General features: G+C 71.3%; 55 protein-coding genes (1 of these 55 only partly in view). 33 read left to right on the top strand and 22 right to left on the bottom strand.

Annotated features, from left to right (window positions below; genetic code table 11):
* Window positions 1-97 carry the start of an FAD-dependent oxidoreductase gene (locus tag ACWEVN_RS07635; RefSeq protein WP_452050645.1) on the bottom strand. The gene continues 995 nt to the left of window position 1, outside the view, so the window shows 97 of its 1,092 coding nt (coding positions 1-97); its start codon is at window positions 95-97; its stop codon lies off the left edge, out of view.
* A gap of 70 nt (window positions 98-167) precedes the next feature.
* On the opposite strand from ACWEVN_RS07635, the gene ACWEVN_RS07630 reads away from it, so the two are divergent.
* The 3 genes from ACWEVN_RS07630 (at window position 168) to ACWEVN_RS07620 (ending at window position 3,191) form a co-directional block, all read left to right on the top strand.
* Window positions 168-728 carry a TetR/AcrR family transcriptional regulator gene (locus ACWEVN_RS07630; RefSeq protein WP_449684297.1) on the top strand — a complete coding sequence of 187 codons (561 nt, stop codon included), beginning with the start codon at window positions 168-170 and terminating at the stop codon, window positions 726-728.
* Window positions 729-843: 115 nt separating this feature from the next.
* Window positions 844-1,110 carry a hypothetical protein gene (locus ACWEVN_RS07625; RefSeq protein ID WP_452050644.1) on the top strand — a complete coding sequence of 89 codons (267 nt, stop codon included), beginning with the start codon at window positions 844-846 and terminating at the stop codon, window positions 1,108-1,110.
* Between the two features lie 116 nt (window positions 1,111-1,226).
* Complete coding sequence (locus ACWEVN_RS07620; protein WP_452050643.1) at window positions 1,227-3,191, top strand: tetratricopeptide repeat protein; 1,965 nt, start codon at window positions 1,227-1,229, stop codon at window positions 3,189-3,191.
* A gap of 40 nt (window positions 3,192-3,231) precedes the next feature.
* Here the strand turns inward: ACWEVN_RS07620 and pgl are convergent, their stop codons facing one another.
* Genes pgl through tkt form a run of 6 tightly spaced genes read right to left on the bottom strand, consistent with a single transcriptional unit; the run spans window position 3,232 to window position 11,392 of the window.
* Window positions 3,232-4,011, bottom strand: coding sequence for a 6-phosphogluconolactonase (pgl, locus tag ACWEVN_RS07615; RefSeq protein WP_452050642.1), 780 nt, complete (start codon window positions 4,009-4,011; stop codon window positions 3,232-3,234).
* Window positions 4,008-5,015, bottom strand: coding sequence for a glucose-6-phosphate dehydrogenase assembly protein OpcA (opcA, locus tag ACWEVN_RS07610; protein ID WP_449684300.1), 1,008 nt, complete (start codon window positions 5,013-5,015; stop codon window positions 4,008-4,010). Before opcA ends, pgl begins: the two co-directional genes overlap by 4 nt.
* Window positions 5,012-6,535 carry a glucose-6-phosphate dehydrogenase gene (zwf, locus tag ACWEVN_RS07605; protein ID WP_449684301.1) on the bottom strand — a complete coding sequence of 508 codons (1,524 nt, stop codon included), beginning with the start codon at window positions 6,533-6,535 and terminating at the stop codon, window positions 5,012-5,014. The genes opcA and zwf overlap by 4 nt, the downstream gene beginning before the upstream one ends.
* Complete coding sequence (locus tag ACWEVN_RS07600; protein WP_452050641.1) at window positions 6,532-8,154, bottom strand: glucose-6-phosphate isomerase; 1,623 nt, start codon at window positions 8,152-8,154, stop codon at window positions 6,532-6,534. The genes zwf and ACWEVN_RS07600 overlap by 4 nt, the downstream gene beginning before the upstream one ends.
* Window positions 8,155-8,162: 8 nt before the next feature.
* Window positions 8,163-9,275: a transaldolase gene (gene tal, locus ACWEVN_RS07595; RefSeq protein ID WP_449684303.1), complete on the bottom strand. Its 1,113-nt coding sequence runs from the start codon at window positions 9,273-9,275 to the stop codon at window positions 8,163-8,165.
* A gap of 14 nt (window positions 9,276-9,289) precedes the next feature.
* Window positions 9,290-11,392 (bottom strand): transketolase, encoded by a 2,103-nt coding sequence (gene tkt, locus ACWEVN_RS07590; RefSeq protein ID WP_449684304.1) that lies wholly within the window; start codon window positions 11,390-11,392, stop codon window positions 9,290-9,292.
* A gap of 280 nt (window positions 11,393-11,672) precedes the next feature.
* On the opposite strand from tkt, the gene ACWEVN_RS07585 reads away from it, so the two are divergent.
* The 5 genes from ACWEVN_RS07585 to ACWEVN_RS07565 all read left to right on the top strand — a co-directional run bounded on the left by ACWEVN_RS07585 (window position 11,673) and on the right by ACWEVN_RS07565 (window position 16,358).
* On the top strand, window positions 11,673-12,653 hold the full coding sequence (locus tag ACWEVN_RS07585; RefSeq protein ID WP_310975150.1) for a heme o synthase: 981 nt from the start codon (window positions 11,673-11,675) through the stop codon (window positions 12,651-12,653).
* Between the two features lie 50 nt (window positions 12,654-12,703).
* Window positions 12,704-13,255, top strand: coding sequence for a hypothetical protein (locus tag ACWEVN_RS07580; RefSeq protein WP_452050640.1), 552 nt, complete (start codon window positions 12,704-12,706; stop codon window positions 13,253-13,255).
* A 61-nt stretch (window positions 13,256-13,316) separates the two neighbouring features.
* Window positions 13,317-15,554 carry a HelD family protein gene (locus ACWEVN_RS07575; protein ID WP_452050639.1) on the top strand — a complete coding sequence of 746 codons (2,238 nt, stop codon included), beginning with the start codon at window positions 13,317-13,319 and terminating at the stop codon, window positions 15,552-15,554.
* Between the two features lie 10 nt (window positions 15,555-15,564).
* Window positions 15,565-16,128, top strand: a complete 564-nt coding sequence (locus ACWEVN_RS07570) for an FKBP-type peptidyl-prolyl cis-trans isomerase (RefSeq protein WP_310975155.1) — start codon at window positions 15,565-15,567, stop codon at window positions 16,126-16,128.
* Window positions 16,129-16,136: 8 nt separating this feature from the next.
* Window positions 16,137-16,358: a cold-shock protein gene (locus ACWEVN_RS07565; protein WP_452050638.1), complete on the top strand. Its 222-nt coding sequence runs from the start codon at window positions 16,137-16,139 to the stop codon at window positions 16,356-16,358.
* Here the strand turns inward: ACWEVN_RS07565 and ACWEVN_RS07560 are convergent.
* Window positions 16,348-17,316, bottom strand: a complete 969-nt coding sequence (locus ACWEVN_RS07560) for a quinone oxidoreductase family protein (protein WP_452050637.1) — start codon at window positions 17,314-17,316, stop codon at window positions 16,348-16,350. The two genes, ACWEVN_RS07565 and ACWEVN_RS07560, sit on opposite strands and share 11 nt — an antisense overlap.
* Window positions 17,317-17,399: 83 nt before the next feature.
* Here ACWEVN_RS07560 and ACWEVN_RS07555 point away from each other — a divergent pair, with 83 nt between their 5' ends.
* Together ACWEVN_RS07555 and ACWEVN_RS07550 are read left to right on the top strand one after the other, a co-directional pair.
* A complete protein-coding gene (locus tag ACWEVN_RS07555) occupies window positions 17,400-17,711 on the top strand; it encodes a hypothetical protein (protein WP_449684309.1) in 312 nt (103 codons plus the stop codon).
* Window positions 17,708-18,568, top strand: a complete 861-nt coding sequence (locus tag ACWEVN_RS07550) for an ATP-grasp domain-containing protein (protein WP_452050636.1) — start codon at window positions 17,708-17,710, stop codon at window positions 18,566-18,568. The genes ACWEVN_RS07555 and ACWEVN_RS07550 overlap by 4 nt, the downstream gene beginning before the upstream one ends.
* Here the strand turns inward: ACWEVN_RS07550 and ACWEVN_RS07545 are convergent, their stop codons facing one another.
* Window positions 18,569-18,760: a hypothetical protein gene (locus ACWEVN_RS07545; protein ID WP_452050635.1), complete on the bottom strand. Its 192-nt coding sequence runs from the start codon at window positions 18,758-18,760 to the stop codon at window positions 18,569-18,571.
* Window positions 18,761-18,944: 184 nt separating this feature from the next.
* On the opposite strand from ACWEVN_RS07545, the gene ACWEVN_RS07540 reads away from it, so the two are divergent.
* On the top strand, window positions 18,945-20,147 hold the full coding sequence (locus ACWEVN_RS07540; RefSeq protein ID WP_452050634.1) for a hypothetical protein: 1,203 nt from the start codon (window positions 18,945-18,947) through the stop codon (window positions 20,145-20,147).
* 58 nt (window positions 20,148-20,205) lie between these two features.
* Here ACWEVN_RS07540 and ACWEVN_RS07535 read toward each other — a convergent pair whose 3' ends face one another.
* The 6 genes from ACWEVN_RS07535 to mptB form a co-directional block, all read right to left on the bottom strand.
* Window positions 20,206-20,376, bottom strand: a complete 171-nt coding sequence (locus ACWEVN_RS07535) for a hypothetical protein (RefSeq protein WP_452050633.1) — start codon at window positions 20,374-20,376, stop codon at window positions 20,206-20,208.
* A 63-nt stretch (window positions 20,377-20,439) separates the two neighbouring features.
* Window positions 20,440-21,357 carry an acyl-CoA desaturase gene (locus ACWEVN_RS07530; RefSeq protein ID WP_452050632.1) on the bottom strand — a complete coding sequence of 306 codons (918 nt, stop codon included), beginning with the start codon at window positions 21,355-21,357 and terminating at the stop codon, window positions 20,440-20,442.
* Between the two features lie 63 nt (window positions 21,358-21,420).
* Complete coding sequence (locus ACWEVN_RS07525) at window positions 21,421-22,386, bottom strand: COX15/CtaA family protein (protein WP_452050631.1); 966 nt, start codon at window positions 22,384-22,386, stop codon at window positions 21,421-21,423.
* Window positions 22,387-22,488: 102 nt separating this feature from the next.
* Window positions 22,489-23,271 (bottom strand): ABC transporter permease, encoded by a 783-nt coding sequence (locus ACWEVN_RS07520; protein ID WP_452050630.1) that lies wholly within the window; start codon window positions 23,269-23,271, stop codon window positions 22,489-22,491.
* On the bottom strand, window positions 23,268-24,194 hold the full coding sequence (locus ACWEVN_RS07515; RefSeq protein ID WP_452050629.1) for an ABC transporter ATP-binding protein: 927 nt from the start codon (window positions 24,192-24,194) through the stop codon (window positions 23,268-23,270). The genes ACWEVN_RS07520 and ACWEVN_RS07515 overlap by 4 nt, the downstream gene beginning before the upstream one ends.
* A 6-nt stretch (window positions 24,195-24,200) precedes the next feature.
* The gene (gene mptB / locus ACWEVN_RS07510; RefSeq protein ID WP_449684343.1) at window positions 24,201-25,832 is read right to left on the bottom strand and encodes a polyprenol phosphomannose-dependent alpha 1,6 mannosyltransferase MptB; all 1,632 of its coding nucleotides are present in this window, start codon (window positions 25,830-25,832) and stop codon (window positions 24,201-24,203) included.
* A gap of 120 nt (window positions 25,833-25,952) precedes the next feature.
* Here mptB and ACWEVN_RS07505 point away from each other — a divergent pair, with 120 nt between their 5' ends.
* Genes ACWEVN_RS07505 through ACWEVN_RS07475 form a run of 7 tightly spaced genes read left to right on the top strand, consistent with a single transcriptional unit; the run spans window position 25,953 to window position 32,355 of the window.
* Entirely contained in the window at window positions 25,953-26,771 is an 819-nt protein-coding gene (locus ACWEVN_RS07505) for a helix-turn-helix transcriptional regulator (protein WP_449684318.1), read from the top strand.
* Window positions 26,768-28,216, top strand: coding sequence for a Fe-S cluster assembly protein SufB (gene sufB / locus ACWEVN_RS07500; RefSeq protein ID WP_452050628.1), 1,449 nt, complete (start codon window positions 26,768-26,770; stop codon window positions 28,214-28,216). Before ACWEVN_RS07505 ends, sufB begins: the two co-directional genes overlap by 4 nt.
* A gap of 2 nt (window positions 28,217-28,218) precedes the next feature.
* Window positions 28,219-29,391, top strand: a complete 1,173-nt coding sequence (gene sufD / locus ACWEVN_RS07495) for a Fe-S cluster assembly protein SufD (RefSeq protein WP_452050627.1) — start codon at window positions 28,219-28,221, stop codon at window positions 29,389-29,391.
* Window positions 29,392-29,418: 27 nt separating this feature from the next.
* Window positions 29,419-30,189, top strand: coding sequence for a Fe-S cluster assembly ATPase SufC (sufC, locus tag ACWEVN_RS07490; protein ID WP_310975175.1), 771 nt, complete (start codon window positions 29,419-29,421; stop codon window positions 30,187-30,189).
* A gap of 38 nt (window positions 30,190-30,227) precedes the next feature.
* Window positions 30,228-31,517 (top strand): cysteine desulfurase, encoded by a 1,290-nt coding sequence (locus ACWEVN_RS07485; protein WP_449684319.1) that lies wholly within the window; start codon window positions 30,228-30,230, stop codon window positions 31,515-31,517.
* Entirely contained in the window at window positions 31,514-31,963 is a 450-nt protein-coding gene (gene sufU, locus ACWEVN_RS07480) for a Fe-S cluster assembly sulfur transfer protein SufU (protein WP_452050626.1), read from the top strand. The genes ACWEVN_RS07485 and sufU overlap by 4 nt, the downstream gene beginning before the upstream one ends.
* Complete coding sequence (locus tag ACWEVN_RS07475; RefSeq protein WP_310975179.1) at window positions 31,960-32,355, top strand: metal-sulfur cluster assembly factor; 396 nt, start codon at window positions 31,960-31,962, stop codon at window positions 32,353-32,355. The genes sufU and ACWEVN_RS07475 overlap by 4 nt, the downstream gene beginning before the upstream one ends.
* Window position 32,356: 1 nt before the next feature.
* On the opposite strand, the gene ACWEVN_RS07470 is transcribed toward ACWEVN_RS07475, so the two are convergent.
* The gene (locus tag ACWEVN_RS07470; protein WP_452050625.1) at window positions 32,357-33,130 is read right to left on the bottom strand and encodes a DUF4184 family protein; all 774 of its coding nucleotides are present in this window, start codon (window positions 33,128-33,130) and stop codon (window positions 32,357-32,359) included.
* A gap of 17 nt (window positions 33,131-33,147) precedes the next feature.
* On the opposite strand from ACWEVN_RS07470, the gene ACWEVN_RS07465 reads away from it, so the two are divergent.
* Both ACWEVN_RS07465 and ACWEVN_RS07460 read left to right on the top strand, forming a co-directional pair.
* On the top strand, window positions 33,148-33,480 hold the full coding sequence (locus ACWEVN_RS07465; RefSeq protein WP_449684321.1) for a YnfA family protein: 333 nt from the start codon (window positions 33,148-33,150) through the stop codon (window positions 33,478-33,480).
* A gap of 38 nt (window positions 33,481-33,518) precedes the next feature.
* Complete coding sequence (locus ACWEVN_RS07460; RefSeq protein WP_452050624.1) at window positions 33,519-33,797, top strand: S26 family signal peptidase; 279 nt, start codon at window positions 33,519-33,521, stop codon at window positions 33,795-33,797.
* Between the two features lie 105 nt (window positions 33,798-33,902).
* On the opposite strand, the gene ACWEVN_RS07455 is transcribed toward ACWEVN_RS07460, so the two are convergent.
* On the bottom strand, window positions 33,903-35,840 hold the full coding sequence (locus tag ACWEVN_RS07455; RefSeq protein WP_452050623.1) for an ABC1 kinase family protein: 1,938 nt from the start codon (window positions 35,838-35,840) through the stop codon (window positions 33,903-33,905).
* A 183-nt stretch (window positions 35,841-36,023) separates the two neighbouring features.
* Here ACWEVN_RS07455 and ACWEVN_RS07450 point away from each other — a divergent pair, with 183 nt between their 5' ends.
* The 4 genes from ACWEVN_RS07450 to ACWEVN_RS07435 all read left to right on the top strand — a co-directional run bounded on the left by ACWEVN_RS07450 (window position 36,024) and on the right by ACWEVN_RS07435 (window position 39,326).
* On the top strand, window positions 36,024-36,563 hold the full coding sequence (locus tag ACWEVN_RS07450; protein WP_449684323.1) for a snapalysin family zinc-dependent metalloprotease: 540 nt from the start codon (window positions 36,024-36,026) through the stop codon (window positions 36,561-36,563).
* A gap of 171 nt (window positions 36,564-36,734) precedes the next feature.
* Window positions 36,735-37,952, top strand: a complete 1,218-nt coding sequence (locus tag ACWEVN_RS07445) for a sensor histidine kinase (protein WP_452050622.1) — start codon at window positions 36,735-36,737, stop codon at window positions 37,950-37,952.
* On the top strand, window positions 37,949-38,602 hold the full coding sequence (locus ACWEVN_RS07440) for a response regulator (protein WP_452050621.1): 654 nt from the start codon (window positions 37,949-37,951) through the stop codon (window positions 38,600-38,602). The genes ACWEVN_RS07445 and ACWEVN_RS07440 overlap by 4 nt, the downstream gene beginning before the upstream one ends.
* 19 nt (window positions 38,603-38,621) lie before the next feature.
* Entirely contained in the window at window positions 38,622-39,326 is a 705-nt protein-coding gene (locus ACWEVN_RS07435; protein WP_452050620.1) for a class I SAM-dependent methyltransferase, read from the top strand.
* Between the two features lie 3 nt (window positions 39,327-39,329).
* Here the strand turns inward: ACWEVN_RS07435 and ACWEVN_RS07430 are convergent, their stop codons facing one another.
* Genes ACWEVN_RS07430 through cysD form a run of 3 tightly spaced genes read right to left on the bottom strand, consistent with a single transcriptional unit; the run spans window position 39,330 to window position 42,480 of the window.
* Window positions 39,330-39,701 (bottom strand): VOC family protein, encoded by a 372-nt coding sequence (locus tag ACWEVN_RS07430; protein ID WP_449684327.1) that lies wholly within the window; start codon window positions 39,699-39,701, stop codon window positions 39,330-39,332.
* Between the two features lie 35 nt (window positions 39,702-39,736).
* Window positions 39,737-41,548 carry an adenylyl-sulfate kinase gene (gene cysC / locus ACWEVN_RS07425; RefSeq protein ID WP_452050619.1) on the bottom strand — a complete coding sequence of 604 codons (1,812 nt, stop codon included), beginning with the start codon at window positions 41,546-41,548 and terminating at the stop codon, window positions 39,737-39,739.
* Window positions 41,548-42,480 (bottom strand): sulfate adenylyltransferase subunit CysD, encoded by a 933-nt coding sequence (gene cysD, locus ACWEVN_RS07420; protein WP_449684329.1) that lies wholly within the window; start codon window positions 42,478-42,480, stop codon window positions 41,548-41,550. The genes cysC and cysD overlap by 1 nt, the downstream gene beginning before the upstream one ends.
* Before the next feature lie 39 nt (window positions 42,481-42,519).
* Between cysD and ACWEVN_RS07415 the strand changes: the two genes are divergently transcribed.
* From ACWEVN_RS07415 to ACWEVN_RS07400, 4 genes are read left to right on the top strand one after another with little or no spacing between them, the layout of a single operon-like run.
* Complete coding sequence (locus ACWEVN_RS07415) at window positions 42,520-42,999, top strand: nuclear transport factor 2 family protein (protein WP_452050618.1); 480 nt, start codon at window positions 42,520-42,522, stop codon at window positions 42,997-42,999.
* Window positions 42,996-44,186, top strand: a complete 1,191-nt coding sequence (locus tag ACWEVN_RS07410) for a hypothetical protein (protein WP_452050617.1) — start codon at window positions 42,996-42,998, stop codon at window positions 44,184-44,186. Before ACWEVN_RS07415 ends, ACWEVN_RS07410 begins: the two co-directional genes overlap by 4 nt.
* On the top strand, window positions 44,183-44,971 hold the full coding sequence (locus tag ACWEVN_RS07405) for an SDR family oxidoreductase (RefSeq protein ID WP_452050616.1): 789 nt from the start codon (window positions 44,183-44,185) through the stop codon (window positions 44,969-44,971). Before ACWEVN_RS07410 ends, ACWEVN_RS07405 begins: the two co-directional genes overlap by 4 nt.
* A 9-nt stretch (window positions 44,972-44,980) precedes the next feature.
* Window positions 44,981-46,147 carry a sulfotransferase family protein gene (locus ACWEVN_RS07400; RefSeq protein ID WP_452050615.1) on the top strand — a complete coding sequence of 389 codons (1,167 nt, stop codon included), beginning with the start codon at window positions 44,981-44,983 and terminating at the stop codon, window positions 46,145-46,147.
* On the opposite strand, the gene ACWEVN_RS07395 is transcribed toward ACWEVN_RS07400, so the two are convergent.
* Window positions 46,137-47,330: a nucleotide disphospho-sugar-binding domain-containing protein gene (locus ACWEVN_RS07395; RefSeq protein ID WP_452050614.1), complete on the bottom strand. Its 1,194-nt coding sequence runs from the start codon at window positions 47,328-47,330 to the stop codon at window positions 46,137-46,139. The two genes, ACWEVN_RS07400 and ACWEVN_RS07395, sit on opposite strands and share 11 nt — an antisense overlap.
* A gap of 38 nt (window positions 47,331-47,368) precedes the next feature.
* Here ACWEVN_RS07395 and ACWEVN_RS07390 point away from each other — a divergent pair, with 38 nt between their 5' ends.
* Window positions 47,369-48,004 (top strand): TetR/AcrR family transcriptional regulator, encoded by a 636-nt coding sequence (locus tag ACWEVN_RS07390; RefSeq protein ID WP_452050613.1) that lies wholly within the window; start codon window positions 47,369-47,371, stop codon window positions 48,002-48,004.
* On the opposite strand, the gene ACWEVN_RS07385 is transcribed toward ACWEVN_RS07390, so the two are convergent.
* Complete coding sequence (locus tag ACWEVN_RS07385) at window positions 47,984-49,651, bottom strand: EAL domain-containing protein (protein ID WP_449684337.1); 1,668 nt, start codon at window positions 49,649-49,651, stop codon at window positions 47,984-47,986. The two genes, ACWEVN_RS07390 and ACWEVN_RS07385, sit on opposite strands and share 21 nt — an antisense overlap.
* Window positions 49,652-49,779: 128 nt before the next feature.
* Between ACWEVN_RS07385 and ACWEVN_RS07380 the strand changes: the two genes are divergently transcribed.
* From ACWEVN_RS07380 to ACWEVN_RS07365, 4 genes are all read left to right on the top strand, one after another.
* Entirely contained in the window at window positions 49,780-50,127 is a 348-nt protein-coding gene (locus ACWEVN_RS07380; RefSeq protein WP_003071258.1) for an ArsR/SmtB family transcription factor, read from the top strand.
* The gene (locus tag ACWEVN_RS07375) at window positions 50,124-50,756 is read left to right on the top strand and encodes an SRPBCC family protein (RefSeq protein ID WP_452050612.1); all 633 of its coding nucleotides are present in this window, start codon (window positions 50,124-50,126) and stop codon (window positions 50,754-50,756) included. Before ACWEVN_RS07380 ends, ACWEVN_RS07375 begins: the two co-directional genes overlap by 4 nt.
* 192 nt (window positions 50,757-50,948) lie before the next feature.
* A complete protein-coding gene (locus ACWEVN_RS07370) occupies window positions 50,949-52,511 on the top strand; it encodes a deoxyguanosinetriphosphate triphosphohydrolase family protein (RefSeq protein WP_449684339.1) in 1,563 nt (520 codons plus the stop codon).
* Between the two features lie 364 nt (window positions 52,512-52,875).
* Window positions 52,876-55,761, top strand: a complete 2,886-nt coding sequence (locus ACWEVN_RS07365; RefSeq protein WP_449684340.1) for a S8 family serine peptidase — start codon at window positions 52,876-52,878, stop codon at window positions 55,759-55,761.
* Window positions 55,762-55,806: the final 45 nt, after the last annotated feature.

Below are 55,806 nucleotides of genomic sequence, written 5' to 3'. Positions count from 1 at the left end.
CGAAGACGGTGACGTCGAGGCCGTGGAGCTGCAGGACACGGGCGCAGGCGAGCCCGCCCAGGCCGGCGCCGGCGATCGCGATGCGAGGAAAAGTCATGTCACTACGAAAGCAAAGTCACTCAAAAAGTGCAACGACTAAACTTTTGAAGTGAGTTAGACTTTGCCGCATGACCGAAGTGATCGGGCGCCGCGAGCGCAAGAAGGCGCAGACCCGCAAGGCCCTAGCCGACGCCGCGCTCGCGCTGTTCCTCGAGCGCGGGTACGAGAAGGTCGGCGTGAAGGAGGTCGCGGACGCCGCGGACGTCTCGGTGACGACGTTGTTCAAGTACTTCCCCAGCAAGGAAGCCCTGGTGTTCGACCAGGACGAGGACATCGAGGCGGCGCTGGTCCTGGCGGTCCACGGACGGCCGCCGGGTCACTCGATCGTGGACGCGCTGCGCAAGCACATCCTGCGGCTGACCGAGAGCGCCCCGAGCGGCGAGTTCCTGCGGTTGATCGAGAACGAGCCGGCCCTGCGCGACTACGCCCGGCGAATGTGGATGCGCCACGAGACGGCGCTGGCCCGCGCGATCGCGCAGGAGATGGGCGCGCCCGAGGACGACGTCACGTGGGCGGCCCTGGCCCGGTTCGCGCTGGCGTCCCGCGAGCTGATCCAGGCGCACGAGCACCCCAGCTGGGCGGCGGAGCAGATCTTCGCCAGCCTGCAGCGCGGCTGGCGCACGGAGTGAGGCCCGCTCCGCCCACCCGGGCGTGGACCGCCGAATCGGCTGCGCCTTGCTCTGTCCGGGTGATGGTGAGGTGTCTTGTGCAACGCCGGACCCGCGTCTGGCGTACCCAGTCACTGTGAGTGGGAAAACCTGGGCGTGGGCCGCGGCCGCAGCAGTGGTGACATCGGGCCTGGGCGTGGCGATCAACATCGCCACCGACGTGAAGGACGCTTGGTGGGCATGGGCGGCGGTGGCGGTTCTGACGGTGATCAGCGCTGGGGTGAGCGTCTGGCTGCAGTCTTCCGGCGCACCCCCGGCGAGCCCGGGGGTCACTCAGCACGCAACGGCCTCGGACAACGCGACGATCCAGCAGGCGGGCCGGGACATCAACCCGCCTCGCTGAGCCAGGACGCCACCGCGTCCGGGAACGGTCGCGTCCAGCAAGCCGGGCGGGACGTCAACAACACGTACGTCCTGCCCTCTCGGCAGGCAGTCGAGCTGCCGTACCAGGCCGGCCTCATGCCGCCGGCGGCGCCCGCGTTCCAGAGCCGCGCGGCGATGCGGCTTGTGCACGAGGCGGTCGCGGACGGCGACGCGGTCGTCCTTAGCTCGGAGCCGACAAAGGTCCTGTCCGGTCTCGGCGGGGTCGGCAAAACGCAGCTGGCGGTCAACTACGCGGAGACACTGTGGGCTGACCGTCAGGTCGACCTCCTCGTGTGGGTGACGGCGGGCTCGCGCGAAGCGATCGTCTCGACGTACGCGAGGGTCGCCGAAGCAGTGACGGGCCTGCCCGTCGACGACCCTGAAGAAGGCGCCCGGCGGTTGCTCGAGTGGCTGCGCGCGACGACGGCTCGCTGGCTGCTGGTCCTCGACGACCTCCAGGCCCCCCAGCACCTCGAACACCTTTGGCCGCCGCAGAACGGCCAGGTTCTGGTCACGACCCGCCGGCGAGACGCCGCATTGCGGGGACGGCACCGCCGGATCATCGACGTGGACGTCTTCACACCGGAGGAGGCCGACGCGTACCTGGCCACCAGTTTCGCCGATCGCCCCGAGGCACTCGACGGCGCCGAGGAGCTCGCCGCCGAGCTGGGCTACTTGCCGCTGGCACTGGGGCAGGCGACGGCATACGCGCTCGACCGGGTGCTGACGTGCCGCGAGTACCTGGCACGGTTCACCGACCGCCAGCGGACCTTGGGCAGTCATCAGCAGACGGTAGCGACGACCTGGTCCATGTCGATCGAGCTGGCCGACAGCCTTGAGCCGGTCGGGCTGGCTCGTCCGTTGCTGGAGATCGCTTCGCTGCTGGATCCGAACGGCATTCCGCTCTCGGTTTTCACGACAGCGGCGGTCGCCCGGTTTCTGAGTGATCGACTCGGCCGGAAGGTGGCGCCGGGAGAGGCCCGTGATGGCCTGACCTGCCTGCACCGGTTGAGTTTGATCACCTTCGATCCCACCTCGAATGCGCGATCAGTCCGGGTGCATGCGTTGGTGCAGCGCGCAGTGCACGATCGGTTCCCGGCCGACGGCTTACCAGATCTCGCTCGGAGTGCCGCGGACTTCTTGTTGGAGGGGTGGCCCGAGGTCGAACGAGACGTGACGCTCGGTCAAGTACTGCGAACCAATGTCGAAGCCCTGGTCGTGCTCACTGGGCAGCACCTGATGTCGTCCGGCGTTCATCCATTGTTGTTTCGTACTGGCTCCAGCCTCGGCCGAAGCGGTTTGGTCGGCCAAGCTGCCGACTACTTCCGCCTATTGTCCGAAGCGTCCGCCAAAGCAGTTGGTGTCGACCACGTCGATACGCTGGTCAGCAGGCACGAGTTCGCATACTGGCACGGGCAATCCGGCGATCCGGAGGGTGCGATCACCGCACTGGAACAGGTTTTCGCCGACATGGTCCGAATACTTGGTCCCGATAGCCCCCAGGCGCTGTTGACCCGATCCAACATCGCCCGCTCCCGCGGTATGGCCAGCGATCCAGCAACCGCCGCCACGGCCTACGAGGAGGTCGTCGGCGACTTCGTCCGAGTGTTCGGTGCCGATCACGTCCACACCCTGACCTGCCACCACGAGGTCGCTTATTGGCGCGGGCAGGCCGGTGATCCGGCGGGCGCGGTCGCTGCTCTCGAACAACTCTTGCCCCACCAGCTCAAAGTACTCGGTCCTGAACACCGGTTCACCTTGACGATCCGGTCCAATCTCGCCCGTTACCGCGGACTGGCCGGCGACGCAGAGGGAGCTGTCGCTGCTTACGAAGACGTGGTCGCCGATCGCGTGCGGGTTTTGGGGCCCGATGACCCGGAAACTCTTGTAGCGCGCGCCAATCTGGCCTCCTGGCGAGGGCGAGCGGGTGATCCGGCCGAAGCGGTCACTGCGTTCGAGCAACTCGTGATCGACCGTCGACGGCTGCTCAGCCCCGATCACCCGAACATTGCGATCAGCGAAGCCAATCTCGCGTACTGGCGAGAACGCGCAAACGAATGAAGGCCCCCTGCCGAAGCAGGAGGCCTCCACTCAAACAAGCTCACGCCGTAGGCGGCTGATAGACCTTCGTCAGCTTCCCCGCCGCAGCGCGGTCCAGCAGCCACAGCGTCCGGCGGTGCCCGCGCGCCCCGGCCACCGGCAGCTGGACCTCACCCGCACCGGCCAACGCCAACGCCACCGCGTCCGCCTTCGCCGATCCGGCCGTCATCAGCCACACGTCGCGGGCCCGTCGGATCGCCGGCAGTGTCAACGACACGCGCGTCGGCGGCGGCTTGGGGCAGTTGCGGACCGCCACCACCGAACGCTCGGTCTCGTACACCGCCGGGGACTCCGGGAACACCGAGGCCGTGTGGCCCTCGCCGCCGAGGCCCAGCAGCATGATGTCGAACGACGGCACGTCGCCGTGGTCCTCCGGTCCCGCGTGCGATGCCAGCACCGAAGCGTAAGCCGCAGCCGCCGCGTCCACGTCGGAACCGAACTCGCCGTCCGATGGTGCCATCGCGTGGACCCGCTTCGGGTCCAGCGGGACGTGGTCCAGCAACGCTTCGCGCGCCTGCTTCTCGTTCCGCTCGTCCGAATCCGCCGGGACGAACCGCTCGTCGCCCCAGTAGATGTCCAGCCGTGACCAGTCGATCGCGTCCCGTGCCGACGAGGCCTGCAGCTCCGACAGCACCGCGATCCCCGTGCCGCCGCCGGTCAGCACCAGGGATGCCGATCCCTTGGCCGCCTGGACGTCCACCAGCCGCGTCACCAGCCGGGCGGCCGCCGCGGCGGCCAGGATGTCCTGGTTCGCGTAGACGACGACTTCCGTCTTGCTCATTTCGTGGCACCCGAAGCGGCCGAACCCGCCGCCGCGGCCGGGGACGTCACGTCCGCCTTGGCCGGGGCGCCCGTCTTGCCGTTCGTGCCCGAGGTGATCTTGCCCAGGCCGTGCAGGGCCGCCTCGTAGACCTCGTCCGGGTCGAGCCGGCGGAGCTCCTCGATCAGGCAGTCCTGCGTGCTGCGCCGCTGCAGGGCGATGCGGCGGGTCGGCTGGCCCGGCTGGGTCAGCGTGCCGACGCGGCCGTCCGGGCGGTGCAGCTCCACCGGGCCCGACTTGCGGTCGAGCGTCACCGAGATGATGCCGGCCGCGCCCGAGCTCTTGACCCGCTTGACCGGCACCTTCAGGTACTCGGCCAGCCAGGCCGCCAGCAGCTCGGTCGACGGCGAGTCGGCCTCGCCGGTCACCGTCGCGCCGGTGATCTTCTCGTACGGCGGCAGGTCCAGCGCCGACACGAGCTGGGCGCGCCAGTGCGTCAGGCGCGTCCAGGCCAGGTCGGTGTCGCCCTCGGTGTACGCCTTCGCCCGCGTGGTCAGCGCCTTGACCGGGTTCTTCTCCGCGGCCGAGTCGGTGATCCGGCGCTGGGCCAGCTCGCCGAGCGGGTCCTTGTCCGGGTCCTTCGGACCGGCCCCGGGCCACCAGCACACGATCGGCGCGTCCGGCAGCAGCAGCGGCACCACCGCGCTCTGCCCCTGCGCGGCCAGCGGGCCGTACAGGCGCAGCACGATGACCTCGCTCGCGCCGGCGTCGCCGCCGACCCGGATCTGGCCGTCGATGCGCGGGGCCGCCGTGCGGGCGCCCTTGGCCACCACGATCACCCGCGACGGGTGCTCGCGGCTCGCGCCGTTGGCCGCCTCGATGGCCTCTTCGAGCCTGGCGTCGTCGTCGGCCACGATCACCAGCGTCAGGACGCGCCCGAGCGCGACCTGCCCGCCCTGTTCGCGGATCTCCACCAGCTTCTTGTTGAGTGCCGAAGTCGTGGTGGACGGCAGGTCGATGATCACGGGCGCCTCCATTTCCGGCCGGTGCGCTCCAGCATTTCGTCGGCGGACGGCGGACCCCACGTGCCCGGCGCGTACTGCTCGGGCGCGCCTTCCTTCGCCCAGTGCTCCAGGATCGGGTCGAGGATCTTCCAGGAGAGCTCGACCTCTTCGTTCACCGGGAACAGCGACGGCTCGCCCAGCAGGACGTCCAGGATCAGGCGCTCGTAGGCCTCGGGGGAGGACTCGGTGAACGCGTGCCCGTAGCCGAAGTCCATCGTGACGTCGCGGACCTCCATCGTGGTCCCCGGCACCTTCGAGCCGAACCGCAGCGTGATGCCCTCGTCCGGCTGGACCCGGATGACCAGGGCGTTCTGCCCCAGCTCCTCGGTCGACGTCGAATCGAACGGCAGGTGCGGCGCCCGCTTGAACACGACGGCGATCTCGGTGACGCGCCGGCCGAGCCGCTTGCCGGTGCGCAGGTAGAACGGCACCCCGGCCCAGCGGCGGTTCTGCACCTCGAGGGTCACCGCGGCGTAGGTCTCGGTCTTCGAGTCCTTCGCGAAGCCCTCTTCCTGCAGCAGGCCGGGCACCTTCTTGCCGCCCTGCCAGCCGCCCGCGTACTGGCCGCGCGCGCTCGTCTTGCTCAGCGGGCCGACCGGCGTCACGCCCGAGAGCACCTTGATCTTCTCCGCGCGCAGGGCCCGCGGCTCGAACGACAGCGGCTCCTCCATCGCGGTGAAGGCCAGCAGCTGCAGCAGGTGGTTCTGAATGACGTCCCGGGCGGCGCCGATGCCGTCGTAGTACCCCGCGCGGCCGCCGAGGCCGATGTCCTCGGCCATGGTGATCTGCACGTGGTCGACGTAGTTGGCGTTCCAGATCGGCTCGAACAGCTGGTTGGCGAAGCGCAGCGCCAGGATGTTCTGCACCGTCTCCTTGCCGAGGTAGTGGTCGATGCGGAACACCGACTCCTCGGGGAAGACGTCGTTGACGATCGCGTTCAGCTCTTCGGCGCTCTTCAGGTCGTGCCCGAACGGCTTCTCGATGACCACGCGCCGCCAGGTCTTGTCGTCGGCGTTCGCCAGCCCGGAGCGGGCCAGCTGCTTGGTCACCACCGGGAACGCGCCGGGCGGGATCGACAGGTAGAACGCGGTGTTGCCGCCGGTGCCGCGTTCCTCGTCGAGGTCGCGGACCGTCTTCGCGAGCCGGTCGAACGCGTCGTCGTCGTCGAAGGTGCCCTGCACGAACCGGATGCCTTCGGCGAGCCGGTTCCACACCGACTCCTTGAACGGCGTCCGCGCGTGCTCCTTGACCGAGTCGTGCACGAGCTCGCCGAAGTCCTGGTGCTCCCAGTCACGGCGGGCGAACCCGACGAGCGAGAAGCCGGCGGGCAGCAGCCCGCGGTTGGCCAGGTCGTAGATGGCGGGCATCAGCTTCTTGCGGGCCAGGTCGCCGGTGACGCCGAAGATCACCAGGCTGGACGGCCCGGCGATGCGCGGGAGCCGCTTGTCCCGCGGATCGCGAAGGGGGTTGGTCCAGGTCATGCGGTGACCTCCTGTACCGCGCGGACGACGGCCGCGAGGCCCGCGGCCCGGTCGGTCAGGTGCAGGCGCAGCACCGGGCGGCCGTGCTCGGCGAGCACCTGCCCGTCGCCGAGGGCCTGGGCGTGCTGCAGCTGCCCCAGCGTGTAGGGCCGGTCCGGCACGTCGAGGTCCTGCTCGACGGCGCCGGTCAGCTGCAGGAAGACGCCGTTCTGGTGCCCGCCCTTGTGGTACTGGCCGGTCGAGTGCAGGAACCGCGGTCCCCAGCCGAACGTCGTCTGCTTCCCGGTGCGCTTGGCGATCTCGCCGCGCAGCAGCTCGGTCGAGGCGTCGTCGAGCCGGTCGAGGTAGGCCTGCACCGCGATGTAGCCCGCGTCCGCCGCCGAAGCGAAGAACGCGCGCAGCACGTCGGTCAGGCTGCCGTCCGTGGCCACGCCGGAAGAACCGAAGATCTCGACCGGACCGTCCACGTTGGACGGCTCCTCGCCGCCCTTCAGCTTCTCCGGGTCGTCCAGCAGCGCGCGGGCCGCCTTCTTCGCGGCTTCGACGTCGGGCTGGTCGAACGGGTTGATCCCGAGCAGCCGGCCGGCGAGCGCCGTGGCGAACTCCCAGAGCAGGAACTGCGCGCCCAGCGAGCCGGTGACGGCGATCTTCGCCGCGCCCTGCGGGCTGCCGACCGCGGTGGCCGTGGCGTCGGACTTCGCGTCGGCGAAACCGGCCGCCTCCGCGCCCTCGACCGCGACCGGCAGCAGGCCGGTGCCCTGCTTGCCGGTGGACTCGGCGATCAGCTGCTCCGCCCAGTCCGGGAAGCCCTTGATGCCCGAACCGGTGTCCGCGAGGACGACCTTCTCGGCGCCGGCCTCGTGCGCGGCGGCCCACGCGGCGGCCAGCTTGACCGCCGGGTTGTCCGCCGAGTCCGCGGCCAGCTCCTCGGCCACCGAAGCGGCCTGGTCGAGCAGCCGGGCGACGTCCGCCCCGGCCAGGCCGGCCGGGACGAGCCCGAACGCGGTCAGCGCCGAGTAGCGGCCGCCGACGTGCGGGTCGGCCAGGAAGGTCTTGCGGTAACCCTCCTTTTCGGACAGTGCCTGGAACGGCGAGCCCGGGTCGGTGACGACCACGATCCGCCGCGCGGCGTCGATCCCCGCGTCGGCGAACGCTTTCGCGAAGATCCGCCGGTGGCTGTCGGTCTCGACGGTGCCGCCCGACTTCGACGACACCACGATCACCGTGCGCTCGAGGTCGCCGGCCAGCGCGTCGGCCACCTGGCCCGGGTCGGTGGTGTCGAGGACGGTCAGCGCGACGCCGTCGGTCGCGGTGATCACCTCCGGCGCCAGCGACGAGCCGCCCATGCCGGCCAGCACGACGCGGTCGACGCCTTCGGACCGCAGTTCGGTCCGCAGCGCCTCGATCTCGCCGATCAGCGGCCGCGACGACTTGTGCAGCGTCGTCCACGACAGCCGGATCGACGCCTCGGGTTCGGCGTCCGGCCCCCAGAGCGTCGCGTCCTGCGCCGCCAGCTTCGAGGCGGCCTGGTCGGCGACCAGCCGCTCGGCCAGCGGCGCGGCCCGCTCCGCCAGTGCGGCGTCCACGATCTCGACGCCGGTCTTCTCACCTGTCGTCATGTCGTGCTTCAGCCCTTCGCCTTCTCGAGCTGCCCGTTCACGGTCTCCAGAAGCTCGGTCCACGACTTCTCGAACTTCTCGACGCCCTCGTTCTCCAGGACGAGGAACACGTCGGTGATGTCGATCCCGACGGCTTCGAGCTGGTCGAACACCTTCTGCGCGTCCTTGCCGTGGCCGGTGACCCGGTCACCCTGCAGGTCGGCGTGCTCGGCGACCGCGTCGAGGGTCTTCTCCGGCATCGTGTTGACGGTGTCCTTGACGACCAGGTCGTCGACGTAGAGCGTGGGGGAGTAGTCCGGGTTCTTCACGCCGGTCGAGGCCCACAGCGGGCGCTGCGCGTTGGCGCCGTCGGCCGCGAGGGCCTTCCAGCGATCCGAAGCGAACAGCTCCTCGAAGGCCGCGTAGGCGAGCCGCGCGTTGGCGACGGCCGCCTTGCCGCGCAGGGCCAGGGCCTCGTCGGTGCCGATGGCTTCCAGGCGCTTGTCGATCTCGGTGTCCACACGGGACACGAAGAAGGACGCCACCGAGTGGATGCCGCGCAGGTCGTGGCCGTTGGCCTTGGCCTGCTCCAGGCCCGCGAAGAAGGCCTCGATGACCTTCTTGTAGCGCTCGACGGAGAAGATCAGCGTGACGTTGACGCTGATGCCCTCGGCGAGCGTGGCGGTGATCGCCGGCAGGCCCTCTTCGGTGGCCGGGATCTTGATCAGCACGTTCGGCCGGTCGACGGTCTTCCACAGGTCCTTCGCCTCGGCCACCGTCTTGCCGGTGTCCTTGGCCAGGCGCGGGTCGACCTCGATGGAGACACGGCCGTCGACGCCGTTCGTGGCGGTGTAGACGTCGCGGAACAGGTCCGCGGCGTTGCGCACGTCGGTCGTGGTCAGGTCCCGGATGGTGGCCTCGACGTCGGCGCCCTGGGCGGCGAGCTCGCGGGTGCGCTCGTCGTAGGCGTCGCCCTTCGACATCGCGTTCGCGAAGATCGTCGGGTTCGTCGTCACGCCGACGACGTGCTTGTCGCGGATCAAGTCGGCCAGGTTGCCGGTGTTCAGGCGTTCACGGGAGAGGTCGTCGAGCCAGATCGATACACCGGCCTCGGACAGTGCCGCGAGCTTGTCGTTGCTCATTACTGTCATCCCCTTCAGGAATTCTTGGTGTTCTGGATCGAGCGGCGGGCGGCCTCGACGACTGCTTCCGCGGTGAACCCGAACTCACGGAACAGTGTGGCGGCATCGGCGGAGGCGCCGAAGTGCTCGATCGAAACGTTCACCCCGGCGTCACCGGTGAAGCGGTGCCACGACTGGGCGATGCCCGCCTCGACGGACACGCGGGCCTTCACACCGGCCGGGATGACGGATTCGCGGTAGGCCGCGTCCTGCGCGTCGAACCACTCGACGCACGGCATGGACACGACGCGCGCCTTGACGCCGTCGGCGTCCAGGGTCTTCTTGGCCTCGACGGCGAGCTGGACCTCGGAACCGGTGGCGATGAGGACCACGTCCGGGGTGCCGTCGCTGTCGGCGAGGACGTACCCGCCCTTGGCCACGCCCTCGGCGCTGGTGCCCTCGAGCACCGGCACGTTCTGGCGGGTCAGCGCCAGGCCGGACGGGTGGTCGGTGTCCTCCAGCACGGCCTTCCAGGCGTACGCGGTTTCGTTGGCGTCCGCCGGGCGGACGACGTTGAGGCCCGGGATCGCGCGCAGCGCGGAGAGCTGCTCGATCGGCTGGTGCGTCGGGCCGTCCTCGCCGAGGCCGATCGAGTCGTGCGTCCACACGTAGGTGACCGGCGCCTTCATCAGCGCGGCCAGCCGGACCGGCGGGCGCATGTAGTCGGAGAAGATGAGGAACGTGGCGCCGTACGGGCGGGTGCCGCCGTGCAGCGCGATCCCGTTGAGGATGGAGCCCATGGCGTGCTCGCGGACGCCGAAGTGCAGCGTCCGGCCGTACGGGTTGGCCTGCCACATGTCGGTGGCGGCCTTCTCGGGACCGAACGAGTCGGCGCCCTTCATCGTCGTGTTGTTGCTCTCGGCCAGGTCGGCCGAGCCGCCCCACAGCTCCGGCAGCGGCTCGGCGAGGGCGTTGAGCACCTCACCGGAGGCCTTGCGGGTCGCGATGCCCTTGGCGTCCGGCTCCCACTTCGGCAGGTTGTCGGCGAAGCCCTCGGGCAGCGAGCGGGTCTTCATCCGGTCGCCGATCTTCTTGCGCTCCGGGTTGGCCTGGCCCCAGGCCTCGTACTTCTCCTGCCACTCGGCGTGCGCGGCCTTGCCGCGCTCGGCCGCCTGGCGGGTGTGCTTGAGCACGTCGTCCTCGACCTGGAACGACTGCTCCGGGTCGAAGCCGAGGATCTCCTTGACCGCGGCGACCTCTTCGCCGCCCAGCGCGGCGCCGTGCGCCTTGCCGGTGCCCATCTTCTTGGGGGCCGGGTAGCCGATGACGGTCCGCAGCGCGATGAACGACGGCCGCTGCGTCTCGGCCTTGGCGGCCTTGATGGCCTCCTCGATCGCGACGACGTCCTCGCCGCCCTCGACGACCTGGGTGTGCCACCCGTAGGCCTCGTAGCGCGCGACGGTGTCCTCGGACAGCGCGATGTTGGTGTCGTCCTCGATCGAGATCTTGTTGTCGTCGTAGAAGACGATCAGGTTGCCCAGCTCCTGGCGGCCCGCGATGGACGAGGCCTCGGAGGTGACGCCCTCTTCGATGTCGCCGTCGGAGGCGATCACGTAGATGTGGTGGTCGAAGATGCTCTCGCCGGGCGCCGCGTCCGGGTCGAGCAGGCCGCGCTCGCGGCGGGCCGCCATCGCCATGCCCACGGCGTTGGCCAGGCCCTGGCCCAGCGGGCCGGTGGTGGTCTCGACGCCGTCGGTGTGGCGGTACTCGGGGTGCCCCGGGGTCTTGGAGCCCCACTTGCGCAACTGCTTGAGGTCTTCGAGCTCGAGGCCGTAGCCGGCGAGGAAGAGCTGGATGTAGAGGGTGAGGCTCGAGTGGCCGGCCGACAGGACGAACCGGTCGCGGCCCGGCCAGTGCTGGTCGTTCGGGTCGTGCCGCATGGCCCGCTGGAACAGCGTGTAGGCGAGCGGCGCGAGGCTCATCGCGGTGCCGGGGTGGCCGCTGCCACAGTTCTCCACGGCGTCGGCGGCCAGCACCCGGACGGTGTCCACGGCGCGGGTGTCGGTGTCGGTCCAGTCGGCGGGGACGTTACGCCGGAGGAGTGGGTTGTTCTCGCTGGTAGTGGCGGTTTCGGACACTGAACTCCAACTCCCGGTCATGATGGTTGCGGCTGGTCTTCCTCGTTCCGGTTACCCGTACGCGCGGCTACTTATCTCAATCGATCCCGAAGGGACGATATTCCTGCTCGCGGCCATGCGCAGGGGCAATCGCGGCCCGTCGCGGCCAGCCTAGTGCTTGGGCCGGTCGAGGACCCGCGATCACCCACGGGATTCACCACGTCTAACATCGTTCGAGGGTTCAGTGGCTGGTTCTTCGGCTACCCGCGCTGTCCCGCCCGAACCTGACGCAGGGAGTGAAATGTCGTTGGTGAACGCTGCGCACGGACGCAGTGACGACACCAGCGCCGTGCACCCGACCGGTGAGCGACCGCACGGTGAGCGGCGAAGCCTCCGCCGGGTCGTCGGCGCCTACGCCGCGCTGGCCAAGCCCCGGGTGATCGAGCTCCTCCTGGTGACCACCATCCCGGCGATGTTCCTCGCCGGCCGTCAGATCCCCTCGCCGTGGCTGGTCCTGGCCACGCTGGTCGGCGGGACGATGGCCGCGGGCAGTGCGAACGCGCTCAACTGCGTGATCGACGCGGACATCGACAAGGTGATGAACCGCACGAAGCGCCGCCCGCTGGTGAAGGACTCGGTGCCCCGCCGCGGCGCGCTGATCTTCGGCCTGGTGATGGGCGTCGCCTCGGCCGCCGTGCTGTACCTCACGGTGAACCTGCTCTCGGCGATCCTGGCCATCGCGACGATCCTCTTCTACATCTTCGTGTACACGCTGGGCCTCAAGCGGCGCACGTCACAGAACGTGGTCTGGGGCGGCGCCGCGGGCTGCATGCCGGTCGTCATCGGCTGGGCGGCCGTCACCGGCACGGTCCAGTGGCCGGCGTTCGTGATGTTCGGCGTGATCTTCTTCTGGACGCCGCCGCACACGTGGGCGCTGGGCATGAAGTACCGCGACGACTACGAGCGCGCGGGTGTTCCGATGCTGCCGGTGGTCGCCACCGCCCAGCACGTCGCCCGGCAGATCGTCATCTACTCGTGGGTGATGGTGGCGTGGACGCTCCTGCTGCTCCCGGTGACGTCGTGGCTGTACGGCACGTTCGCGATCCTGGCGGGCGGCTGGTTCCTCTTCTACGCGCACAGCCTGCAGGCGGCCGTGCGGCGCGGCGAAGAGACCAAGCCGATGGCGCTGTTCCACCGGTCGAACACGTACCTGATGATCGTGTTCGTGGCGCTGGCGGTGGACTCGGCCATCGGGCTGCCGACCCTCGGCCTGCCGTTCTGATCCTCCGGCGGATCGGGATCGGGGTCACCGCGGTCGTCGCCTTCGGCCTGGTGGCCCTGCTCGGCCGCGGCCGGTTCGACCTCGACCAGGACCGGCTGCTCGGCACCGGCTGCGCCATCCCGGCCAAGATCACCGCGCTCCCCGGCCCGGCCCCGGACGGCGGCACCGTCCGGATCGCCGAGCAAGGCCCGGGCGCGGCGGTGCTGGAAAACACCAGCACCCTCGCCGCCTACCGGATCCCGGTGACGTCCGGCGCCCGGACCGTCGAGGTCCCGGTGCTCCTGCCCGGCCAGCGGATCGGGGTCGTGCTCGACCACCCCGCGGTCGGCCCGGTGATCTGGATCGCACCGGAAGCCCTCGGTGGCTTCACACCCGTGACCGCTACCGTCGGCGAAGGTGGCGTCCGTTACCGCTCCGAGAACTGCCGGGCCCTCACCAGCCGTGGCGCCGCCGCCTTGTTCCGCGCCCCGGACGGGCGCATCACCGGTGGCGAACAGCTGCCCGCGGCGAGCGTGGGATGCGCGCCGGGGGAGCAGGTGCGGCCGGCCGCCGTCCCGCCGGGCAGCGAGGTCTTCCCCTACTGCGACCTGCGGACGGAATGATCGCGCCGCGGGCGCCGTTAGACTTCGTTGGCTCTTTTTCCCCGAGGCGAAAGCAGGATCCTTGTCTTCGGACGGTTTTTCCGCCGAGCTCGCCCGCGAGCAGGCGTACGTCACCACCCTCTACGCGAAGCTCGACGCCGAGCGCCTCGAAGCCCAGCGCCGCCTCGACGAGACGTTGCGGCAGACCGGCGGCACCCCGCAGGCCCGCACCGAACGCGACGTCGCCACCACCCTCTACACCGACCGGCTCGCCCAGCTCGGCTCGGTGGAGCAGGGCCTCGCCTTCGGACGCCTCGACTTCGTCCCCGAGAGCGCCGAGGAAACCACCTACATCGGCCGGCTCGGGCTGTTCGACGAGGACGACGACTACAAGCCGCTGCTGGTCGACTGGCGGGCGCCGGTCGCGCGGCCGTTCTACCTCGCCACCGCCGCGTCACCCGAAGGGGTGCTCCGGCGGCGGCACCTGCGGTCGCTGAGCCGCAAGGTCACCGGCTTCGACGACGAGGTCCTGGACCTCACCGCCGCCGACCAGGGCCAGGATCTCGGCCTGGCCGGCGAGGCCGCGCTGCTGGCCGCGCTGGAGCAGCGGCGCACCGGCGAGATGAGCGACATCGTCGCGACCATCCAGGCCGAGCAGGACCGGATCATCCGCGCCCCGCTCGGCGGCGTCATGGTCGTGCAGGGCGGCCCCGGCACCGGGAAGACCGCCGTCGCGCTGCACCGCGCCGCCTACCTGCTCTACACGCACCGCCAGCAGCTCACCACCCGCGGCGTGCTGGTCGTCGGCCCGAACAGCACCTTCCTGCGCTACATCGGCCAGGTGCTGCCCTCGCTCGGCGAGACCGGCGTGCTGCTCGCCACCATCGGCCAGCTCTACCCCGGCCTGACCGCCGACGGCGTGGAGCCGCGCGAGACGACCGAGGTCAAGGGGCGGCTGGTGCTGGCCGAGGTGCTGGCCAACGCCGTCCGCGACCGCCAGCGCGTGCCCGAGCCCGTCCTCGAGATCGAGTACGAGCACGACGTCTTGAGACTCGACCGCAAGACCTGCACCGACGCCCGGACCCGCGCCCGCCGCTCGCGGCGGCCGCACAACCCGGCGCGGCGCCTGTTCGTCTCCGACGTCCTCGACGCGCTGACCCGCCAGGCCGCCCGCAAGCTGGGGGAGGACCTCCTCGACGGGCAGGACCTGCAGGACATCCGCGCCGAGCTGGCCGCCGACGAGAACGTGGCCGCCGCGCTCGACTCGCTGTGGCCCGTGCTGACCCCGGAAGGCGTGCTCGACGACCTGTTCGCCGACCGCGAACGCCTCGACGCCGCCGCCGGGAAGCTGCTGTCGCCCGAGGACCGCGCCTTGCTGGAGAGCGGCCGGGATGCCCGCTGGACCCCCGCGGACGTGCCGCTGCTCGACGAACTGGCCGAGCTGATCGGCGTCGACGACACCGAGGCCCGCGTCGAGCGCAAACGCCGTGAGCGCGAGGATCGCGCGTACGCCGAGGGCGTGCTCGACATCCTCGAGCAGGACGAAGAGATCATCGACGAGGAACTGCTGCGCGTCTCCGACGTCCTCGACGCCGAGCTGTTCGCCGAACGCCAGCAGGCGCGCAGCGAGCTGACCGCCGCCCAGCGGGCCGCGCAGGACCGGACCTGGACGTTCGGGCACGTGATCGTCGACGAAGCGCAGGAGCTGTCGGCGATGGACTGGCGGCTGCTCATGCGGCGCACGCCGAACCGGTCGATGACGCTGGTCGGGGACGTCGCCCAGACCGGTGCGGCGGGCGGGGCGCGGTCGTGGGGCGAGGTGCTTTCGCCGTACGTCGAGGACCGGTGGCGGCTGGAGCAGCTGACCGTGAACTACCGCACGCCGGCCGAGATCATGGCCGTCGCGGCGCGGGTGCTCGCGGAGGTTTCGCCTTCGCTTTCGGCGCCCTCGTCGGTGCGGGAGACCGGGGTGCCGCCGTGGTCGGTGCGGCCGGCTTCCCTGGAGGCGGAGCTGCCCGGGCTGGTGACGCGCGAGCTGTCCGAAGTGGACGGCGGCACGGTCGCGGTGCTGGTGCCCGCGGGCCGGTTCGACGCCGTTTCGGCGCTGCTCGGGTCGTTCGACGAACGGCTGAGCGTGCTGACGGTCGAGCGGTCGAAGGGCCTGGAGTTCGACTCGGTGGTGCTGGTCGCGCCGGACGAGGTCGTCGCGGGTTCGCCGCGGGGGCTCAACGACCTGTACGTGGCCCTGACGCGCGCGACCCGGCGGCTCGGCGTGGTCGCCACCGGTGACGAGGTTCGGGCACTCTCCGTGCTTGGCTAGGGTGCCTCGCATGCAGAAGATCGGGAAGATCGTGGTGGTCGCCGCGGCGGCGCTGTCGCTGGCCGCGTGCGGCCAGCAGCCCAAGACCGAGACGGCCGCTCCGGCGGGGCCGCCCGTCCCGTCGTCCAGCGCCGCGCCGGCGCCGGCCCAGAGCAAGGGCCGCGAGTGCACCGCGGACGACATCAAGACGACGGGCAAGTTCGGCGAGGTGCCGGCGATCACCATCCCGGACGATTGCGACCCGCCGAAGAAGCTGGTGACGAAGGACCTGTCCGAGGGCACCGGCGACCCCGCCAAGGCCGGCCAGAAGCTCAAGATGAACTACCTGCTGGTGACCTGGTCGGACAAGAAGAAGCTGGACAGCTCCTTCGACCGCGGCCAGACGTTCGACCTCAACCTGGGCGCGGGCGAGGTCATCCCGGGCTGGGACCAGGGCCTCACCGGCATCAAGCAGGGCGGCCGCCGCCTGCTGATCATCCCGCCGGACCTCGCGTACGGCGAGGGCGGCAACGGCATGAAGCCGAACGAGACGCTGGTCTTCGTGACCGACGCCGTTGCGGTCGGCGCCGCCTAGGACCCCCGGTGGACGTCCGCCGCGGCCGCGTCCGCGAATGGCACGGCGAAGAGGGCTGGGGGGTCGTCGAAGCGCCGGGCTTCGACGACCCCGTCTGGGTGCACTTCTCGGCGCTCGAGGCCCCGGCGCGGACCTTCCGGGAGCTGAGCGAGGGCGCCGAGGTCGAGTTCACCGCCGAGCGCGCCGAGCAGGACGGCTACCACTGGCGCGCGGTGTGGGTCAGGGGATGAGCAGCAGCTTGCCGGTGGTGCGCCGCCCCTGCAGGTCCTCGTGGGCCTTGCGGGCGTCGGCCAGCGGGTACTTGCCGCCGATGCGGACGGTCAGCTCGCCGGCGAGGATGGCGTCGAACAGCTCCTTCGAGCGCCAGTCGATCTCCTCGCGCGTGCGCGTGTAGTGCACCGACGTCGGGCGGGTCAGGTAGAGCGAGCCGCCGGCGTTGAGGCGCTGCGGGTCCAGGGGCGGCACCGGGCCGCTGGAGGCGCCGAACAGCGCGAGCAGGCCGCGGACCTTGAGGCTGGCCAGGCTGCCGTCGACGGTGTCCTTGCCGACGCCGTCGTAGACGACGTCCACGCCCTCGCCGTTCGTGAGCTCGCGGGTGCGCTTGGCGAAGTCTTCGCGGTCGTAGCGGATGACCTCGTCGGCGCCGGCTTCGCGGGCCAGCTTCTCCTTCTCTTCGGTCGACACCGTGCCGATGACCCGGGCGCCGCGCGCCTTCGCCAGTTGCACCAGGAGCAGCCCGACGCCGCCCGCGGCCGCGTGCACGAGCACGTCGTGGCCCGGCTTCACCTCGAAGGTCGAGGCGACCAGGTAGTGCGCGGTGATGCCCTGCAGCATGGTCGCGGCGGCGGTCTCCAGGGAGACGCCTTCGGGGACCTTCACGGCGATCGACGCCGGGACGAGCTTGCGGGCCGCGTAGCTGCCGATCGACCCCTGCCAGGCGACGCGGTCGCCGGCCGTGAAGCCGGTGCCGTCGCCGGCCTCCACGACCGTGCCGGCGCCCTCGAGGCCGAGCACGAACGGCAGCTCCACCGGGTAGATGCCCTGCCGCTGGTAGGTGTCGATGTAGTTGACCCCGGCCGCGGCGACGTCGACCAGGAGCTCCCCGGCCTCCGGGGCGCGGACGTCCACTTCGGCTGGTTCGAGCACTTCCGGGCCGCCGGTCTTCGTCACCTGCACTGCGGTGGGCATGGGGCTCCTCCTCCGGGTCGGGGTTCTCCCGGTGCAACTATGGCCGAGGCCACGCTGTTCCGCGTTCCGGCCGGTTCTTGGTTATGGTTCGGGACGTGACTTCGGAAGAGACTGTCGTCGCGCCGACCGGCGCGCAGCTGGGCGCGGCCCGCAAGTTCGTGGAGGCGCACGGCAAGCCGTCCCGCGCGGTGGTGGAGAACATCGGCCGGGCGGGCGCCCGCGTGGTGCTGGTCGGTGCCGACGGCGCCCTCGGTGACGTCGTGGTCCCCTCGGTGGCGACGGGCGAGGCCCTGATCGAGGCGGTCGAGGACCTCGCGCCGGCGACGTGGGACGCGGAGACGGTGCAGGCCACCAAGATCGGCCCGGAGCACCGCCGCAAGATGGCGGGCAAGTGAGCCCCACCGCGGTCCTGGTCAGCTGCGCGGAACTCCCTTCGGGCGACGGCGACGACGACGCTTTGCTGCCCGCGTTGTCGTCGCTGGGCTTTTCGGTCTCGTGGGCGCCGTGGGATTCGGACTTCGACTTCGCCTCGGCGGACGCGGTGATCCTGCGCGCAACCTGGGACTACGCCGACCGGCGTCCGGAGTTCCTCGCGTGGTGCGAGTCGGTACCGTCTCTGTTCAACCCGGCTGCGGTCGTGCGGTGGAACACGGACAAGTCGTACCTGGTGGAGCTCCTGGACGCGGGCGTGGCGGTGGTGCCGACCTCGCTGGTCGCGCCGGACTCCGCTCCGTCGTTCCCGGCCGGCGATTTCGTCGTGAAGCCGTCGGTGGGGGCGGGTTCGCGAGGGGCGGCCCGGTTCGCTTCCGGCTCCGACGCATCCGCGCATGTGGCCGGGTTGCACGCCGAGGGCCACACGGCACTCATCCAGCCGTATCAGTCTAGTGTGGACGATTCCGGCGAGCTGGCTCTGGTGTACCTGGGCGGAATCTATTCGCACGCGTTCTCGAAGGGCGCGATGCTGGGGTCCACAATGGATTCCTCGGGGCTGTACCTGACGGAATCACTGGCCCCGGCCACGCCGCCCGCGGACGCCGTGGCGCTGGCGGAGGACGTCTTGGACGCGGCTTCGGGTCTGCTGGGGATTCTGCGGGCCGAGCTGCTGTACGCACGGGTGGACCTGGTGCGTGGGGCCGATGGGAAGCCGTTGCTGCTGGAGCTGGAGCTGACGGAGCCGTCACTGGGCTTCCGCCAGACCGACCCGGCGGCAGTGACGCGGTTCGCGTCCGCGGTGCGGCAGCAGCTGGCGTAGTCACCGGGCCACCTGCACGGCCACCAGGACGAGCGTGACGACGGCTCCGATCGTGGTCACCGCCAGAGAACCGGTGACCACGTAGAGCCCGCCGATCCCGGCCAGGCCGGCTTTGATCGATTCGCGCAATGCGCGGCCCTCATCCCGCCGGGGCGGAGGCGTATCCGATCTGCCGGCGACTTCCTTGGCCATTGTTCTACCCCTCTTGATGGTGTACTAGTACGCCTATGGGCAATGGTGACCGGTGGTCGGCGGGACCGGAAATGATCTTTTGTTTTCCGGAGCGGGTTTCTCGTTGCCGAGCGGCTGCCGACGAACTCCTCGCCATTACCCGGGCTTGCCGGGGAATTGTCGATCATTGCCGGTGGAGGATGCCGTGACCATCCAGGCGAACCGAGAGCGCGCCGGCGAGGTGGCTTCACCCGAGGTCGTCGAAGACGCGTTGCGCTGGCTGGCGACCCGCTCGAACGGCGGACCGATCAGGTTCCTCCGCTACGCGATCGAAGAACCGGCGAGCAAGTCGGCCGCGGTGTTGTGGTCGCTGGTGGCGCCGACCGAGGTCTGGTTCGCCGATACGCCCGAATTGCGGGCATTCGCGGTACTGGGGCTGATTGCCGACGAGATCGGCAAACTCGGCTCGGCGGGGGATTCTCGCCGGCGCAACACGTTGATGGCGGCGTTCCGGATTCCTCCCGCGCCCGGGGCGGCCACGTGGAAGGCAACACTGGAGGACCGGTTCAAGCAACTGAAGCGATTGCCAGGCGTCTTCGGCGATCCGCCGCCCAGTACGACGGCTCCCATGCACAAGGCTTGGCGGCGGGCGATCGGGGAATTGGCCGGCGTCATCGCGGGGAAACTGCTTTCGCTGGACGAGCCGGGCTGGCGGTGCTACATCGACGTCGGTCGGGCGGTGGTGGAGGTCGCGGGCCGCCGGTGCGCCGGCTGGCGGGCTCGAGCGGCGTCGAAGGGCGCACAGCCCGTGTTCGTGAAGCGCATGATCGTCACGGCGGTGATGCACCGGATGACCGTGCGGCGCCGGATCACCGAACGCGACATCGTCGCGTGCGAGGACGGCGTCGACGGCTACGACGTCCACGCGCTGACCGGCTGGACGCACGAGCCGGAAGAGATCCCGGTGACGGCGCTGTGGGCGTGCCGGCTGGTCACGTCACCCGGCGCGCACCCGGGCGACCCGGTGCGGACTCGCCTGCGCTTCCGCCGGACGCTCCGCCGGGACGAGCGCTACTCCTTCAAGTCCGAGGCGCTCGACGGGGAGCTCGACGAGGAACGCTGCTGGGTCAACGTCGACGTCGACCACCACGGCATCGATCCCGGGGAGTGTGCTGCGGACGGCGAGCCGGTCGCCGGCTTGACCGTCCAGATCACGTTCGACGAGAAGTGCCTGCCGGAAACCTGCTGGTGGTACGCGGAGCAGACCGAATACGAGCGGAGATGCCGGCCGCCGGACGGTGACGCGCACCTTCTCCCCGTCGACGACGGGTTCGTCCGGCACACCTTCGTCGAAGGGTGCCATCCGCGGGAGAACTACGGGATAGCTTTCCGGTGGAAATCCCCGTGACCGGAGCGAAGTGACGTCCGGTGACGAGGACTTCCCCGTTGCTTCGGCTACGAACCGGTCAGATGAACGGGCTCACGTCGTTGCCGGTGTTCCCGCCGCCGCCGTACTCCTCCGCGATCGTCTCCGCCGGGTGCGGCGCGGTCGTCGTCGGGGAAATCGGCCCGGACACCATCCCGATGGCCGCGATCACCGCGACGATCGGGTGGCATTTAATGTTTTTTCGTTCCACGCAACGGAAAGTTACCGTGTGTGGTCGGACACGGTAGAGCAGCGCTTCCATCACGCCAAGTGATCAAACCCGCTTCGCGGCCAGCCGGTCCGCCCGTGGCCATCGCACGTTCGTGGCCCACCCGAAGCGTTCGAACGCCCAGATCACCCGAGCCGAAACATCCACCTGACCCCGCAACACCCCGTGCCGAGCGCACGTCGGATCCGCGTGGTGCGAGTTGTGCCACGACTCACCCATCGACAACAACGCCAACGGCCAGAAGTTCGCCGCCTTGTCGCGGCTCGCGAACGGGCGTTCCCCGATCAGGTGGCACACCGAGTTCACCGACCACGTCACGTGGTGCAGGAACGCGATCCGGACCAACCCCGCCCAGAAGAACGCCGTCACCACGCCCCACCAGGACCACGACAGCAGCCCGCCCAGCACGGCCGGCAGGGCCAGGCTCAACGTGATCCACAGCCAGAAGTACCGGTTGACCCAGCGCACGTCCGAGTCCGCCACCAGGTCCGGGGCGAAGCGGTCCGCGTTGGTCACCTCGCGGCCGAACATCCAGCCCATGTGGGCGTGCCAGAAGCCGCGCAGCAACGCCGATGGCGAGGTGCCGAACAGCCACGGGGAGTGCGGGTCGCCCTCGCGGTCGGCGAACGCGTGGTGGCGGCGGTGGCTCGCCACCCAGAAGATCACCGAACCCTGGACCGCCATGCTGCCCGCGATCGCCAGCACCACCCGCAGGGGCCGCGAGGCCTTGAACGCGCCGTGGGTGAAGTAGCGGTGGAAGCCGACCGTCACGCCGAGCGTGGCGAACGTGTAGAACGCCGCCGCGAGGATCAGGTCGATCCAGGTCATGCCCCAACCCCACACCAGGGGGACCGCGATCAGGAGCGCCGCGAACGGCACCAGCAGGAAGGTCTTGAGCACGATCATCTCGCCGGTGCCGCGGCGGTGGGAGATCAGCGGCTTGGGCGCGGTGCGCGACGTCATGGCGCGAACAGTAACCCACGAGCCGGACACCCACGCCGACGCGGAGTTAAGGCCGCGTTGCCGTCAGGCGGCCGTGAGCTCCTTCGGCGCCGCTGCCAGCGAGGTCACCGGGCCGCGGTCGCGGCTGCCCACCCACAGCGAGGCCGTCGCGATGATGACCGCCATCGCGCCCAGGACGTGGAACGACACCATCGCCTCCGGCACGCCCAGCGCGTACTGCAGCGAACCGAGACCACCCTGCGCGACGGCGACCACCCAGACCACCGTGTAGCGCTGCCAGAGGCTCTTGGGGGCGCCGACGCGCAGCAGCTGGAGGCCGAACACCGCGAGCAGCAGCAAGTAGAGCACCAGCAGGCCGCCGTGGACCTGGGCGAGGGCCTCGACCGGGGCGTCCAGGCGGTGGGTGTTGATGTCGCCGCTGTGCGGGCCGGCGCCGGTCACCGTGGTGCCCGCCGCGAGCACGAGCCACAGCACGACGGCGAGCAGGACCAGGATCGTGCGGCCGGCCGGCGGGACCAGCAGGCGCGGGGTCTCGTCGCCTTCGCGGAACGCGCGCAGCAGCAGCACGGCCAGCCAGACGAGCGGGGTGGTCGCGAGGAAGTGGATCGCGACCGTCCACCACTCCAGCTTCGCGAGCACGGTCAGGCCGCCGACGACGGCCTGCAACACGACGCCGCCGGGCATCGTCCAGGCCAGCTTGACCAGGCGTTTGCGCTCCGGGTGGTCGATCTGCACGCGCCACGCGGTGATGACTGCGACGGCGGCGATGAGGATGACGACGCCGGTGAGCAGCCGGTTGCCGAACTCGATCCACTGGTTGAGGGCGTCGATCCCGGAGTCGTGCTTCGGGACGAGGCTGCCGGCCACGCACTGCGGCCAGGTCGGGCAGCCGAGCCCGGACCCGGTGACGCGCACGATGGAACCGGTGACGCCGATCAGCGCCTGCGCGAGGACCGCGGCGATCCCGACGGCCCGCTGCACGGCGGCGGAGGGAAACGGCAGACGGGCGACGAGGCTGGTGAACGGCACGGCATCGATGGTAGAGCGCGCGGAAAACGCGCTTTCGGCAGGTCCGGACGCCCAGAACCCGAAGACCCCCGCAAGGGACCTAGGTCACGCGGAGACCGGGACTCAGGTGAGTTTCGTCGTCCGCGAAGCCACCGCGCCGGCGACCACCGCCCACACGGCCAGCACCAGCATGGGGCCGGGCGCGAACGCACCGTCCACCAACGCCGCGCGCATGCCCTCCGCCAGTGCTCCCGAGGGCAGCAGCTCCACCACCCGCGCCAGCCCCGACGGCAGCGACGACGGCGCCAGCAGGATCCCGCCCGCCAGCAGCAGGACGAACCACACGATGTTCGCCAGCGCCAGGACCGCCTCGGCCCGCAACGCCCCGCCCAGCAGGACGCCCAGGGCTCCGAACGCCAGCGTCCCGAGCACCAGCAACAAAACCGCCGAGAAGAGCCCGGCCGGCGACGGCGACCACCCGAGGAACGCCGCCACCACACCGATGATCACCGACTGCAGCACCACGACCACGAGCGCCGCCGCCAGGCGGCCCGCCACCAGGAGCCACCGCGGCAACGCCGTCGCCGAGAGGCGCTTCAACACCCCGTACCGGCGGTCGAAGCCCAGGGCGATCGCCTGGCCGGTGAACGCCGAGGACATCACCGCCAGCGCCAGGATGCGCGGGGTGATCCAGTCCACTCGCGGCACGGACCCCAGCGAAGACGCCGGGAGGATGTCCAAAAGGGACAGCCCGATCAGCAGCGCCAGCGGGATCAGCAGCGTCAGCAGCACCTGCTCGCCGTGGCGCAAGGTCAAGCTGACCTCGACGCGGGCGTGCGTGCGCAGCATCCGGCCCAGCGATCCCCGCCCGGGCGCCGGGGTGAACGTCCCCGGAGCAAACGTCATGCCCGCAGCTCCCGTCCGGTCAGCTCCAGGAAGACCTCTTCCAGGGTCCGCTTGCCGACCTGCAGTTCCTCCGGCAGCACGCCCTGCTGGGCGCACCACGCCGTGACCGTCGACACCACCTGGGGGTCGACCGAACCGACCACCGTGTACGTGCCCGGCGCCGACTCGCGCACCGCGTAGCCCTCCGGGAGCGCCGCCGTCAGCAGCGCCGTGTCGAGCCGGGTGCGGGCCTTGAAGCGGAGCCCGCCCGCGCCCGTCTCGTCCGTCGTCAGCGACTGCGGTGCGCCGGACACCACGACCTTGCCGTGGTCCACGATCACCACCGTGTCGGCCAGCGCCTCGGCCTCTTCCATCAGGTGCGTGGTCAGCAGCACCGAAACGCCGTCGCCGCGTAACGCCGAGAGCAGGTCCCACACCAGGCGCCGGGCCTGCGGGTCCATGCCCGCCGTCGGCTCGTCGAGGAACACCAGCTCCGGCCGGCCGACCAGGGCGCACGCCAGGGAAAGCCGCTGCTGCTGGCCGCCGGAGAGGCGCTTGAACGGCGTGCGGCGGACCGGCGTCAGGCCGAGGACGTCCAGCAGCCAGGCCGGGTCCAGGGGCGAAGCCGCGCAGGAGGCCACCAGGCGCAGCATCTCGTCCGCCCGGACACCCGGGTACGCGCCGCCGCCCTGGGGCATGATGCCGACGCGGGGACGCAGCGCCGAAGACTCGCGGACCGGGTCGAGGCCGAGCACGCGCACCGAGCCCGCGTCAGGCTTCGAAAAGCCTTCGCAGAGCTCGACGGTGGTCGTCTTGCCGGCCCCGTTCGGGCCGAGCAGGGCGAGCAGGCTGCCGCGCTCCATCCGCAGGTCGAGGCCGTCGACCGCGCGGGTGGAGCCGTAGCTTTTGACCAGCCCGCTGATCTCGACGGCAGGGACACTCACATCGGGTCACGATACGGCGTCGACCGGTTCGGGCACCCGCGGGGACGGCTTGGCAAGCAACACGGGAGCCAGCCGCCGCACGATCAGCAGCCCGCCGCCGCAGACGACGATCGCCGCGACGTAGGCGAACGGCAGCACGTACGGGCGGCCGTCGAAGGTGCTGCCGGTCGGGGGGAGCAGGAACGGCAGGGCCGCGCTGATCACCGTCGCGGCGACGCGGAAGCGGGACGTCCCGGCCGCGGCGGCGAGCGGGATCACCGCCCACAGCACGTACCACGGCTGCAGGTTGATCTGCAGGATCATCACCGCGCCGAGCGCGACGCCGAGCCCGATGATCGGGCGGTAGCGCCACTTGAAGCTGTCCCAGAGGAACTTGAACGTGATCGCCAGCGCGACGAGGTAGCCGAGCACGCCGAGGATCGGCACCAGCGCGTCGGTGTGGTTGCCGAGCCCGAGCGCGATGCCGAGGACGCCGGAGAGGTTGGCCAGCTCGGCGGTGGGGGAGATCCAGGAGCGGACCAGGCCGGGCGTGTTGAACGTCGCCCCGACCCAGCCGAAACCGAGGCCGGTGCCGAAGCAGACGACGACCAGGACCACGCCGAACCACAGCGCCATCGGGGCGCCCGCCACGAACAGGTCCTTGAGCCGGCCGTGCCAGCGCCGCGCCACCATCACGGCGAAGAACGGCAGCGCGAACACCGCGGGCAGCTTCACCGCGACGCCGAGGGTGATGATCGCGACCCCGAGCCCGATGTAGAGCAGTTCGCCGCGGGCCAGCGGGGGTGGTGTGTCGCCCTTCACCCGGATCGGCAGCCGCCGGATGCCGATCTCCAGCCCGGCCAGCATCAGGCCGACGGCGAGCGCGTCGTTGTGGGCGCCGGCGACGAAGTGGAAGATCAGCAGCGGGTTCAGCGCGCCGAGCCACAGCGCGGTCGCGGGCTGGACGCCGAACCGGCGGGCCAGCCGCGGCAGGGCCCAGACGATGAGGACCACGCCGGCCAGCGCGAGCACCCGCTGCAGCAGCACGCCGACCGCGATGCTGTTGCCCGCCAGGGGCGCCAGCCAGCCGCCGAGGCGCAGCACGAGCGGCCCGTACGGCGCCGGCGTCTCGCGCCACATGTTCGACACGCCCGCGGTGAACGGGTCGGCGACGCCGAGGGCCTGCGCCGGGCCGAGGACGTACGGGTCCATCCCGCGGTGCACGATCTCGCTCTGCGCCAGGTAGCTGTAGACGTCGCGGGAGAACAGCGGCGGGATGACCAGCAGCGGCAGCACCCACAGCGCGATCGTGCGCGCGAGCTGGCCCTGCGACGCCAGCCGCTCGCGGCTGGGCTGGGCGAACCGGCCGAGCATCAGCCAGCTCAGCACCAGGATGCCCATCCCGGAGATGGCGATGGCCAGCGACACCGTCGGGATCCGGGTGAACAGCCGCAGCACCGGGATCTCCTGCACCGGGTTGATCACCGGGGCGGCGCCGGCGCCGAGGGAGCCGAGCGCGAGGAACAGCGAGCCGACCGTGCCGAAGCGGCGGACGACGTTCAGCCCGCGCTGTTCGGCGGCCTCCAGGGGGAGCGGTTCGCGGGGGTGGACGGGCGAGAGCGTCACCGGGTGGGCACTCCCGGTTTCGAGCCGTGCCACTTGCTGTTCCTGTTCGCCCACTGCCACGCGTGCAGGGTATCGGTCGCCTCGCGAGTGAGTCGGGTCACTGCCGGACACCCCGCCTTTGCCGATCACCCGGAAATAAGACACACTTGTGTTGTGAAAAAGACGGAGGCGGGTGATCAGGCGGGCGGCGACATGCCCCGCGCCGGGCAGCCGCACGTCCCGTCGCAGGTCAGCGCCGAGGGCAAGACCCGTCACGAGGTGGCCCGGCTGCTGCTGGAACAGGGTCCCATGACCGCCGTCGTGGTCGCCGAGCAGCTGGGAATCAGCCCCACCGCCGTCCGCCGGCACCTGGACGCGCTGCTCGCGGACGGCGAAGCCGAGACGAGGGACGCGCCGCGCCGCGGGCCCCGCGGCCGGGGCCGTCCGGCGAAGCTCTTCCTGCTCACCGAGCCCGGCCGCGCCCGCTTCGGGCACGCCTACGACGACCTGGCCGTCTCCGCGATCCGCTTCCTGGCCGAGCACGCCGGGGAGGACGCCGTGCGCGCCTTCGCCGAGCAGCGCATCGAGAAGCTCGTCGGCCCGCACCGCGCCGCGATCACCGAACCGGGTGAGCCGGCGACGCGCGCGGAGGCCCTCGCGGCCGCGCTGAGCAGGGAAGGCTACGCTGCGTCGACCCGCCAGGTCGGCGCCCCGGCTCCTGGTCAGAACGTGGGCGCGCAGCTCTGCCAGCACCACTGTCCGGTCGCCCACGTCGCCGCGGAGTTCCCGCAGCTGTGCGAGGCCGAGACGGAGGCGTTCGCGCAGCTGCTGGGCACCCACGTCCAGCGGCTGGCGACCATCGCACGCGGGGACTCCGCGTGCACCACCCACGTACCCGTCACGGCGGGTCAGCCGGCCCATCCCGAGCCGGCCAGAACGGTGTCCCCCGAGGGGCACACAGCACGGATCCCGAATGGAGGGAAACCCGCATGACTGCCGCTGCCGAGCAGCGCACTCCCACCACCGCGCCACTGAGCCAGGAAGAGACCATCGAGTCCCTTGGCAAGTACGCGTTCGGCTGGGCGGACTCCGACGAGGCGGGCGCCAGCGCCCGTCGCGGATTGAACGAGGACGTCGTCACCGACATCTCCTCGAAGAAGTCCGAGCCGGAGTGGATGCGCGAAGCGCGACTGAAGGCGCTCAAGCTCTTCGAGAAGAAGCCCATGCCCAACTGGGGGGCCGACCTCTCCGGGATCGACTTCGACAACATCAAGTACTTCGTGCGGTCCACGGAGAAGCAGGCCACCTCCTGGGAAGACCTGCCCGAGGACATCAAGAACACGTACGACAAGCTGGGCATCCCCGAGGCGGAGAAGCAGCGCCTCGTCGCCGGTGTCGCCGCGCAGTACGAGTCCGAGGTCGTCTACCACCAGATCCGCGAGGACCTGGAGGAGCAGGGCGTCCTGTTCCTGGACACCGATTCCGCGCTCAAGGAGCACCCGGAGCTGTTCCAGGAGTACTTCGGCTCGGTCATCCCGGCCGGTGACAACAAGTTCTCCGCGCTGAACACGGCGGTGTGGTCCGGCGGCTCGTTCATCTACGTGCCGAAGGGCGTGCACGTCGAGATCCCGCTGCAGGCCTACTTCCGGATCAACACCGAGAACATGGGCCAGTTCGAGCGCACCCTGATCATCGTCGACGAAGGTGCGTACGTGCACTACGTCGAGGGCTGCACGGCGCCGATCTACCAGTCCGACTCGCTGCACTCGGCGGTCGTGGAGATCATCGTCAAGAAGGGCGCCCGCTGCCGCTACACGACCATCCAGAACTGGTCGAACAACGTCTACAACCTGGTCACCAAGCGCGCCAAGTGCGAAGAGGGCGCGACCATGGAATGGATCGACGGCAACATCGGTTCCAAGGTGACGATGAAGTACCCGTCGGTGTTCCTCATGGGCGAGCACGCCAAGGGCGAGGTCCTGTCGGTCGCGTTCGCGGGCGAGGGCCAGCACCAGGACGCGGGCGCCAAGATGGAGCACCTCGCGCCGCACACCTCCTCGACCATCGTGTCGAAGTCGGTGGCGCGCGGCGGCGGCCGCACCTCCTACCGCGGCCTGGTCCGCGTGGCGAAGCGGGCGCACCACTCGCGCTCCAGCGTCGTCTGCGACGCGCTGCTGGTGGACACCATCTCGCGCTCGGACACGTACCCGTACGTGGACATCCGCAACGATGAGGTGTCGATGGGCCACGAGGCCACGGTGTCCAAGGTCAGCGAGGACCAGCTGTTCTACCTGATGTCGCGCGGTCTCGACGAGGCCGAGGCGATGGCGATGATCGTGCGCGGCTTCGTGGAGCCGATCGCCCGTGAGCTGCCGATGGAGTACGCGCTCGAGCTGAACCGCCTGATCGAGCTCCAGATGGAAGGGTCCGTCGGCTAGTCATGTCGGTTACCGAGAACAACGTTTCCGAGGCTCTTCGCGAGGGGGCCGTCATCCCGGCGGCCTCCCGCGCGGAGCGCTTCACCTCCTACGACGTCGAGGCCTTCGAGGTCCCGGGCGGTCGTGAGGAGAACTGGCGCTTCACGCCGATGAAGCGCCTCCGCGGCCTGCACGACGGCAGCGCCACCGCCACCGGCGAGATCACGCTCGAAGCCGAGGCCGCGCCCGAGCTGAAGATCGAGACCGTCGGCCGCGACGACGAGCGGCTCGGTGCCGCCGGCGTCCCGAGCGACCGGATCGCCGCGCAGGCGTACTCGTCCTTCACCAAGGCCACCGTCGTGACGGTGCCGAAGGAGACGAAGGCGTCGAAGCCGTCCGTGCTGCGGATCCACGGCCCGGGCGAGGGCCAGGTCGCCTACGGGCACCTGCAGGTCCGCGCCGAGGCGTTCGCCGAAGCCGTCATCGTGCTCGACCACGTCGGCTCCGGCACCTACGCCGACAACGTCGAGTTCGTCATCGGCGACGGCGCCAAGGTCACCGTGGTCAGCGTCCAGGACTGGGCCGACGACGCCGTGCACGTCTCCGAGCAGCACCTGAAGCTGGGCCGCGACGCCGCGCTGCGGCACACCGTGATCACCCTGGGCGGTGACCTGGTCCGCGTCTCGCCGACGGCGACCTTCGCCGACAAGGGCGGCGACGTCGAGATGCTCGGCGTCTACTTCGCGGACCAGGGCCAGCACCAGGAGCACCGCCTCTTCGTCGACCACGCGATGCCGAACTGCAAGTCGCGCGTGATGTACAAGGGCGCCCTGCAGGGCGACGACGCGCACACGGTGTGGATCGGCGACGTCCTGATCCGCGCGGCCGCCGAGGCCACCGACACCTACGAGCTCAACCGCAACCTGGTGCTCACCCCCGGGGCGCGCGCGGACTCGGTGCCGAACCTCGAGATCGAGACCGGCGAGATCGAAGGCGCCGGCCACGCGAGCGCGACGGGAAGGTTCGACGACGAGCAGTTGTTCTACCTGCAGTCGCGCGGGATCGCCGAAGAAGCCGCGCGGCGCCTGGTCGTGCGCGGGTTCTTCCACGAGATCCTGGTCAAGATCGACGTCCCCGAGGTGCGCGAGCGCCTCGAAGCGGCGATCGAGGCCGAGCTCGAAGCCGTTGGCGCCTGACCGCTCTCTGACTTAGGAAACGAAGAAATGGCTACCCTGGAAATCAAGGACCTGCACGCCTCGGTCACCACCGACGAAGGCGCCAAGGAGATCCTCAAGGGCGTCAACCTGACCATCAAGTCGGGCGAGACGCACGCGATCATGGGCCCGAACGGCTCGGGCAAGTCCACGCTGTCCTACGCGATCGCCGGGCACCCGAAGTACGAAGTCACCTCGGGTGAGGTGCTCCTGGACGGCGAGAACGTCCTCGAGATGAGCGTCGACGAGCGTGCCCGCGCGGGCCTGTTCCTCGCGATGCAGTACCCGGTCGAGGTGCCGGGCGTGTCCATGTCCAACTTCCTCCGCACCGCGGCCACCGCGGTCCGTGGCGAGGCCCCCAAGCTGCGCCACTGGGTCAAGGAGGTCAAGGAGGAGATGGGCAAGCTCGAGATCTCGCAGGAGTTCGCCGAGCGCTCGGTCAACGAGGGCTTCTCCGGCGGCGAGAAGAAGCGCCACGAGATCCTGCAGCTGGCGCTGCTCAAGCCGAAGTTCGCCATCCTCGACGAGACCGACTCCGGTCTCGACGTCGACGCCCTGCGCGTCGTCTCCGAGGGCGTGAACGCGCACAAGGCTTCGAGCGAGGTCGGCGTCATGCTGATCACGCACTACACCCGGATCCTGCGGTACATCACGCCGGACTTCGTGCACGTCTTCGCCGACGGCAAGATCGTCGAGTCGGGCGGCAAGGAGCTCGCGGACGAGCTGGAGGAGAACGGGTACGTCAAGTACACCGGCAAGACCGAGCCCGCCGCGGTCTGACCCCGTTCCGTTACACCGAGAAGAGAGGAGTCGGCCCGATGACCACCACCTCGGCCGGTTCTTTGCCACTCGACGTGGCTGGCCTGCGGGCCGACTTCCCCATCCTGTCGCGCACCGTCCGCGACGGGAAACCCTTGGTGTACCTGGACTCCGGGGCGACGTCGCAACGCCCGGCGGCCGTGCTCGACGCCGAACGGCACTACGTCGAGACGTCGAACGCGGCCGTCCACCGCGGTGCGCACCAGCTGTCCGAAGAAGCGACCGACGCCTACGAGTCCGCCCGGGCGAAGATCGCCGAGTTCGTCGGCGCCGACCCCGAGGAACTGGTGTTCACCAAGAACGCCACCGAGGGCATCAACCTGGTCGCCTACTCGTTCGGCAACGCCGCCACCGCGGGCCCGGAAGCCGCGCGGTTCGTCGTCGGCCCGGGTGACGAGATCGTCGTCACCGAGATGGAGCACCACGCGAACCTCGTGCCGTGGCAGCAGCTGTGCCAGCGCACCGGGGCGACGCTGAAGTGGTTCAAGGTGACGCCGGAGGGCCGGCTCGACCTGTCCGATGTGGACGAACTGATCACGCCGCGCACCAAGGTCGTCGCGTTCGCGCACCAGTCGAACGTGCTCGGCACGGTCAACCCGGTCGAGCTGCTGGTCGAGAAGGCCAAGGCGGTCGGCGCGTTCACCGTGCTGGACGCCTGCCAGTCGGTGCCGCACTTCCCGGTGAGCTTCCACGAGCTCGGCGTCGACTTCGCCGCGTTCTCCGGGCACAAGATGCTCGGCCCGTCCGGCATCGGCGTCCTCTACGGGCGCACCGAGCTGCTGTCGGCCATGCCGCCGTTCCTCACCGGCGGGTCGATGATCGAGATGGTCCGGATGGAGGGCTCGACCTTCGCGCCGCCGCCGCAGCGGTTCGAGGCCGGTGTCCCGATGACGTCGCAGGCCATCGGCCTCGGCGCGGCCGTGGACTACCTCTCGGCCGTCGGCATGGACCGCATCGCCGCGCACGAGAAGGAACTGGCCGCGGCGGCGCTGGAAGGCATCGGCGCGATCCCGGGTGTCCGGATCATCGGGCCGACCGACCTGGCGGACCGCGGCGCGACCGTGTCGTTCGTGATCGACGGCGTGCACCCGCACGACGCCGGCCAGGTGCTCGACAGCCTCGGCATCGCCGTCCGCGTCGGCCACCACTGCGCGTGGCCGCTGCACCGGGCCTGCCAGGCGCAGGCGACCGTGCGGGCGTCGTTCTACCTCTACAACGATCTGTCCGAAGTGGACGCTCTGGTGGCCGGGATCCGCGAGGCGCAGAAGTTCTTCGGGGTGGGGCAGTGAACCTGGAGAGCATGTACCAGGAGATCATCCTGGACCACTACAAGAACCCGCACGGGCGCGGCCTGCGTGACCCGTTCGACGCCGAGTCGTTCCAGGTCAACCCGACCTGCGGCGACGAGGTGACGCTGCGGGTCAAGGTCGAGGACGGGAAGGTCGCCGACGTCTCCTACGACGGCCAGGGCTGCTCGATCAGCCAGGCCTCGACGTCGGTCCTGACCGACCTCGTCGTCGGCCACGCGATCGAGGAGGCGTTCACCACCATGGACGCCTTCGTGGAACTGATGCAGGGCAAGGGAAAGGTCGAGCCGGACGAGGACGTGCTGGAGGACGGGGTCGCCTTCGCGGGCGTCGCCAAGTACCCCGCCCGCGTGAAGTGCGCCCTCCTCGGCTGGATGGCTTTCAAGGACGCCGTCGCCCGGACGAGCAGTGGAGCTGAAAAGGCATGACTGAAGAAACCGCCACTCGTGAGGGGCGCACCGCCGCCGACCTCGACGCCGAGACCACCGCCAAGCAGGACCTCGACCTCGCCAAGATCGAGGACGTCGAAGAGGCCATGCGCGACGTGGTCGACCCGGAGCTCGGCATCAACGTCGTCGACCTCGGCCTCGTCTACGACATCCGCGTCGAGGCCGACAACACCGCGACCCTCGACATGACGCTGACCTCGGCGGCCTGCCCGCTGACCGACGTCATCGAGGACCAGACGAACGCCGCGCTCACCAGCGGCGGGCTGGTCAAGGACTTCCGGATCAACTGGGTCTGGATGCCGCCGTGGGGCCCGGAGAAGATCACCGAAGACGGCCGCGAGCAGCTGCGCGCCCTCGGCTTCACCGTCTGAGTCAGTGCACGTCGAGCGGGTCACCCTCCGGGGTGGCCCGTTTCGCGTATAACGGGCTATACCAGGCGAGTGCGTAGACCACGAGGGCCACGGCGAACCCGCTGCCGGCGCCGGTGACGAGCAGGTAGGTGGCGTTGCCGGCCACGCCCGCCCGGGTCATCGGGTCGTGGTGGGCCACGAAGGGCGCGACGCTGGTCAGGGCCCCGGCCAGCGCGCCGGCGGCGAGGAACGCGGCCACGGTCTTCCGGCGGCGGATACCCGGCGGCGCCGGGGTGACGGGCGCGGTGCGGTACCAGCGCCGCAGCCACCAGCCGAGCACGGCGGCCCCGGCGAGGGTGCTGATCAGCTGGATCAGCCGTCCGACGTCGACGCCGGTGACGAGCGGGATCCGCAGGAAGGCGAATCCGTCGTTCTCGTGGGTGAAGGCGTCCCAGCCGACGTGCGTGGCGGCGCCGAGCACGAGCGAGAGCGCGATCCAGCCCGGCCGGTTCCAGCGGAAATCGCGGGGAAGCCGTTCGGCCAGGCGTTGCGGGGCCAGTGCGGTGAGCGGCCGCTTCAGCAGCAGCTGGAAGACGGCGAGCAGGGCCAGCGCGAGCAGCGGGTCGAGCCAGAGAGCCGACGTGAGTTCGTGGGTCTTCGTCAGGCCGACGCCGGGCAGCCGCGGGACGAACCAGAAGAGGTCCGGCGCGACCGACCCGGCGACGAGCGCCGACGGCACCAGGGGACGCCTGGCCAGCGGCAGCACGGCGGCGGGATGACTCAGCGTGAACGGCACGGGGTTAGTATCCCGGGGTGGTCCTGCGGTCGATCCTCCTGTTCCTGGCCGCGGCGGTGTGCGAAATCGGCGGCGCCTGGCTGATCTGGCAAGGCATCCGCGAAAGCCGCGGCCTGCTGTGGATCGGCGGCGGAGTGGTGGCGCTGGGCGTGTACGGGTTCGTCGCGACCCTCCAGCCGGACGCTCACTTCGGCCGCATCCTCGCCGCGTACGGCGGCGTGTTCGTGGCGGGCTCGCTGGCCTGGGGCATGATCGCGGACGGCTACCGGCCGGATCGGTACGACGTCATCGGCGCGCTGCTCTGCTTGGCGGGGGTCGCGGTGATCATGTACGCGCCGCGGACGGGGTAACGCCACCGGTCGGTGAACGATGGATTCTGGTGGCCGAAATGTCGTTCCCGCCCGCGCCGCCGGAATCGTCCCCGCGTCGCCGTGGCCGGGGCCTGGTCCTGGTGGTGGTTGCCGTGATGCTGCTGGGGGCGGGAGCCGGTGTCTATGGTGCCGGTCGCGCGCTGCTGGGCTACGAGGCGTACTCGATGCCGAGCGAGCACATGAGTCCCACGCTGAAGCCGGGCGATCGGCTGGTCGTCCGGCGGGCGGCCGGTGCCGAGGTGCATCGCGGGGACCTGGTGGTCGTCGCCGGAACCGCGTTCGCCTGCCCGCGGTGACCGCGTTCACCGACGTGGGCCTGCCCGGGGCGCCGTTCACCGACTCGACCCTTCCCACCTTGCGTTGGTGGATCCTCGGCGGTTTCGTCCTGTTCGTCGCCGGGTTCACCGGGCTGATCGTGACGCTCGTCCGGACCGCCGGAAGACGACGAACAGCAGCCGCAAACCCACCAGTGCACTGATCACCAGCAGGTTGTAGCCGAACACCTGGTGCAGGGTCAGGTCCTCGGCGATGCGCGGCCCGCCCGAGCCGGTCAGCAGGAACACCGCCATCAGCCCGGTTGCCGCCCCGACGAAGGCCAACAGGGCTTCGTGGACCAGGCCCGTGACGACGTCGCGGTCGCGCTCGTCGGAGAACAGGCGGACGTTCACCGACAGCCTGCCCTCCTCCAGCGCCGCGCCGATCCGGTCGATGCGGCGGGGGATGCGGCGCAGCACCGGCAGCAGGGCCAGCAGCTCGCCGGTCGCCGTGCGGCCCAGCGAGCCCGGCCGCAGCCCGGCGCCGACCTGCTCGACGGCGAACGCGCGGGACTCGGCGACGACGTCGAAGCCGGGATCCAGTGCGGCCAGCGTGCCCTCCACGGTGGCCAGTGCGCGGAACACCGCGGCCACCGGTGGCGGCACGCTGAGCCGGAAGTCCGCGACCACCCGGAACAGGCCGGTGAACAGGTCGAGGTCCGGCGTGCGGCCGGGGCCGAAGTGCCGGGCGACCAGGGCACCGAGGGCGCGTTCGAGGCGCTGTTCGTCGATCTCGGTGGTGCGGTCGACGATCTCGAGGAGCCCGTCGCGCAGGCCGGCCGGGTCGCCGCGGTCCAGGGCGAGCAGCAGGTTCTGCAGGCCGGCGCGCAGCCCGGCGTCGAGGCGGCCGACCGAGCCGAAGTCGAGCAGGCCCAGGCGGCCGTCGCCGAGCAGCATGAGGTTGCCCGGGTGGGGGTCGGCGTGGAAGACGCCGCCGAGCATCACCTGGTCGAGCAGGCAGCGCAGGAGCGACCGGGCCAGCCGCCGGCGTTCGGCCGCGGGCAGGTCCTTCGCCGCGGTGAGCGGCTTGCCGTCGAGGCGGGACATCACCAGCACGCGGTCGGTCGAAAGTCCTTTGTGGACCTTCGGGAGCACGACGTCCGGGGAACCCGTGGCGGCCACCGCGGTGATGTTGCGCGCTTCGATGGTGAAGTCGAGTTCCTCGGCCAGCGCGGCGGCGAACCCCTCGGCGAGTCCGGCGACGCCGAGCGAGCGCGCCCAGCCCGCGCGGTCCTCCAGCGCCGCGGCGACGCGCCGGACGATGGCGATGTCGCGTTCGGCCTGCTCCCGCACGCCCGGCCGCTGGACCTTGACCACGACGTCCTCGCCGCTGCGCAGCTTCGCGCGGTAGACCTGCGCGACCGACGCGGCCGCGAGGGGTTCGGGGTCGAACTCGGCGAAGACGTCGTCGGGGGAGCCGCCGAGTTCGTCGGCGAGCAGAGCCCGGACGGCGTCGGCGCGGGCGGGCGCGACCCGGTCCTGGAGGTGGCCGAGCTCGTCGGCGAACACCGGGGGCAGCAGGTCCGCGCGGGTGGAGAGCAGCTGGCCGAGCTTCACGAACGTCACGCCACCCTCTTCCAGCGCGCGGCGCAGGGAGCGCGCGAGCTTGGCGTGGCGCGTCTCGCCCGGTTCGCGACGGCCGGTCAGGTAGCGGCCGAGGCCGTGCTTGACGGCGATCCGGCTGATCTGCGCGTACCGGCGGGTGCGGGCGAGCCGGCCCCGCAGCCGGCCGAGCCCGATCCCGTGCGGGAGCGCCATCTCGGCGACGAACAGGAAGATCAGCGTCGCGAGGAAAGCGCTGCCCGCCAACGGGATCAGCAGGCCGATCGCCGCTCCGCCGTGGTGCAGCAGGGAACCGGGGAACGCCCGCCCGATGCCGCCGGCGACGAGCCAGCCGAAGGCGGCGGCGCACAGGGCGCGCACGGCGCCGATCCGGACGCCGAGCACGCGCCGGGCGGCGGCCACGAGCGGCCACAGCAGGAGCACGTACAGGGGGAGGGTCAGCAGGCCCAGCAGGATGTCCATCGGTTCCCTTTCGCCGTCGCCGAGCAGACCACGGCGGCCGGGCCCGGGTGATCACGCGGCGGCGGGAGCGGTCTCCCTCCCGCGGGGGAACGACTTTCGGCCGTGGCCGCCCCGGTGGTGGCCTTCTAACCTGATCGCGCGAACCACGGTGAAGTGCTCTCTTAACCAGACAAAGGAGACACGATGAACGGACGCGTGCTCGGCCGGGTCGTGGCGCTGGCCGCGGCGGTCGCGGCCCCGCTGGCCCTGGGCTCGGTCACCGCCCCGGCCGCTTCGGCGGCCGCGGTGACGACGCTGTACTACAGCTCCGCGGGCGCCCCGGACTACTTGAGCCAGATCGACCAGGGCGCGGCCAACTGGAACGCGGCGGTCACGGACGTCAAGCTGGTCAAGCGCGCCACGGGGGCGACGATCGTGTTCCACGAGGTGCACAGCGGCGGCTCGTACACGAACACGAACGGCCACGGGCGCGGCCAGATCTACCTGGACACGAGCCAGGTGGCGGAGGGCTACGACCCGACCCGCATCGCCGCGCACGAACTCGGCCACAACCTCGGGCTGCCGGACCACTACACCGGCCCGTGCACCGAACTGATGTCCGGCCACGGCCCGGGAACGGCGTGCAAGAACGCGAAGCCGTCCGCAGCCGAGGCGGCGAAGGTGCAGTCGTTGTGGGTGAACGGGTTGGTGCCCCAGGCGGAGACCCGCGCGGTCGCTTGGTGAACCGGTTCGAGGTGGCCTTCGGTGCGCCGGGGGCCACCTCGGCTTTTCTTCCGGCGCGCCCCAGGGTCACGCCGGCGATGACCACCGCGCCGTGGTCACCCCGGCCGGGGACTGACGCGGGTCCACCGCGAGAGGGAGGCGCGCCCGGCGCCCGCCTGCGAGGATCGGCCGGTGCGCATCCTGACGAGCAAGGCGACCTACCGCCGCTGGGTCTACCTCGTCCTCGGCGGTGCCATCAGCGTGCCCTACCTCCTGTTCTCCGGCGTCGCCGTGCCCGCGCTGCTGCCGTTCGTCACCACGCTGCAGCGGGCCACCCTCGTCGGCGGCCTGCTCACCCTGGCCGTGCTGGCCGGGACCGCCTTCCTGCCCGCCGTCCACGTCCTCGAGTCGACCGCGGTCCGGGAGCTGCTCGACGACCCGGTGCCGGACGCGCCCGCCAAACCGCACACCGGCCCGGGCCGGCGGCGTGCCGCGGTGATGTTCGTGCTGCACGTCGGCGCCGGGTTCGTCGTCAGCTCGTTCAGTCTCGCCGCCCCCGTCGGGGTCGGGCTGTCGATCAGCGCCGTCTTCACCGGGCAGCTGTTCCAGACCGGCGGCGGCGACGCGGTCAGCGTGCCGAGGGGGTGGGCGTCGGTGTGGCTGCCCCTGGCCTTCGTTCTCGGCCTGGTGCTGCTGATCTACGCCGTGAGCGTGACCGGCGGGCTGCTGCGCCGGGCCGCGATCGCGCTGCTCGGGACGACCGCCGCCGACCGGATCGCGCGGCTGGAACGGCGGACCGAGCAGCTCGCCGAGCGCAACCGGCTGGCCAGGGAGCTGCACGACTCGGTCGGGCACGCGCTGAGCGTCGTCACCGTCCAGGCCGGCGCCGCCCGGCGGACGCTGCGCACCGACCCGGACTTCACCGAGCGGGCGCTCGGCGCCATCGAGGAGTCGGCCCGCACGGCGCTCGACGACCTCGACCACGTCCTCGGCCTGCTGCGCGAGGAGGCGGCCGGCCGGGCCCCGCAGCCGACGCTCACCGCGCTGCCGGCCCTCCTCGAAACGACCCGGCTGGCGGGCACCGACGTGACGGCCGACCTCGACGGCGACCTGGCCGCGGTACCGCCGGTGGTGTCCCGCGAGGTCTACCGGATCCTGCAGGAATGCCTGACCAACGCGGTGCGCCACGCCGGTAGGGTCCCGGTGACGGTGGTCGTCGGCGTCGCGGCGCACGAGCTCCGCGCGCGGGTCGCCAACCCGCTGGGCAGCGGCACGCGCCGGGCCGGTGGCGGGCGGGGACTGCGGGGGATGGCCGAGCGGGTGGCGGTGCTCGGCGGCGAGCTGTCGGCCGGGCCGGGGGACGGGGTGTGGGAGGTCGTGGTGCGGGTGCCGTGGGGAAGCGGGCGATGAACGTCGGTGTGCTGCTGGTGGACGACGAACCGCTGATCCGGGCCGGGCTGAAGGCGATCGTCGACAGCGAAGACGGCTTGACCGTGCTCGGCGAGGCCGCCGACGGAGCCGAGGTGCCCGGGCTGGTCGCCCGGCTGCGCCCCGACGTCGTGCTGATGGACGTGCGGATGCCCGCCGTGGACGGGATCCGGGCCACCACCCACCTGATGTCCACTGTGGACGAGCCGCCGAAGGTGATCGTGGTGACCACCTTCGAGAACGACGACTACGTCTACGACGCGCTCCTCGCCGGTGCCAGCGGGTTCCTGCTCAAGCGGGCCCGGCCGGAGGAGATCGTCGCGGCGATCCGGACCGTCGTGGCCGGGGAGTCCTTACTGTTCCCCGCGGCGATCCGCCGGCTGGCCGCCCAGCACGCCCCCGCCCCGGCCGGTGACGGCCTGGCCTCGGCCGGCCTGACCGAGCGCGAGCGCGAAGTGCTGCGGCTGATGGCCGGCGGACTGTCCAATGTGGAGGTCGCGGGCGAGCTGTACGTCGGTGTCCAGACGGTGAAGACCCACGTGGGCAACGTGCTGGCGAAGCTCGGCGCGCGGGACCGGACCCAGGCGGTGATCCGGGCGTACGACTCGGGCTTCGTGGCACCGTCCCGCTGATTCGGGCACCATGGTCCGCATGACTGCCGCCTACGACGAGTTCGCCGCGGCCTACACGGCCGAGAACGAAGCCAGCCTGATGAACGCCTACTACGAGCGGCCCGCGACCCTCGCGCTCGCCGGTGCCGTGGCGGGCCGCCGGATCCTCGACGCCGGCTGCGGCTCGGGCCCGCTGTTCGCCGAGCTGCGGGCGAAGGGCGCGGTCGTCAGCGGGTTCGACCAGAGCGCCGGGATGATCGAGCACGCCCGGCGGCTGCTGGGGGCGGACGCGGACCTGCGGGTCGCCGACCTGGCCGACCCGCTCCCGTTCCCCGACGCGGAGTTCGACGACGTCGTGGCGTCGCTGGTGCTGCACTACCTGCGGGACTGGGACCCGGTGCTCGCCGAATTCCGGCGCGTCCTGAAGCCCGGCGGCCGGCTCATCGCTTCGGTCAACCACCCGATGATGGTCAACCTGACCCACCGCCACGAGGGCCCGCGGCCGGACTACTTCGAGCCGTACACCTGGACCGACGAGTTCGAGCTGCACGGCGAAAAAGCGCGGATGACGTTCTGGAACAAGCCCCTGCACGCGATGACCGACGCCTTCACCGCGGCCGGTTTCCGGATCGCCGTCATCAGCGAACCGCATCCCACCCCGGCCGCCCGCGAGCTGTTCCCCGGCGACTTCGAAATCCTCGACACCTTCCCGAGCTTCCTGTTCTTCGTCCTGGAAGCGGAGTAGGCGTCAGTCGAGGCAGAACTCGTTGCCCTCGACGTCCTGCATGTTCTGGCAGGACTCGTTTTCCTCGTCGGCGAGCAGGAGCTGCCCGCGGACCGCGCCGAGCTTCTCCAGCCGCGCGCACTCGGCCTCGAGGGCGGCGAGCCGCTCCTCGCCGACGAGCCCGGTGCCGACCCGGACGTCGAGGTGCACGCGGTTCTTGACGACCTTGCCCTCGGGCACCTGCTGGAAGTACAGCCGCGGACCTGCCCCGGTCGGGTCGCTGCAGGCGACGCCGCTGCTGTGGAGCTCGTACCCCAGCACCTCGCACCAGAACCGGGCGACGCGCTCCGGATCCGCGCAGTCGAAGGTGACCTGAACCTGCCTGACCGACGTCATGCCGCCCACCCTAGGCGGCGCGGGCAAGGGGATTTTCAGCCGAGGTCGTCGAGCAGGGCCTGGATCGCCGCCGCCATCGCCGCCGGGTCGCCGTCGCCCGGGCGCAGCACCAGGTCCGGCGACGACGGCCGCTCGTAGGGGGCGTCGATGCCGGTGAACCCGGTGATCTCCCCGGCGCGCGCCTTCGCGTACATCCCCTTCGGGTCGCGGGCTTCGCAGACCTCCAGGGGCGTGTCGACGAAGACCTCCACGAACGGCAGCCCGTCGTGGATCGTCCGTGCCCGGGCGCGGTCGGCCTCGTACGGGCTGATCAGCGACGCGATCGCGACCACGCCCGCGTCCGCGAACAACCGGGCCACCTCGGCCACCCGCCGGACGTTCTCCGCGCGGTCCTCGGGGCTGAACCCGAGACCGGCGTTGAGCCCGTGGCGCAGGTTGTCGCCGTCGAGCAGGTACGCCGGGCGGCCCGCCGCGACCAGCCGGCGCTCCAGCTCGACCGCCACCGACGACTTGCCCGACGCCGAAAGCCCGGTCAGCCACACCGTCGCGCCACGCGTCGGGCGGTCTTCACGCCGCACCGCCGCAGTGTGCCAGACGACCGGGGACGCCACCGCGCCGGTGATCATGCCCGCCGCGACCGTGTCGCCGGTGTGCTCGTCGACCAGCAGGAAGCCCCCGGTGGCCCGGTTGCGGCGGTACGGGTCGAACAGCAGCGGCGACCGCGTGCGCAGCCGGATGCGGCCGATGTCGTTCAGGGACAGCGCTTCCGCCGTCTCGTCGCGGTGCAGGGTGGTGACGTCGAGGCGGTACTCCAGCCGCTCCACGGTGCCCCGCGTCTCGGTGGTCGTGTGGCGCACCGTGTACGTCGCGCCCGGCGTCAGCGCCGCGCGCTCGGAGAACCAGCAGACCAGGGCGTCCACCTCGCGGGCCGACTCCGCGCGGTTCCCGGGCCGGCAGAGCATGGCTCCGCGGCCGAGGTCGAGGTCGTCGGCCAGCTCCACTGCCACCGCCTGGCCGGTGAACGCCTCGTCCAGGGGCTGCCCGCCCGGGCCCCAGACCGCGCGCACCTTCGACGTGAACCCCGAGGGCAGCGCCACGACCTCGTCACCCGGCTTGAACACACCGCCGGCGATGGTGCCCGCGTAGCCGCGGAAGTCGGACCGCCGGATGACGTACTGCACCGGGAACCGCGCGTCGATCAGGTTGCGGTCGGAAGCGACGTGCACTTCCTCCAGCTGGTGCAGCAGCGAAGTGCCTTCGTACCAAGGCATGCTGGCGCTGCGGTGGACGACGTTGTCGCCGTGCAGCGCCGAAACCGGCACGAACGTCAGGTCGGCGACGTCGAGTTTCATCGCGAACCGGCGGAAGTCCTCGCGGATCTCGTCGAACCGTTCCCGCGACCAGTCGACGAGGTCCATCTTGTTCACGCACACCACGAGGTGCCCGATGCCGAGCAGCGACGCCAGGAACGCGTGCCGCCGCGACTGTTCGAGGACGCCCTTGCGCGCGTCGACCAGGATCAGCGCCAGGTCGGCGGTGGACGCGCCGGTCACCATGTTCCGCGTGTACTGCAGGTGCCCCGGGGTGTCCGCGATGATGAACTTCCGCTTGGGCGTGGCGAAGTAGCGGTGGGCGACGTCGATCGTGATGCCCTGCTCGCGCTCGGCCCGCAGCCCGTCGGTGAGCAGCGCGAGGTCGGGGTAGTCCTCGCCGCGGTCCCGGCTGGCGCGTTCGACGGCGGCGAGCTGGTCGGTGAAGATCGCCTTCGAGTCGAACAGCAGCCGCCCGATCAGCGTGGACTTGCCGTCGTCCACGCTCCCGGCGGTGGCGATCCGCAGCAGCTGCATCAGAAGTAGCCCTCTCGCTTGCGGTCTTCCATGCCGGCCTCGGAAATCCGGTCGTCGGCCCGGGTCGCCCCGCGTTCGGTGACGCGGGTGGCGGCCACCTCGGCGACCACTTCGGACGGTGTCGTCGCCGACGATTCGACGCAGCCGGTGCAGGTGGCGTCGCCGACGGTCCGGAAGCGCACGGTCGCCTCGTACGGCGTCTCACCGTCCACGAGGGACAGAAAGCGGGTGGCCGCCAGCAGCATGCCGTCGCGTTGCACGACCGGGCGTTTGTGCGCGTAATACAGCGGCGGCAGCGCGATCCGCTCGTCGCGGATGTACTGCCAGATGTCGAGTTCGGTCCAGTTCGACAGCGGGAAGACGCGGATGTGCTCGCCGCGGCGGTGCCGCCCGTTGTAGAGGTTCCACAGCTCCGGGCGCTGCGCCCGCGGGTTCCACTGGCCGTGCTCGTCGCGGAAGCTGAACACGCGCTCCTTGGCCCGGGCCTTCTCCTCGTCCCGGCGGGCGCCGCCGAACACGGCGTCGAAGCCGCCCTCGCGGATCGCCCGCAACAGGGTCACCGTCTGCAGCCGGTTGCGGCTCGCCCGCGGCCCGGTCTCCTCGACGACGCGGCCGGCGTCGATGTCGTCCTGCACGCTCGCGACCTCGAGCCGCAGGCCGAGCGCGGCGACGGTCTCGTCCCGGAACCGGATGACCTCGTCGAAGTTGTGGCCGGTGTCGACGTGCAGCACCGGGAACGGCAGCGGCGCGGGCCAGAACGCCTTCGCGGCCGCGTGCAGCATCACCACCGAGTCCTTGCCGCCGGAGAAGAGCAGGACCGGGCGCTCGAAGGTCGCCGCGACTTCACGGAAGACGTGCACGGCCTCCGCTTCGAGCGCGGCCAGGTGCGAGAGCTCGTACGAGGTCACGGACACCGGAAAAAAGTAGAACATGTTCTTGTCTTTGGTCAAGCGGTGCGGGACGCTGTGTGCATGGACCTGGGCGTGCTCGAAGAGATCAAGCGGCTGAAGTACCGGTACCTGCGCGGGGTGGACCTGAAGCTGTGGGACGAGGTGGCCGACACCTTCACCGTCGACGCCACGGCCGACTACGGGACCCGGGCGGTCGGGAGTGAGGGCAAGCAGTTCGAGGGCCGCGACGCCATCGTCGAGTTCCTCACCCAGAGCCTCGGCAACGGCATCATCACGGTGCACCACGCAGCTCAGCCCGAGATTGAGGTCGACGGCGACACCGCGACCGGGCGGTGGTCGTTCACCGACAAGGTCATCGTGCCCGACCACAAGGTGATCATCGAAGGCGCCGCGTTCTACGAGGACACCTACCGCCGCGACCACGACGGCGCCTGGCGGATGACGCACATCGGGTACGTCCGGACCTACGAATCGATGATGTCCTGGGAGGCCATCCCCGGCTACCGGCTGCTCGCGAACCGCTGGGCCGTGCCGGCATGATCGAGAACGAGTTCTCGTTGACCCGGTCGTTCGCCGACGCCATCGTCGAGGCCGAGAAGCTGATCGCCGAAGCCCCGCCGGCGCAGACCGAGCAGGGCCTGCTGGAGGGCTACGACTACCTCGCCGGCAGCATCCGCGCGTCGCTGCAGATGGCCTGGGCCTACCAGCGCGACTTCCCGTACTTCACCGCGTCCACCGGGCCGTACACGAAGATGGGCCTCGACAACCCGGACACGCTGTACTTCAACGCGAACATCCGCGCCGACCGCGAGTACCTGGTCACCGGCGTCCGGGGCAGCACCGCCGACCTGAGCTTCCAGGTCCTCAACGGCGACTACTCGCCGGTGGAGGTGCCCGACAGCCTCGCCGCCTTCGACGACCGGAAGCTCGAGATCGGCCCGGACGGCCGGTTCGAGCTGCGCTTCGGCCCGGCCCGAGAAAACCCGGGACCGAACTACTTCGTCCTCGGCGAAGGCTCGTCGATGCTCGTCGTCCGCGAGGTCTACAGCGACTGGGCGACCGAACGCCGCGGCGAGATCCGCATCCGGTGCGTCGACACCGCGGGCCAGGCGCCGCCGGTGCCGGATCGGTCGGCGCTGGCGAAGCGCTACGGCGTCACCGGCAAGATCCTGCTGAGCCGGCTCAAGACGTTCCTGGCCTTCCCGAAGTGGTTCTACTACGACCTGCCGGTGAACACGCTGACCGAGCCGCGCTCCACGCCGGGCGGGCTGACCACGCAGTTCTCCTCGGCCGGGCACTACGAGCTCGGCCCGGAAGAGGCGATGATCGTCACCGTGCCGCGCTGCGCGGACGCGCCGTACCAGGGCATCCAGCTCGGCAGCCTCTGGTACGTCTCGCTCGACTACATCAACCACCAGACGAGCCTCACCGCCGACCAGGCCCGCGTCGACCCGGACGGCAGGATCCGGTTCGTGCTCGCCGAACGCGACCCCGGCCTGGCGAACTGGCTGGAGCTGACCGGCCACGACCGCGGGTACGTGCAGATCCGCTGGCAGCGGGTGGCCCGCGACCTCGGCCCGGACGACGGCCCGGTCGTCGAGGTGGTCAAGACCGACGAACTGCCCGACCGCCTGCCGTACCACGCCGACGCGCGGGTGACGCCGGAGCAGTGGGCGGCGCGGATCGCGGCCCGGCAGGACGCCGTCGCCGCCCGGATGCTGGGGTGAACGTGGAGAACGTGTTGCAGGGCAAGGTGGTCGTCGTCTCGGGCATCGGGCCCGGGCTCGGCCGGTCGATCGCCGTGCGCAGCGCGCAGGCGGGCGCGGACGTCGTGCTCGCCGCGCGCACCGAGTCGCGGCTGAGCGAGGTCGCGAAGGAGGTGACCGACCTCGGCCGCCGGGCGGTCGCGGTCCGCACCGACATCGACGACGCGGACTCCGCCGCGAACCTGGTGAACGAGGCGGTCGAGGCGTTCGGCCGGGTGGACGCGGTGGTGCACAACGCCTTCGCCGTCCCGCCGTTGACCGATCTGGCCACTGTGGACTTCGACGCCGTCCGCGCCGGCTTCGAGACCGCGGCGATTTCCGTGCTCCGGCTGACCCGGCTGTTCCTGCCCGCGCTCAAGGAGAGCAAGGGTTCGCTGGTGATGATCAATTCGGCGGTGCTGCGGCATTCGCGGCGGACGTTCGGTGCCTACAAGATGGCGAAGTCGGCGCTGCTGTCGCTGTCCCAGAGCCTCGCCAGCGAGCTGGGGCCGGACGGCGTGCGCGTCAACACCGTGGCGCCCGGGTACATCTGGGGGCCGAACCTCCAGTGGTACTTCGCCTACCTGGCCAAGGAACGCGGTATCACACCGGAGGACGTCTACGCCGAGACGGCGTCCACAATAGACCTGCGCAAGCTGCCGGAGCCCGACGAGATCGCCGACGCGGTGGTGTTCCTCGCCTCCCCGATGGCGCGCGCGATCACCGGGCAGTGCCTCGACGTCAACGGCGGCGAGTACCACCACTGAGGAGGACCCATGCGCCCCGGCCGGGAAGACGTCGGCACCTTCGACGACCTGCACGCCTCGGCGTCGAAGCTCACCGGGCTCGACGACTTCGGCGCGGACGAGTACGCCGAGGGCCTGCGCGTGCTGCTGGAGTCGTACGAGGCCGACGAGGAACTGACACCCTACGGCAACAAGGTGCACCGGGCGATGCTGCGCGGCGCGCTGGTGGCGCGGCTGCTGAGCGAGGCGTCGTGGAAGCAGAACCCGGCGTACGCGGACGTCCGCATCGAGCGGCCGATCTTCGTCACCGGGCTGCCCCGCACGGGCACGACGGCGCTGCACCGGCTGCTCGCCGAGGACCCCGCGCACCAGGGGCTCGAAGTGTGGCTCGCCGAGGTCCCGCAGCCGCGGCCGCCGCGGGAGAGGTGGGCGGACAACCCGATCTTCCAGGGGATCCAGGCGGGGTACGAGCGCCACCACGTCGAGCACCCGGAGTTCATGGGTGTCCACCACATGTCCGCCGACCAGGTGGAGGAGTGCTGGCAACTGCTGCGCCAGTCGATGCGGTCGGTGTCGTTCGAGTGCCTGGCGCACCTGCCGCGGTATTCGCGCTGGCTGGCCAAACAGGACTGGACGGACGCCTACGCCCGGCACCGGCGCAACCTGCAGCTGATCGGGCTGCCGGACGCGGGCAAGCGCTGGGTGCTCAAGAACCCGAGCCACCTGTTCGCCCTGGACGCGCTGATGGCGAACTACCCGGACGCGCTGGTGATCCAGACGCACCGGGCACCGAGCACGATCATGGCGTCGATGTGCAGCCTCGCCGAGAAGGCCGCGGACGGCTGGTCGTCGAAGTTTCGCGGCGAGGTGATCGGCCGAGGCCAGCTGGAGCTGTGGGCCCGCGGAGCGGACGAGTTCGGCTGGGCCCGCGCGCGCCACAACCCGGCGCAGTTCTGCGACGTCCGGTACGAGGACTTCGTGGCGGACCCGATCGGCACGGTGTCCACTGTGTACGACCACTTCGGACTGGAGTTCACGCCGGAAGCCCGCACGGCCATGACGGCGGTGCACGAGGCGAGCCGGACGGGGGAGCGCAAGCCGGTGCACCGCTACAGCCTGGCGGACTTCGGCTTGACGCCCGGGGAGGTCGACGAGCGGTTCGCGAGCTACCTGTCCGCCCACGAGTTCAGCCGGTGATCAGCTCGACGACCTCGGCCGTGGTCGGTCCGGCGGCCATCTCCCCGGCCAGCTCCCGCGCCCGATCCCGGTAGCGCGGATCGTCCAGCACCGCGCGAACCGCCCGCCGCAGCATCCGGGGCGAGGCCGAAGCGCGGGCGTGGCCGATCCCGGCTCCGGACCAGGCGACCCGGGCCGCGACCTCGCGCTTGTCCTCGCTCGCCCCGACCACGACCAGCGGCACCCCGTAGCGCAGCGCGTGGTTGACGCCGCCGTACCCGCCGTTGGTGACCACCGCGGCGCAGCGGGGGAGCAGCTCGTCGTACGGCAGGAGGCCGGCCACCCGGACGTTGTCCGGCAGCGGGCCCGGCCGCAGCCGTCCGCCGCCGGTCGTCGCGACGACCAGGACGTCCTCGCCGGCCAGGGCGTCGATGGCCGGCTCGACGAGGCGGCCGAGGTCGTCGTTCGCGATCGTCCCCTGGGTCACGTGCACCACCGGGCGGCCGCCGTCGAGGTCGGCCCACCACGGCGGCAGCGGGTGCTCGCTCGCCGCGCTGACCGTCGTCGGCCCGATGAAGTGCAGCGGCACGCCCGGCCGCGGGTACTCGAAACCCGGGCAGGTCATCTGCAGGACGCCGTCGCTGCGCAGGGGCCAGTCCGTGAATAGCATGCCCGGGTCGCCGCCGAGGAGGTCTTTCACCAGCTCCTGCGCCGGGCGCGTCACCCACGGCGCCAGCGTCCTGAGGATCGCGCTGCGCAGCGGGTGCCCGGGCGGGCCGGTCGGGACGGGCGGCATGAACGGCAGGAACCCCAGCGTAAGCACGCGCGGCCGCCGGGCGCGCCGAACCAGGGCCAGCCCGGCCATCATCAGCGGATCGCAGAGCACGACGTCGGCGTCCTGCGCGTCGATCACGCTCAGCTGCGCGGGCATGGCGCGGACGAAGTGGGTCAGCTCGAACCGGGCGAGTTTCGGCCCGCTCAGCCCGGCGCGGCCGGGGATCGTGCCGTCCAGGTCCGTCTCGTCGAAGTCGGCCTCCGCGGGCAGGACGGCGACGGTGGCGCCCAGGTCTTCGAACGTCCGCCGGTAGCGCGCCCCGGTGACGACGGTGACCTCGTGCCCGGCCGCGACCAGCGCCTCGGCGATCGGCTTGGTCGGCCCGACGTGGCCGCGCGCGGGCTGCACGCCGACGAGTACGCGAGTCATGGCTCCCCCTTTGAGCGATACGCTGTACTATTCAATTGATGACGATACCCGAAGGCGCGCGACGCCGGTACGAATCGCCGGTGCGCGAGGAACGCGCGCGGCGAACCCGGGCCCACGTGGTGGCGACGGCGGGGAAGCTGTTCGCTGCACGCGGTTACGGGGGCACGAGCATGCGGCAGATCGCGGCGGAGGCGGGCGTGAGCCTGGAGACGGTGACGCAGACGGGCCGCAAGCCGCAGCTGCTGCTGGCCGCCTTCCGCGACGGCTTCGCGGGCGACCCGGACGCGATGAACCTGGACGCCCTCGCGGGCCCGCCCGGCCCGGCGGACCTGCCGTCGGTGGTGGCCCGGGTGGCGGCGGGACTGCGCGGCTCGTTGCCGATCTGGCGCGCGTTCACGACGGCGGCCGCGGCGGATACCGAGGTGGCGGCGGTCCGCGCGGAGCTGGCGGTGGCGCGCCGCGCGGAGATCGCCGAGCGGCTGCTGGCGGCGGGGCTGGCGGGAGGCGGGTCGATCGGCCGCCTGGCGGACGCGATCGGGCTGCTCATGTCCCACGAGGCGTACGACCACCTGACGGCGGTGTGCGGCTGGACGCACGAGGAGTACGTCACCTGGGCGGCGATGGCCGTCCCGGCGCAGCTCACCCTCGACTGGTCAGCCGGCGGCGGCCTGTAACCCCCGGGTGCCGATGCCGCGCAGCACTTCCACCCGCTCCGCGCCCGGGCGGCTCAGCACCCAGCTCGACCCCGGCACCGCCTTCGCACGCTTCTTCAACGGCGCCAGCAGCCGCGAAACCTCCTGGTACGACCCGATCGCCCCGCTCGCGCACACCAGGGTCGCCAGCGAGACCGTCACCGGCAGGCCCTCCGCCGACCACGCCCGGTCCAGCAGTGCCCCCGCCACCGTCGCGATCTCGTCGACGTCGCAGACCACCAGGAAGTCGTCGCCGCCCACGTGGCTCACGCGCATGCGCCGCAGGCCGCCGGCCAGTTCCGTCAGCGCGGCGCCCAGCTCGCGGATCAGGTTGTCGCCCGCCGCGAAGCCGGCCGTGTCGTTGATCGCCTTGAAGCCGTCGATGTCCAGCCAGGCCGCCACGAACGGCTCGCCGATCGTGATGCGGCGGGCGACGTCGCGGGCGATCGTGTCGCTGCCCGGCAGGCGGGTCAGCGGGTTCAGCGCCGCCGCCGCTTCGACCTTCGCCTCGGCCACGCCGCGGACCACCTCGGTCACCAGCACCACGCCGAGGCAGCGGCCGAGCTCGTCGACCACGACCACGTCGTCGCCGGTGCGGCCCCAGTCGGCGTCGGTGACCAGCTCGAGGAACTCCATCGCGCCCGCGCGGGCCTCGATCGTGTGCGGCGTGTCCGCGAGCCGGGCCGCCGGGCGCTTCGCGTGCAGCGCGTGGCCGTACGGCCCGGTGACCGCCACCAGGAACCGCGTCCGGTCGACCGACCAGCGCGGCCGGTTCAGCTCGTCCACGCCGATCACCCCGGACGGCGCGTCGGCCGCCGCGAGCACCGCGCGGACTTCGTCGCAGGTCGCCGTTTCCGGCAGCGTCGTCGCCGGGCGGAGGAAGTCGCCGACGCACGGCGCCGGCGCCCCGGTCGTGGGACGGCCGCGCGTGAGCAGGGCCGGCGCGGGACCGGCCGCGGTCGGCGGCGCGAGCAGGTGCCCCTGCGCGATCCGGACGCCCAGGGCGCGGACGGCGTCGAGCTGCTCGCCGGTCTCCACGCCCGTCGCGACCAGCCGGGTGCCGGTGCGGTTCGTGTAGTGCAGCAGCGCCTCGGCCACGGCGACCGACGCCTGGTCGTCCGGGAGCCCGCGCAGCACGGTCCGGTCGAGCTTCACCAGGTCGATCGGCGCCTCGACCAGCAGGCCGAGCGGCAGGTCGCCGCGGCCGAGGCCGTCGAGCGCGATCCGGAAGCCGAGCTCGGTGAGCTCCCGCATCCCGGCGAGGGCGCGGCCGGCGGGCAGCGGCGCGAACGGCGGGCCGATCTCCAGGACGACGTCGCGGGTGCGGCGGCCCGCGTCGCCGAGCTCTTCGAGGAGGTCGTCGTACATCGACGGCGGCGCGGCCAGCGTGCGCGCCGAAAGGTTGAGGTGCAGGGGGAGCGACGTCGGGTTCTCCGCGTCCTGCCGGACGGCGGCGACCGCGAGCCCGATGTCGGCTTCGGCGAGGCGGCCGTCGCGGCGCGCCTGCGCGAGCAGTTCCGGGACGGTTCCGCGGCCGGGCCTGGCCAGCGCTTCGTGCGCCACGACGCCTCCCGTGTGGAGGCTGTACAGCGGCTGGAAGGCGAAGCGGACCGCGCGTGGCGACTTCACGGCCCCGATCGTCGCGGGTCACGCGGCGAAGCGGAACCGATGTCGGCTGATGTTCACCGTGGGTTACCCACATCGGCGTAACTGCTTCAGTGTTGACTTATATAAGTAGCTGCTTGTAGCTTGGCGGGGTGCACGCGTTCGACGTCCTCGGCGACCCGGTCCGCCGCCGGATCCTCGAGTTGCTGGCCGACGGCGAGCGGGCCGCCGGCGCGGTGACCGAGGTGATCCGGGCCGAGTTCGGCATCTCGCAGCCGGCCGTGTCGCAGCACCTGAAGGTGTTGCGCGAGAACGGGTTCGCCGTCGTCCGCCAGGACGGCACGAGGCGGCTGTACGCGGTCGGCCACGCGCCGCTGCGGGACATCGACGGCTGGCTCGACCGGTTCCGCCGGTACTGGACGCCGCCGCTGGACGCGCTGGCCACCGAAATCGCCCGCGGCAAGCGTGCCCGGCGCCTCACCGAAGGAGAAGGTTCGTGATCGACGTCAACCACCAGATCAGCGCCGTCCGCCGGACGCTCGGCGACCGGGTGCTCGAGGGGAAGGAGGCCCGCGTCCTCACGATCAGCCAGGTCTACGACACCGACCTCGACGACCTGTGGGACGCCTGCACGAACCCCGAGCGCATCCCCCGCTGGTTCCTGCCGGTCAGCGGCGAGCTGAAGGTCGGCGGGAAGTACCAGCTGGAGGGCAACGCCGGCGGCACGGTCGAGCGCTGCGACCCGCCGAAGAGCTTCGCCGCGACGTGGGAGTTCGGCGGCAACGTCAGCTGGATCGAGGTGCGGCTGACGCCGGAGGGTTCGGGCACCCGGTTCGAGCTGGAGCACGTGGCGCACGTCGACGAGCGCTGGGACGAGTTCGGCCCGGGCGCGGTCGGCATCGGCTGGGACGGGGCGCTGGTCGGCCTGGTCCTGCACCTGCGCGCGCCGGGCACGGCCGTCGACCCCGAGGCGGCGATGGCCTGGATGATGTCGGCCGACGGCATCCGGTTCATGACGGCGTCGAACGAGGCCTGGTACGAGGCCGACGTCGCGGCAGGCGCGGACCCGGCCCAGGCCCGCGCGGCGGCCGACCGCACGCTGAAGGCGTACACCACGCCGCCCGAGTGATGCCCGGCGGAACTCGCGTGATCCAAGCCGGAACTCGCGTGATTGAAGCCGGAACTCGCGAGTTACGGCTTCAATCACGCGAATCACGGGCCTGATCACGCGGGATACGTGTTCGAACACCCGAGACCAGAGGGTCGACACGGTGGTGGCTCGGCCGCCGTTCGGGGGAACCTGCGGGATAGGGTCGGGCGCATGGATCAGGAGACCGACCCGCGGGCCGCGCGGCGCGATCCCGTGGCGAACGTCGGCGGGTTCACCGACCTGGCGACCAGCCCGTTCCGGATCGACCGCGACCGGATCGCCGCGTCGCCGTTCTTCGCGCGGCTCGGCGGCGTGACGCAGGTCGTCAGCGCCGGCGGGGCCGGGCTGCTGCACAACCGGCTGACCCACAGCCTCAAGGTCGCGCAGGTCGCCCGCGCGATCGCCGAGCGGATCACCGGCGGGCCCGACGCCGGCCTCGCCGACAAGCTGGGCGGCTGCGACCCCGACGTCGCCGAGGCCGCCGCGCTCGCCCACGACCTCGGGCACCCGCCGTTCGGGCACCTCGGGGAGCAGACGCTCGACCGCATCGCCCGCCACCGCTTCGGCCTCGCCGACGGCTTCGAGGGCAACGCGCAGACGTTCCGGATCATCACCACCACCGACGTGCGCGGGCCGTCGGCGATCGGGCTGGACCTGACCGCCGCCGTGCGGGCCGCCGTCCTCAAGTACCCGTGGCTGCGGCTGCACCACCCCGCGCCGCACCCGTCGGAACTGGCCGTGCCGCCGCGCGGGGCGGCCGAGCCGGGCGACCTGCCGGGCACCGGCGCGGCCAAGTTCTCCGCCTACGCCACCGAACTCGACGACTTCGAGCAGGCGCGCGCGGCCTTCGCCGGGCGCGTCGAGGGCTGGCAGCAGACCGTCGAAGCGTCCGTGATGGACACCGCCGACGACATCGCCTACGCCATCCACGACCTGCAGGACTTCCACCGCATCGGCGTCCTGCAGCACGCCCCGGTCGCCGCGGAGCTGGGGGAGTGGCTCGAGCACGCGGCCGAACTCGTGTCGCTGGACGACGAGACGCTGCACGCGGACCTGCGCCGCCCGGGCCGGTCGCTGGAGCGCCTCCGCCGCCGCATGCACGCGAAGGACGCCTGGATCGTCGATGACGACGCGTTCGCCGCCGCGGTGGCGCGGGTGCGCGCGGAGCTGGTCGACGGGCTGCTGGCCGGCGAGTTCGACGGCTCGATCGAGGCCGAGCAGGCCACGGCGGCGTTCTCCGCGAACTGGACGTCCCGCCTGGTCGACGGCGTGTTCCTGCTGGCCTCGCCGTCCACCCGCACCGGGCACGTGTCGCTGCGGCCCGCCCAGTGGCACGAGGTTCAGGTGCTCAAGTTCGTGCACCGCCGGTTCGTGCTGCTGCGCCCGGACCTCGCCCTGCACCAGCGCGGCCAGGCCGGAGTGGTGACGAGCCTGGTCGACGCGCTCGACGCGTGGCTCCTCGACCGCGACGAGGTGTCCCGCCTGCCGCGCCGGCTGCACGACCTGGTCGAGCTGGCCCGCGCGGAGTACGCCGGGCTGGCGCGTTCGGCGCCGGAGCTGCTGGTGGGCGCGACGGGCGAGCCGGTGACGGGGGCGGACGCGGTGCGCGGGCTCGCCCGCGGCCGGGCGGTGGTCGACTTCGTGGCGTCGCTGACGGACAAGCAGGCGGTGACGCTGCTGGACGCCCTCTCCGGGCGGGCCGCGCAGCCGTGGTCGGATTCGTTCGTGCTCTGAGGGCGCCGTAACTAACTTTCCCGGCCGGCTCGGCGGTTGCACGGTCCGGCGTGTTGCTTGTGGACGTCCCAGCCGGACGTCCCACTTCGTGATCACCCTTGCGGGCGGTGGTGGGACGATCATTTGTCCGGTGCGTGTCCGGTGACCGGTTCACCGCTGCGCTGAACGGCCTACGTCGTCCGGCCCATTCGGGAAATTATCCGTCCTTTGTCACTCGAACGGCTGATGTTTACGGAGAACTCCCGGTACTTAGCTGGGTTCAGCCGGTGATCACCGGCGTCGGTCAGCGTGAGTCGGGGCACGCGCCTTGGAGATTCGGAGGGCGCCCGTGCGTCGTACCCGTTCCACGAGATCGAGATCCACTGTGTTCACCGCCGGAGCCGCGGCCCTGCTCGCCGCGCTCGGCCTGGTTTCCCCGCCCGTCGCGGGGGCCGCACCCGCGTCCGGTCCGGACGCGTTCAGCGAAACCGCTCAGCAACAGATCGCCGCCCTGCAGGCGGTCAAGGCGGGCCGCACCGCCGCCGAGTCCAAAGTGGACAGCAAGCTGCTCGTCGCCGAAAAGGGCGTGGGGAAGCAGCTGAACGCACTGCAGTCTGGGGCCACCGTTTCCGCGGCCGGGACCGTCCTGGTCGACATCCGCGCGAGCAAGGTCTCGCCGGACCTCCTCGCCGGGCTGACCAAGGCCGGGGCGGGCATCCGCGCGGTGTCCGACCGCTACGGCAGCGTCCGCGCCGAAGTCCCGCTGGCCAAGGTCGGCGAGATCGCCGCGCGCGACGACGTCAAGCGCGTCGAGCAGGCCGACCAGGCGATGACCGCCCGGGAGCTCGCCACGCCGGCGACGTCCGGCAAGTCCGACACCAAGACCGAAACCAAGCAGCAGAAGGCCGATCGCATCGCCGGCGAGCTGCAGAAGGCCGTGGCCGCCAAGAGCCGGCGCAGTGCCGCCGCGGCCGCGCCGCTGGTCAGCGAAGGCGACCGCGCCCACAACGCCGACCTCGCCCGCCAGCAGTTCGGCGTCACCGGCGTCGGCGTCAAGGCGTGCGCCCTGTCCGACGGCGTCGACTCCCTGGCCGCTTCGCAGGCCAAGGGCGAACTCCCGCCGGACGTCGACGTCATCGCCGGCCAGGAGGGCGACGGCGACGAGGGCACCGCGATGCTCGAGATCATCCACGACCTCGCGCCCCGCGCCGCGCTCGGCTTCGCCTCGGCGTTCAACTCCGACGCCAGCTTCGCGGACAACATCCGCAAGCTGCGCTTCGAGTCGCACTGCGACGTCATCGTCGACGACGTCATCTACTTCAAGGAATCGCCGTTCCAGGACTGGATCATCGCCCAGGCCGTGAACGACGTGACCGCCGACGGCGCGCTGTACTTCTCTTCCGCCGGCAACGAAGGCAACGTCACCAGCGGCACCGCCGCGCACTGGGAAGGCGACTTCGTCGACTCCGGCAAGTCGGTCGGCAAGTTCGCCGGCACCGCGCACAACTTCGCCGGCGCGGCGGGCAACCAGATCTACGAGCCGATCTCGAACGCGTCCTCGGCCAACGTGCCGGTGACGCTGCACTGGTCGGACCCGCTCGGCGCGTCCGCGAACGACTACGACCTCTACCTGCTCAACTCCGCGGGCGCGGTCGTCAGCTTCAGCCAGGACGTCCAGACCGGCACCCAGGACCCGTACGAGCGCGTCACGACGCCGGCCTTCGGCGGGACCGGGCTGCGCCTGGCCATCGTGAAGTTCTCGGGCCAGAACCGCTACCTGTCGCTTTCGGCGCTGCGCGGCCGGTTCTCCGACTCGGCCGACGGGCTCAAGGCCTACAACACCCCGGGCGTGACGGTCGGCCACTCGGCCGCGCGGGACGCCTTCAGCGTCGCGGCCGCCCCGGCGGCCAAGGCGTTCGGCCGGGCACTGGAACCGGGCGACCCGGCCAACCCGGCGGGCCCGTACCCGGGCGCGTTCAGCGGGGCCACCAAGGCCGAGCGGTTCTCCTCCGACGGCCCGCGCCGCGTGTTCTACGAGGCGAACGGCACGCCGATCACCCCGGGCAACGTGTCCTCGACCGGTGGTGAGGTCCGCAACAAGCCGGAGATCACCGCGGCCGACGGCGTCACCACCAGCGTGACCGGGTTCAACCCGTTCTTCGGCACCTCGGCCGCCGCCCCGCATGCGGCCGCCATCGCCGCGCTCGTGCTGTCCGGCAACCCCGGCCTGCCGCCCGCGGAGGTCCGGGAGGCGCTGATCAACACCGCGATCGACATCGAAACCCCGGGCCGCGACAACTTCACCGGGGCCGGCGTCATCCTCGCGGACAAGGTGCTGGCCTACACCGGTGCCAGCCCGCAGCCCCTCGCGGTGGCCAAGCAGCCGACGGTCACCCCGGCCGACGGCGGCTCGGCGCTCGACCCGGGCGACACCGCCAAGGTGACGCTGCCGGTGACCAACGACGGCGACGGCACCGCGGTGTCCACCAGCGTCGTGCTCACCAGCCCGACCCCGGGTGTCACGGTGGCGCCGCGGTCGAAGTCCTACGGCACCATCAGCCCGGGACAGACCGGCGTCAACGACTTCACCATCACCGTCCCGGCGAGCCAGCAGCTCGGCGTGCCGGTGGTGCTGAACGCCCGCGTCACCTTCGCGGGGGCGCACTCGCCGACGACGACGTCGTTCTCGCTCCCGGTCGGCACCCCGTCGCCGGTCGCGCAGGACTTCGCCTATACCGGCGCGCCGGTGGACATCCCGGACAACAGCCCGGTCGGCGCGTCGGTGAGCATCCCGGTCACCGGGGTCGGCCGCGCGTCCAAGGTGACGTTCTCCGTGGACGGCACCACGTGCAGCACCGACCCGACCTCGACCGCGGTGGGCCTGAACCACTCGTACGTCGGTGACCTGGTCGGCACGCTGACCGCGCCCTCCGGGGCGAAGGCCACCGTGTTCCAGCGCAACGGCGGTTCGGGCAAGAACCTGTGCAAGGTCGTCTTCGCCGACAGCGCGGCGGCCGCGTTCAGCACGGTGACCTCGGCCAACGCGCCGTTCACCGGCTCGTGGCGGCCGACGCAGGCCCTGACCGGCAACCTCGCCGGCGCGGCCGCCGACGGCACGTGGACGTTCGCGGTGGTCGACGCGGCCGGCGGCGACGCCGGTTCGATCCGCTCGGTCGCCCTGCACATCAACGGGTTCGTGCAGCCCCCGGCGGCCGGAGCGCCGTCGAACGTCCGGGGCGTGACCAACAACGGCCCGGTGCACCCGCTGTAAGCCCCAAGCGCCCCAATGTGGCGTTCGGTGCGTCAGACGCACCGA

This window comes from Amycolatopsis sp. NPDC003861 (genome assembly GCF_053605405.1).
The sequence above is the reverse complement of the archived record's forward strand: the minus strand, read 5'-3'. Positions and strand labels throughout refer to the sequence as shown.

Bases quoted from the DNA above. Each gene is read 5' to 3' on its own strand.
- ACWEVN_RS07630 (WP_449684297.1), top strand. From the start codon at position 168: ATGACCGAAGTGATCGGGCGCCGCGAGCGCAAGAAGGCGCAGACCCGC.
- ACWEVN_RS07620 (WP_452050643.1), top strand. From the start codon at position 1,227: ATGCCGCCGGCGGCGCCCGCGTTCCAGAGCCGCGCGGCGATGCGGCTT.
- pgl (WP_452050642.1), bottom strand. From the start codon at position 4,011: ATGAGCAAGACGGAAGTCGTCGTCTACGCGAACCAGGACATCCTGGCC.
- zwf (WP_449684301.1), bottom strand. From the start codon at position 6,535: ATGACCTGGACCAACCCCCTTCGCGATCCGCGGGACAAGCGGCTCCCG.
- ACWEVN_RS07600 (WP_452050641.1), bottom strand. From the start codon at position 8,154: ATGACGACAGGTGAGAAGACCGGCGTCGAGATCGTGGACGCCGCACTG.
- tal (WP_449684303.1), bottom strand. From the start codon at position 9,275: ATGAGCAACGACAAGCTCGCGGCACTGTCCGAGGCCGGTGTATCGATC.
- ACWEVN_RS07585 (WP_310975150.1), top strand. From the start codon at position 11,673: ATGTCGTTGGTGAACGCTGCGCACGGACGCAGTGACGACACCAGCGCC.
- ACWEVN_RS07570 (WP_310975155.1), top strand. From the start codon at position 15,565: ATGCAGAAGATCGGGAAGATCGTGGTGGTCGCCGCGGCGGCGCTGTCG.
- ACWEVN_RS07560 (WP_452050637.1), bottom strand. From the start codon at position 17,316: ATGCCCACCGCAGTGCAGGTGACGAAGACCGGCGGCCCGGAAGTGCTC.
- ACWEVN_RS07555 (WP_449684309.1), top strand. From the start codon at position 17,400: ATGGTTCGGGACGTGACTTCGGAAGAGACTGTCGTCGCGCCGACCGGC.
- ACWEVN_RS07545 (WP_452050635.1), bottom strand. From the start codon at position 18,760: ATGGCCAAGGAAGTCGCCGGCAGATCGGATACGCCTCCGCCCCGGCGG.
- ACWEVN_RS07530 (WP_452050632.1), bottom strand. From the start codon at position 21,357: ATGACGTCGCGCACCGCGCCCAAGCCGCTGATCTCCCACCGCCGCGGC.
- ACWEVN_RS07520 (WP_452050630.1), bottom strand. From the start codon at position 23,271: ATGACGTTTGCTCCGGGGACGTTCACCCCGGCGCCCGGGCGGGGATCG.
- sufB (WP_452050628.1), top strand. From the start codon at position 26,768: ATGACTGCCGCTGCCGAGCAGCGCACTCCCACCACCGCGCCACTGAGC.
- sufD (WP_452050627.1), top strand. From the start codon at position 28,219: ATGTCGGTTACCGAGAACAACGTTTCCGAGGCTCTTCGCGAGGGGGCC.
- sufC (WP_310975175.1), top strand. From the start codon at position 29,419: ATGGCTACCCTGGAAATCAAGGACCTGCACGCCTCGGTCACCACCGAC.
- ACWEVN_RS07485 (WP_449684319.1), top strand. From the start codon at position 30,228: ATGACCACCACCTCGGCCGGTTCTTTGCCACTCGACGTGGCTGGCCTG.
- ACWEVN_RS07475 (WP_310975179.1), top strand. From the start codon at position 31,960: ATGACTGAAGAAACCGCCACTCGTGAGGGGCGCACCGCCGCCGACCTC.
- ACWEVN_RS07460 (WP_452050624.1), top strand. From the start codon at position 33,519: ATGTCGTTCCCGCCCGCGCCGCCGGAATCGTCCCCGCGTCGCCGTGGC.
- ACWEVN_RS07455 (WP_452050623.1), bottom strand. From the start codon at position 35,840: ATGGACATCCTGCTGGGCCTGCTGACCCTCCCCCTGTACGTGCTCCTG.
- ACWEVN_RS07450 (WP_449684323.1), top strand. From the start codon at position 36,024: ATGAACGGACGCGTGCTCGGCCGGGTCGTGGCGCTGGCCGCGGCGGTC.
- ACWEVN_RS07440 (WP_452050621.1), top strand. From the start codon at position 37,949: ATGAACGTCGGTGTGCTGCTGGTGGACGACGAACCGCTGATCCGGGCC.
- ACWEVN_RS07435 (WP_452050620.1), top strand. From the start codon at position 38,622: ATGACTGCCGCCTACGACGAGTTCGCCGCGGCCTACACGGCCGAGAAC.
- ACWEVN_RS07430 (WP_449684327.1), bottom strand. From the start codon at position 39,701: ATGACGTCGGTCAGGCAGGTTCAGGTCACCTTCGACTGCGCGGATCCG.
- cysC (WP_452050619.1), bottom strand. From the start codon at position 41,548: ATGCAGCTGCTGCGGATCGCCACCGCCGGGAGCGTGGACGACGGCAAG.
- cysD (WP_449684329.1), bottom strand. From the start codon at position 42,480: ATGTTCTACTTTTTTCCGGTGTCCGTGACCTCGTACGAGCTCTCGCAC.
- ACWEVN_RS07415 (WP_452050618.1), top strand. From the start codon at position 42,520: ATGGACCTGGGCGTGCTCGAAGAGATCAAGCGGCTGAAGTACCGGTAC.
- ACWEVN_RS07410 (WP_452050617.1), top strand. From the start codon at position 42,996: ATGATCGAGAACGAGTTCTCGTTGACCCGGTCGTTCGCCGACGCCATC.
- ACWEVN_RS07400 (WP_452050615.1), top strand. From the start codon at position 44,981: ATGCGCCCCGGCCGGGAAGACGTCGGCACCTTCGACGACCTGCACGCC.
- ACWEVN_RS07395 (WP_452050614.1), bottom strand. From the start codon at position 47,330: ATGACTCGCGTACTCGTCGGCGTGCAGCCCGCGCGCGGCCACGTCGGG.
- ACWEVN_RS07390 (WP_452050613.1), top strand. From the start codon at position 47,369: ATGACGATACCCGAAGGCGCGCGACGCCGGTACGAATCGCCGGTGCGC.
- ACWEVN_RS07370 (WP_449684339.1), top strand. From the start codon at position 50,949: ATGGATCAGGAGACCGACCCGCGGGCCGCGCGGCGCGATCCCGTGGCG.